The sequence below is a fragment of the Nocardia grenadensis NBRC 108939 genome (assembly GCF_001613445.1).
Lineage (GTDB): Bacteria > Actinomycetota > Actinomycetes > Mycobacteriales > Mycobacteriaceae > Nocardia > Nocardia grenadensis.
On record NZ_BDCJ01000021.1, the window covers coordinates 57,672 to 102,933 of the forward strand.

At 68.4% G+C, this 45,262-nt stretch carries 43 protein-coding genes (1 of these 43 running past the window's edge); 6 read left to right on the plus strand and 37 right to left on the minus strand.

The genetic code is table 11. The annotated features are described in order from the left end of the window. The 16 genes from NGR01S_RS22530 to yajC form a co-directional block, all read right to left on the minus strand. A protein-coding gene (locus tag NGR01S_RS22530; RefSeq protein WP_157107390.1) for a hypothetical protein crosses the window boundary here: on the minus strand, window positions 1-863 show its 5' portion. It extends 700 nt beyond the left edge of the window; only the first 863 of its 1,563 coding nucleotides appear in the window; it begins with the start codon at window positions 861-863; the stop codon falls past the left edge of the window. 5 nt (window positions 864-868) lie between these two features. Further along, on the minus strand, window positions 869-1,675 hold the full coding sequence (locus NGR01S_RS22535) for a DUF8175 domain-containg protein (protein ID WP_063040032.1): 807 nt from the start codon (window positions 1,673-1,675) through the stop codon (window positions 869-871). Next, entirely contained in the window at window positions 1,672-2,322 is a 651-nt protein-coding gene (locus NGR01S_RS22540) for a DUF8175 domain-containg protein (protein WP_245664718.1), read from the minus strand. Before NGR01S_RS22540 ends, NGR01S_RS22535 begins: the two co-directional genes overlap by 4 nt. A 31-nt stretch (window positions 2,323-2,353) precedes the next feature. Next, a complete protein-coding gene (locus tag NGR01S_RS22545) occupies window positions 2,354-2,623 on the minus strand; it encodes a hypothetical protein (RefSeq protein WP_030521531.1) in 270 nt (89 codons plus the stop codon). A 7-nt stretch (window positions 2,624-2,630) separates the two neighbouring features. Continuing rightward, entirely contained in the window at window positions 2,631-2,930 is a 300-nt protein-coding gene (locus NGR01S_RS22550; protein WP_030521532.1) for a hypothetical protein, read from the minus strand. A gap of 96 nt (window positions 2,931-3,026) precedes the next feature. Beyond that, complete coding sequence (locus tag NGR01S_RS31160) at window positions 3,027-3,692, minus strand: hypothetical protein (RefSeq protein WP_063040037.1); 666 nt, start codon at window positions 3,690-3,692, stop codon at window positions 3,027-3,029. A 61-nt stretch (window positions 3,693-3,753) separates the two neighbouring features. Then, entirely contained in the window at window positions 3,754-4,623 is an 870-nt protein-coding gene (locus NGR01S_RS22560) for a MinD/ParA family ATP-binding protein (protein ID WP_063040039.1), read from the minus strand. A 14-nt stretch (window positions 4,624-4,637) separates the two neighbouring features. Then, a complete protein-coding gene (locus tag NGR01S_RS22565) occupies window positions 4,638-5,567 on the minus strand; it encodes a DUF8176 domain-containing protein (protein ID WP_063040041.1) in 930 nt (309 codons plus the stop codon). A 57-nt stretch (window positions 5,568-5,624) separates the two neighbouring features. Then, entirely contained in the window at window positions 5,625-7,271 is a 1,647-nt protein-coding gene (locus tag NGR01S_RS22570) for a cutinase family protein (protein ID WP_063040043.1), read from the minus strand. Window positions 7,272-7,707: 436 nt separating this feature from the next. Then, complete coding sequence (locus NGR01S_RS22575) at window positions 7,708-10,104, minus strand: RelA/SpoT family protein (protein ID WP_063040049.1); 2,397 nt, start codon at window positions 10,102-10,104, stop codon at window positions 7,708-7,710. 176 nt (window positions 10,105-10,280) lie between these two features. Then, window positions 10,281-11,858: an ABC-F family ATP-binding cassette domain-containing protein gene (locus tag NGR01S_RS22580; RefSeq protein WP_063040051.1), complete on the minus strand. Its 1,578-nt coding sequence runs from the start codon at window positions 11,856-11,858 to the stop codon at window positions 10,281-10,283. Window positions 11,859-12,128: 270 nt separating this feature from the next. Further along, entirely contained in the window at window positions 12,129-12,635 is a 507-nt protein-coding gene (locus NGR01S_RS22585) for an adenine phosphoribosyltransferase (RefSeq protein WP_063040111.1), read from the minus strand. 96 nt (window positions 12,636-12,731) lie between these two features. Continuing rightward, entirely contained in the window at window positions 12,732-14,417 is a 1,686-nt protein-coding gene (locus tag NGR01S_RS22590; protein ID WP_063040052.1) for an ABC transporter substrate-binding protein, read from the minus strand. 18 nt (window positions 14,418-14,435) lie between these two features. After that, a complete protein-coding gene (secF, locus tag NGR01S_RS22595; protein ID WP_084481600.1) occupies window positions 14,436-15,644 on the minus strand; it encodes a protein translocase subunit SecF in 1,209 nt (402 codons plus the stop codon). Between the two features lie 2 nt (window positions 15,645-15,646). Continuing rightward, on the minus strand, window positions 15,647-17,491 hold the full coding sequence (gene secD / locus NGR01S_RS22600; protein WP_063040054.1) for a protein translocase subunit SecD: 1,845 nt from the start codon (window positions 17,489-17,491) through the stop codon (window positions 15,647-15,649). A gap of 105 nt (window positions 17,492-17,596) precedes the next feature. Next, window positions 17,597-17,971, minus strand: coding sequence for a preprotein translocase subunit YajC (yajC, locus tag NGR01S_RS22605; protein WP_063040056.1), 375 nt, complete (start codon window positions 17,969-17,971; stop codon window positions 17,597-17,599). Window positions 17,972-18,163: 192 nt separating this feature from the next. On the opposite strand from yajC, the gene NGR01S_RS22610 reads away from it, so the two are divergent. Continuing rightward, entirely contained in the window at window positions 18,164-18,409 is a 246-nt protein-coding gene (locus NGR01S_RS22610; protein WP_063040058.1) for a DivIVA domain-containing protein, read from the plus strand. Window positions 18,410-18,431: 22 nt separating this feature from the next. Here the strand turns inward: NGR01S_RS22610 and ruvB are convergent, their stop codons facing one another. From ruvB to NGR01S_RS22630, 4 genes are all read right to left on the minus strand, one after another. Beyond that, on the minus strand, window positions 18,432-19,520 hold the full coding sequence (gene ruvB / locus NGR01S_RS22615; protein ID WP_063040060.1) for a Holliday junction branch migration DNA helicase RuvB: 1,089 nt from the start codon (window positions 19,518-19,520) through the stop codon (window positions 18,432-18,434). Between the two features lie 6 nt (window positions 19,521-19,526). Then, the gene (gene ruvA / locus NGR01S_RS22620) at window positions 19,527-20,129 is read right to left on the minus strand and encodes a Holliday junction branch migration protein RuvA (protein WP_063040062.1); all 603 of its coding nucleotides are present in this window, start codon (window positions 20,127-20,129) and stop codon (window positions 19,527-19,529) included. Further along, the gene (gene ruvC / locus NGR01S_RS22625; protein WP_063040064.1) at window positions 20,126-20,695 is read right to left on the minus strand and encodes a crossover junction endodeoxyribonuclease RuvC; all 570 of its coding nucleotides are present in this window, start codon (window positions 20,693-20,695) and stop codon (window positions 20,126-20,128) included. Before ruvC ends, ruvA begins: the two co-directional genes overlap by 4 nt. 94 nt (window positions 20,696-20,789) lie before the next feature. Beyond that, window positions 20,790-21,314, minus strand: a complete 525-nt coding sequence (locus tag NGR01S_RS22630; RefSeq protein ID WP_063040066.1) for an O-acetyl-ADP-ribose deacetylase — start codon at window positions 21,312-21,314, stop codon at window positions 20,790-20,792. A 136-nt stretch (window positions 21,315-21,450) separates the two neighbouring features. Between NGR01S_RS22630 and NGR01S_RS22635 the strand changes: the two genes are divergently transcribed. Further along, a complete protein-coding gene (locus NGR01S_RS22635) occupies window positions 21,451-21,852 on the plus strand; it encodes a metalloregulator ArsR/SmtB family transcription factor (RefSeq protein ID WP_084481601.1) in 402 nt (133 codons plus the stop codon). Then, window positions 21,849-22,343, plus strand: a complete 495-nt coding sequence (locus NGR01S_RS22640) for an SRPBCC family protein (protein ID WP_063040068.1) — start codon at window positions 21,849-21,851, stop codon at window positions 22,341-22,343. Before NGR01S_RS22635 ends, NGR01S_RS22640 begins: the two co-directional genes overlap by 4 nt. Here the strand turns inward: NGR01S_RS22640 and NGR01S_RS22645 are convergent. From NGR01S_RS22645 to NGR01S_RS22655, 3 genes are all read right to left on the minus strand, one after another. After that, complete coding sequence (locus tag NGR01S_RS22645) at window positions 22,340-23,095, minus strand: YebC/PmpR family DNA-binding transcriptional regulator (protein WP_030521551.1); 756 nt, start codon at window positions 23,093-23,095, stop codon at window positions 22,340-22,342. The genes NGR01S_RS22640 and NGR01S_RS22645 overlap by 4 nt on opposite strands. A 12-nt stretch (window positions 23,096-23,107) precedes the next feature. Next, entirely contained in the window at window positions 23,108-23,770 is a 663-nt protein-coding gene (gene pdxT, locus NGR01S_RS22650) for a pyridoxal 5'-phosphate synthase glutaminase subunit PdxT (protein ID WP_063040115.1), read from the minus strand. A 96-nt stretch (window positions 23,771-23,866) separates the two neighbouring features. Next, window positions 23,867-24,685: an acyl-CoA thioesterase gene (locus NGR01S_RS22655; protein ID WP_063040070.1), complete on the minus strand. Its 819-nt coding sequence runs from the start codon at window positions 24,683-24,685 to the stop codon at window positions 23,867-23,869. Window positions 24,686-24,779: 94 nt separating this feature from the next. Here NGR01S_RS22655 and NGR01S_RS22660 point away from each other — a divergent pair, with 94 nt between their 5' ends. The 3 genes from NGR01S_RS22660 to NGR01S_RS22670 all read left to right on the plus strand — a co-directional run bounded on the left by NGR01S_RS22660 (window position 24,780) and on the right by NGR01S_RS22670 (window position 26,522). After that, on the plus strand, window positions 24,780-25,394 hold the full coding sequence (locus tag NGR01S_RS22660; protein ID WP_063040072.1) for a nucleoside/nucleotide kinase family protein: 615 nt from the start codon (window positions 24,780-24,782) through the stop codon (window positions 25,392-25,394). Between the two features lie 316 nt (window positions 25,395-25,710). Continuing rightward, window positions 25,711-26,175 (plus strand): prevent-host-death protein, encoded by a 465-nt coding sequence (locus tag NGR01S_RS22665; RefSeq protein WP_063040074.1) that lies wholly within the window; start codon window positions 25,711-25,713, stop codon window positions 26,173-26,175. Continuing rightward, window positions 26,172-26,522 (plus strand): hypothetical protein, encoded by a 351-nt coding sequence (locus NGR01S_RS22670; protein WP_063040076.1) that lies wholly within the window; start codon window positions 26,172-26,174, stop codon window positions 26,520-26,522. Before NGR01S_RS22665 ends, NGR01S_RS22670 begins: the two co-directional genes overlap by 4 nt. Before the next feature lie 312 nt (window positions 26,523-26,834). Here NGR01S_RS22670 and pdxS read toward each other — a convergent pair whose 3' ends face one another. From pdxS to NGR01S_RS22750, 14 genes are all read right to left on the minus strand, one after another. Continuing rightward, window positions 26,835-27,755 carry a pyridoxal 5'-phosphate synthase lyase subunit PdxS gene (gene pdxS / locus NGR01S_RS22675; RefSeq protein ID WP_083872722.1) on the minus strand — a complete coding sequence of 307 codons (921 nt, stop codon included), beginning with the start codon at window positions 27,753-27,755 and terminating at the stop codon, window positions 26,835-26,837. 381 nt (window positions 27,756-28,136) lie between these two features. Next, window positions 28,137-29,186 (minus strand): NUDIX domain-containing protein, encoded by a 1,050-nt coding sequence (locus NGR01S_RS22680; protein ID WP_063040119.1) that lies wholly within the window; start codon window positions 29,184-29,186, stop codon window positions 28,137-28,139. Beyond that, window positions 29,186-30,310: a glycosyltransferase family 4 protein gene (locus tag NGR01S_RS22685; protein WP_063040078.1), complete on the minus strand. Its 1,125-nt coding sequence runs from the start codon at window positions 30,308-30,310 to the stop codon at window positions 29,186-29,188. The genes NGR01S_RS22680 and NGR01S_RS22685 overlap by 1 nt, the downstream gene beginning before the upstream one ends. Continuing rightward, a complete protein-coding gene (locus tag NGR01S_RS22690) occupies window positions 30,307-31,278 on the minus strand; it encodes a phosphatidylinositol mannoside acyltransferase (RefSeq protein WP_063040080.1) in 972 nt (323 codons plus the stop codon). The genes NGR01S_RS22685 and NGR01S_RS22690 overlap by 4 nt, the downstream gene beginning before the upstream one ends. After that, window positions 31,275-31,940 (minus strand): phosphatidylinositol phosphate synthase, encoded by a 666-nt coding sequence (pgsA, locus tag NGR01S_RS22695; protein WP_063040082.1) that lies wholly within the window; start codon window positions 31,938-31,940, stop codon window positions 31,275-31,277. Before pgsA ends, NGR01S_RS22690 begins: the two co-directional genes overlap by 4 nt. A gap of 78 nt (window positions 31,941-32,018) precedes the next feature. Next, window positions 32,019-32,618, minus strand: a complete 600-nt coding sequence (locus NGR01S_RS22700) for an ATP adenylyltransferase (RefSeq protein ID WP_063040084.1) — start codon at window positions 32,616-32,618, stop codon at window positions 32,019-32,021. Window positions 32,619-32,654: 36 nt separating this feature from the next. Beyond that, complete coding sequence (gene thrS / locus NGR01S_RS22705) at window positions 32,655-34,727, minus strand: threonine--tRNA ligase (RefSeq protein ID WP_063040126.1); 2,073 nt, start codon at window positions 34,725-34,727, stop codon at window positions 32,655-32,657. A gap of 236 nt (window positions 34,728-34,963) precedes the next feature. After that, entirely contained in the window at window positions 34,964-35,617 is a 654-nt protein-coding gene (locus NGR01S_RS22710) for a (2Fe-2S)-binding protein (RefSeq protein WP_084481603.1), read from the minus strand. Then, window positions 35,614-36,096, minus strand: a complete 483-nt coding sequence (locus NGR01S_RS22715) for a TIGR02611 family protein (protein WP_084481604.1) — start codon at window positions 36,094-36,096, stop codon at window positions 35,614-35,616. Before NGR01S_RS22715 ends, NGR01S_RS22710 begins: the two co-directional genes overlap by 4 nt. A gap of 83 nt (window positions 36,097-36,179) precedes the next feature. Continuing rightward, window positions 36,180-38,489, minus strand: coding sequence for a SulP family inorganic anion transporter (locus NGR01S_RS22720; RefSeq protein ID WP_063040088.1), 2,310 nt, complete (start codon window positions 38,487-38,489; stop codon window positions 36,180-36,182). Between the two features lie 310 nt (window positions 38,490-38,799). Beyond that, window positions 38,800-41,103 (minus strand): SulP family inorganic anion transporter, encoded by a 2,304-nt coding sequence (locus tag NGR01S_RS22725; protein WP_063040090.1) that lies wholly within the window; start codon window positions 41,101-41,103, stop codon window positions 38,800-38,802. A 1,608-nt stretch (window positions 41,104-42,711) separates the two neighbouring features. Continuing rightward, a complete protein-coding gene (locus NGR01S_RS22740) occupies window positions 42,712-44,082 on the minus strand; it encodes an AMP-binding protein (RefSeq protein WP_063040096.1) in 1,371 nt (456 codons plus the stop codon). Continuing rightward, a complete protein-coding gene (locus NGR01S_RS22745) occupies window positions 44,075-44,677 on the minus strand; it encodes an energy-coupling factor transporter transmembrane component T family protein (protein WP_063040098.1) in 603 nt (200 codons plus the stop codon). Before NGR01S_RS22745 ends, NGR01S_RS22740 begins: the two co-directional genes overlap by 8 nt. Continuing rightward, a partial coding sequence (locus NGR01S_RS22750) for an energy-coupling factor ABC transporter ATP-binding protein (protein ID WP_063040100.1) occupies window positions 44,674-45,262 on the minus strand: 589 nt, incomplete at its 5' end. The genes NGR01S_RS22750 and NGR01S_RS22745, both read right to left, overlap by 4 nt.

The window sequence follows — 45,262 nt, forward strand, 5'->3', positions numbered from 1 at the left end:
GGCAGTACACCGGCCGCGATCACCAGCAGGCCCTGCCGGACGATGGCCAGCACGATCTGGGCCAGCGCCCCGAGCAGGCCGACGATCGCGATGATGAGCACCAGACCGGGTGAGAAGGCCTGCAACTTACTGGTTTTCACCATGAGCTCGGCCATGTTGCGGGCATTGCCGTCGGTGGAGTCCTGGATGATCCATTCGGCGAAACGGTCGGAGGCCACGGTGCCGGCCACGATCACCGCGCCCAGCATCCAGGAACTGAACACCACCCGGGTGAACATCCGGAACGATTCGGCCGCCTCCTGCATCGCGCCGCCGCGTCTGGCCTCGGCCAATCTGAGGCCCGTGATGATGATGGAGGCCATCAACAGCAGTATCTGTATCTGATACGTGTAGTCGTTGATCTTGGTGAACAGCGAACCGGAATCGCTGGCCACCTCGTTGGGCACCTTCATCCAGAAGGTCAACGCCAGGATGATGGCTTCGCCCAGACCGTTCATCAGCGAATCGACCACTTTGCCGAAGGTCGAATCCCACGCCTTGTCCTTGACCGCGGTGGCCGCTTCCCCGGGATGGGTGGCGGCATTACCCGCCTTGCAGACCGCCGAGGCGGCGTCGCCGAGCGAGATCCCGGGGATACCGAGCTCGTCCAGCGCATCGTGTATCTCGTTACAGGTCTCGTCGAACCCGTAGGACTGACCGTAGGCCACCACCGGCGTCGCCATCGACACGGTGAAGATCACCGCGAGGATCGTGACGAGCCGTCTGGCCAGCGATACCCGGTACGAGACCGCGGGAGTTCGCTCCCCGCACCCGGAAGGGCTCTCTTCGCGCACTACCTGAGCTTCCACATTTCGTCCCAACATCGGAATCACCATCGAGTCCACCCCTCGAGCGATTCGACATACTCGGTCTGTGTGTTCGGCGAGGTGGTCGGCTTCAGCCGCCAATCCCCCGCGTCCCACACCATGATCAGTCGCAACGTCACCCACACCGGCTTCGCGTCGAGCGCCGGAGCACGCAGCGCCAACCGCACGATCGCCATATCGTCCGCGTAGTCGTCGATCTTGAACGCGTCGGACGCGACGAGGTACCGGGTCACCGATTCGGGCTGCTGTTCGGGCAGCCGATCCGCTTCCAGGGCCTTGTCGTAGGCCGCGATCTGCTGCGCCGAAACCCGCACCTGCCGTACATAGAGATCGCGGTCCGCCGGCCGGGCGTTCAGCCGGTAGGTGATCTGGGCCGCGGCCAGCGCGGCGCCCTGCGGGGTGTGCGAGTACCCCACCGCCAGCCCGTCCTCGATCCGGTTCGGGCCGTCGGAACTCGAGAACGGCACCGACGCCCCGAACACCCGCTGCCAGCCGCGGGGGTCGGTGGTGCCCGCCGGCGCGGCGGTCAGCCAATCGGGGTCGGTCGGCTTGCGTTGCGGAGACGGGTTCTGCGGAAGAACCTGCCCCGCCGGGTTGTTGGGGATATCTATACGCCGGTTGAACACATCCACCTCCGGATCGGCGAATCCCTCGCCCACCGTGGCCGGGGGCGGCGGCGCCGAGACGGGTTCGTCGTCGCGGCCCGTCCACATGACGACGCCGACCACCACGATCAGCGCCAGTACCGCCGCGGAGGCGATGACTCCGAAGGAGACGCGGTCACGCTGATAGGTCTCCTTCCCGCTCACGACGGCGCCTCCACTTTCACTATGTCACTGGGTAATTCGGTCACAGGGTCGATCGGTCGCGTGGTCGAATCCGGGTCCGGCAGTCGTAACCTCCAATCCCGGGCGAACCACTCCACCGTCGTGTGGTTCACCGCTCTCGAACTGTCCGAGTACTCGCTGTACACATCCACCGCGGCGCGCTGGTCGCTGTACTCGGTGATCCGGTACCCCAGCAGCCGCGGCGCGTAGACCGGATCCGCAGGACCACTGATGGACAGCTGCACCCGGTTCACCGCCCATTCGTCCTTCGCCGGGCCCGGAACCACTTCCCGGGCAACAATATTCGACCATTGTCCGTCATCCGCTATCGCCAGGCGCACGGCGTGCACCATGGCGGAGATCCCGGCGCCGGTGGGAGAGTGCTCGAAACCTGTTGCGGCGCCGTTAGTTTGAGCCGTAGGACCCTGATCGCTATGCGGTAACGATACGCCCTGGAACGGCACCCAGCGCACATTCGTCGGGGGCGCCGACAGATCGGGCGGTGCCGCGGCGTCCCCGCCGCCACAGCCCGCGACGCCGGCCAGCAGCAGCGCGGACAGCATCTGGGCAGCCCTGAGGACATACGGCCGGCCGGACCGGCGCGCAGCCGGAATCACGGTCGATTTCATGCGCAGGTCGTTCTCCTCGCCTCGCCCCGGATCATCCGGGCAGGAACGCCAGGGCGATACCGGAGGCGCCGCTGGCCACGATCGCGCCGAGCAGGCTCATGAGCACCCCGTGCGAGGCGTCGTTCATCGCCAGATCGCCCTTGAACGTCAGCCACAGCTTTCCGGCCGAAACGATCATCCACGCCAGACAGCCCATGAGAACGAACCAGAGCAGCCAGTTCAGCAGCTGCATCAACGGTTCCAACACTTCGGCCGGCATCTGCTTGTACGCAAGAACACCGGCCGCCCCGACCAGATCCATTACAACCTCACGTTCCGATGACGGCGTTCATGATGGTGCCGGCACTGGTCGCGACCACGCCGCCGATCATCGCGCCGGCCACCATCTTCGGGGACTCCAGTCCACCGCCGGTCCATTTCTCCCACGCGAACTTGCCGCCCGCGTAGATGATGCCGCAGATCCCGGACAGCAGGACGAACCAGGTGAGGTACCGCACCAGCTGCAGGATCTTCTCCGACCCGGGCGGGGCCTCGGGCGTCGGATTGCCCACCTGGGCCACAACAACGGTGTCGTAGACCTGGTGAACGGCGAGAAGTACGGTGCTCATCGGGTGCCTTTCTCGATAGCTGAGGTGCAACATTCGGTCCGCGCGAGCGCGGGGAGCACGACACGGAATACGTGCTCGACGGCGGCGATCACGGCATCACTCCTCTACGAATCTCGATCGGCCCCGAGTGGGGGCGGCTTCCGATTCCTCCAGCGCGGCACGGGCGGCCGCGACGATTTCCGAACCGAGCTCCCTGATATCCAGGGGGACCTCGTCGAGTGGGTCGATCCGGCGGCGGCGCTGCGGCGCGGTCGCGACACCCGGCGTCCACACCGGTAATTTCTCCGGTTCGACCAGCGTCCACTCCTCGTACCAGGGCACCTGCCAGACCCGGCCGGCCAGTGAGGCGACCACATCGCGGTAGCGCCGGATCTCCGGCGCCATCCGGCCCGGCCGCGCCGCCACCGTGATGAGGCCGAGGACCTGGCTGGGCCCGGCGAATCCCGAATGGTGCTGGCGCAGCAGATCGTGCGCATGGGTCAGTCCGGCGATGGTCTCCCGCGCCACCAGCACCACGAACGGCGATTCCCGCTCGAAGACACCGGGCCAGCGCCGGCCCGAATCCGCGGCAGGGGCCAGCACATGGGCCAGCGAACTGGCGCCCGCGCCGCCGTGGACGCCCAGCAACCACACCAGCGGCGCACGGCCGGCGCCGGGAACAGGACGGTCCCAGACCGCGGCGCGGCGTGATTCCGGCGGCGGTACCACCCCGGCAGTGGTGTTACGTTCGGGTCGGCGAGGAAGATTCATAGCAACAGCCATGATGCCTCCCTCCGAGATGCGGCATATCCGCGGAGCCCGGAGCGCCGGTGCAGGGATCGCATCATGACGCCATCCCGGCGAGTAGTCGCTCGTAGGTCAGCCGCGTCTCGTCGGCGAGTGCGACGTGGCGCACCAGTTCACCGCGTGCCAGGTGCGGGTCGTAGGGCACCTCGACGATATCGCGGACCCAGCCGGCCAGATGCTCGCGCAAATGGTCGGCTACCCGCGAATCGGCGCCACTCTGTTGATGGGAGACCACGATGGTGGTGTCGCCGACAATTCCGCCGCCCATGGGTTCCGACGAGTCGCCGTATTCGTCGTCGAGCCATTCGAGGGTCACCCGCAGGCGGTTGGCCGCGTCGACCCGCGCCGGGATGGTCAGGACCAGCGCCACATCCGCGTCGTCGAGCAAGGGCCGCAGCTGCCGGCTGGCGATCGGGTTGCCGCCGTCGTAGACACCGATGTATCCGGCCTGGTCGACCGCCCGGGCCACGGTGAGATAGCTCGCGCGGCGGCGCAGCGGCGCGGCGTCCCGCCACAGCAGGCCGATACCGGAAGTGGCCCGGGACATACAGTCCTTCAACGGGGCCGGTTCGTCGTCGCCGCGGCCGTACAACCACTGTTGCATGCTGATCGGGTGCAGATGCTCGTCGGCGCCACGCAGGGCCAGATCACCCCCGGCCGGCGTAGCGTCCACCGCGACCGTGGCGGTGCCCGCGAGACCGAGTTCGCCCGCCAATCCGAGCGTGGTGGTCGTGGTGCCGGCGCCGCCGCAGCCGCCCACCACCAGGATCGGCCGGGGCTCGCCGGCCGCACGGGTCCGGGCGCCACCCGGCAACCGCACCACCCGCGCCTTCCGGTCCCCGTCCGGCCCGTCCGTCACCTCGGCATCCGGTGCGGTGTCGAGCCAGCGGCTCCAATCCTCTCCCATCGCAGCACTCTCCTCTATCCGGCCGAGATACCCGTGATGAGGGTGCGGCCGTCGATCACCGCGGTGGTGACCGTTTGCCTGCTGTAGGTAGCGGGCTCGCCACCGGGCCGGAACTCGGTGACCTCGACCGTGTACCGGCCATCGGCCACGGTCACGATGCGCACACAGTGCGTGGTGCCAGGGGCGACACTGTCGATACCGGCCTGGATCACCTCGGCGGAGGACACCGGCGCGGCGGGCGCGACCGCGGCACGCGCTTCGGCGCCGGAACGCTGTACGTAGTAGGCGTATTGGAAGCGCAGCACGGCCTCGGGCCCGGAATTCGTGCCGCCCGGTCCCGCACCACGTACCACCTGTGCGGTCTGTTCGGGCGCACACGCCGCCGCGCCGGAATCGGCGCCGGTGCTCCCGGCGGTGAAGCGCAGGCCCGCGCCCCCGTCGGGCGCGGCGCCGGGGCCGGCGGCACCGGGTGTGCCGGGTGCCAGCAGGTACAGCACCACGGCGGCGGCGATACCGAGCAGCACCACCGCGGCGAGGAGCACTCCGGCGGTCCGGCGCCGACGGGCGCCGGGCTCGGCCTCGATATCGCGGAGCCGGGCCGGGGTACGGCCGATACGGGCCGGTTCGGTGAGTTCCTCGTCGTCGGTCCAGGGAAACCGCACCAGGTCCGCTTCGCGGTCGTCGCCGGGCGCGTCCACCCAATCCGACCAGCCCCCGGTGAATTCGGTACGACGACCGGACAGTTCGGCGGGGGCCGGATCGGGCCGGGCGGTCGCACTACCGGCCTCGGCGATGTAGTCGGGGTACCTGGCGGGGCCGTCCTCGGCCCCCGGGACGGCCTCGCCGCCGGGCTCCGGCGCGTGCGGCGACGCATCCGTGTCGCGCGCCCCCTCCGGCTCCAGCGGACCGTACCATCGATCGAGCTTTTTGTAGGACTTCAACATTCCCCCATTCCCGTGGCGCCGGGCGCATGATCTGGCATCATCGATCCCTCTCGGCGATCAGTTCACGGAGAACGAGTCGGTTTCGGTTGTACGGGGTGTGGGAGTGGTGGTCACCGGACCCTCCGGGGCACCATTGTTCACTCCTGTCCCAAATGGGAATTGTCCCGTACCGGAGGGAGCGGGCGCAGGCGACGCGCCGGGATCGGAACCTGAGAATCCGTTCGGCGCGGGAACTCCACTGTCCGGCATGCTCGGGACCTGCGGAATCGCCTTTTCCGCGACGGGCTCGTGGCCGCTGCCGTGTATCGCGGCGAGATCCCGCGCGGCGGCGGCGAACCAGTCGGCGATGAAGCGGGTGGGTGCCTCACCGGTGGCCGAAATGGCCGCATTACCATAGGCCTGGTGCCGCTGGATGGTGTCCCAGTAGCGCACCCAGGTCGTGGTGTCGAGCAGGGCATGATTGTCGGTGATGTTGTCGACGACCGCGTCGAAAGCCTGACTCACCAACCGGATACCGGTGGTGGGCGGCACGAGCTGCGGTACCGCCCCCAGCAGTTTTACTCCCAGCATCATCAGCGCCGCCGGCGGATTCGCCAGGCCGGCAGTGGCCAGTTCGGCGATCGCCGTGGGGTTCAGCACCGTACGGACCACCGTGACCACTGCGTTCAGCCCGATCATGCCCACTTTCAGCAGGGCTCGCATGGCTCCCGGAATATCCAGCGGGGTCCGCGGATCGGCGGCATCGGCCAGCCGTTCGGAGATCGACTTCTTCGGCGAGATGTTCAGCGTCGCCAGCGAGGTGCCCTGGATATCCTCGTTGACCACCTTGGTGGCCGTTTTGATCGAGGTGAACGCCAGGGCCTGGGCGATGGAGGTGAGCGAGGCGATCGGGTCGCCACCGCTGAGCTTCATCTGCCCCACCACACCGGCCACGGCCTTCAGGATCGGTGCACCCTCGGGCGCATCGCAGGCGAGATCGCCCGCGGCACAGAAACTGGCCACGCGACCGGTGAGCGCACCGAAATTCTCCGCGGTGTCGCGGTCCGGGGCGATACCGCCGCCGGTGGCCGGCGTCTGGTTCAGTGCCGCGATATGCGCGATCTCGGCGCCCTCGGTACCGGGCGCGGGGTCCGGGTTGGCCTTACCCGGCGCACCGGGGAACAGCGGGGCTCCGGCGTTCCTGGTCGGATCACCGATCAAGGCGACGGCGGCGATCTTGTCGGCGGGCAGGCTGCCCTGCCCCTGGCCGATCTCTTGGGCGAACACCGAGGCCACGTGCGCGCCCTGCGAATATCCGACGATCGCGAAGCGGGTCTCGGGGCAGCGCTGCGCCACCGAGCTCGCCATACTGCGCAGCCGGATCAGGCCGCCCTTCACCGAATCCGAATACGGTGTGGCGCTTCCGCCGTCCACCCCGCCGAAGCTGGATTCGTAGGGCACGTAGGCACGCTCGACCAGCCCCTGATCGGGCGCTGCGGCCATGAGCGGCCGGAAGACGGTGGACAGCATGCCGGTATCGGTCGTGGGCGCGGCATCCGGCGAGGATTCACCGGTGCCCTGGATCCCCAACGCGTACAGTGCCGGACACGAGGTCACCGCGAGTTGGGTCGACGGGCCCGCCGGATTCGGCGGTTGAGCGTACGCGGGAGCGGCGAGTGTGCCCGCTGCCGCCGTCGCCACAGCGACGGTGAATGCGATCAGCATCCCCGAGAATCTTGTGCATCCAGCCATAGCGACCCGCAATCAGTCCTACCGCAGTTACCGAGCGCGACGAAACGCAGTAAACGGTAACAGATTCCGGCTATGACCGCTGAAGCGCCGAAGAGTTTACGCAACCCGCCAGCGCGACCCGTACGTGACGCGGCGCGCCGAAGCCCGAACGTTATATTCTTCCGGCGACCCCAGCGGGGCTGCCAAGACCCCGAAACACGGCCGCAGACACGCCTCTTCCGGCCGGAGCGAAGGGGAAAACCGCAGGAGACACCGGCGGTCACCCCGGACACACGGAACCACCGCCCGGCGCCCGCGCGTCGCCGGCCTCAGGGAAGACCGCGGCAGAGGCACAGGTGTACGAGTCCACGGCGCGGCGGGCGCGCGGGCACCCAGGGAGACCACGGCTACGACGAAGGCGCGGAAACGCTCAAGCGGCGGAGGTGACCCGGTACACGTCGTAGACACCCTCGACATTACGGACAACATTCAGCAAATGCCCGAGATGCTTCGGATCCCCCATCTCGAAGGTGAATTTGCTGATCGCCACCCGGTCGCCGTGGGTGGCCACCGACGCGGACAGGATATTGACCTTCTCGTCGGCGAGCACCTTGGTGACATCGGAGAGCAGCCGGGTGCGGTCCAGCGCCTCGATCTGGATGGCCACCAGGAATATCGAATGCGGCGACGGCGCCCATTCGACCTCGATGATGCGTTCGGACTGCCCCCGCAGCGAATCGGCGTTGGTGCAGTCGACCCGGTGCACACTCACCGACCCGCCGCGGGTCACGAAACCCATGATCTCGTCACCCGGTACGGGAGTGCAGCATTTGGCCAGCTTCGCGACGGTCCCCTCGGCGCCGGGGATCAGCACGCCGGCATCGCCGGTGAGCCGCTGCCGCGACGGTGTGGTGGACGGCGTGGAACGCTCGGCGAGTTCGTTCTCGACATCACCGATCCCGCCCAGCTGAGCCATCAGCCGCTGCACCACATGGTGCGCGGAGACCTGATGCTCGCCGACCGCGGTGTAGAGCGCGGAGATATCGCTGTAGTGCAGTTCGTGGGCGACGGCGGTCATGGCGTCGACGCTCATCAACCGCTGCAGCGGCAGTCCGACGCGACGGACCTCCTTGTTGATCTGCTCCTTACCGCTCTCCAGGGCCTCTTCGCGACGCTCCTTGGCGAACCACTGCCGGATCTTGGCCTTGGCACGCGGCGAGACGACGAAGGTCTGCCAGTCCCGGCTGGGCCCGGCATTGGGCGCCTTGGAGGTGAAGACCTCGACGACCTCGCCGTTCTCCAGCTGGCGTTCCAGTGCGACCAGCCGTCCGTTGACCCGGGCCCCGATGCACTTGTGCCCGACCTCGGTATGCACCGCGTAGGCGAAATCCACCGGAGTCGATTTCTGCGGCAGCGTGATCACATCACCCTTCGGGGTGAACACGAAGATCTCGGGCGCTTTGAGGTCGAACCGCAGCGATTCCAGGAACTCCGCCGGGTCGGCGGCCTCGCGCTGCCAGTCGAGCAGCTGCCGCATCCAGGCCATATCGTCGACCTCGGCGGCGTCCCCGGAATGGCGGCCCTTGGTCTCCTTGTAACGCCAGTGCGCGGCGATTCCGAACTCGGCGGTCCGGTGCATATCGTGGGTGCGGATCTGCACCTCGAGCGGCTTACCGTCCGGACCGACCACCGTCGTGTGCAGCGACTGATAGACGCCGTAGCGGGGCTGGGCGATGTAGTCCTTGAACCGCCCGGCCATCGGCTGCCACAGCGAATGCACCACGCCGACGGCGGCGTAGCAGTCGCGCACCTCGTCGCACAGGATCCGGATACCCACCAGGTCGTGGATATCGTCGAAATCCTTCCCCTTCACGATCATCTTCTGGTAGATCGACCAGTAGTGCTTGGGGCGGCCCTCGACGGTGGCAGGGATCCGGGACGCCGCGAGGGTATTGACGATCTCCGCGCGCACCTTCGCGAGATAGGTGTCACGTGACGGCGCCCGGTCGGCGACCAAGCGGACGATCTCGTCGTATTTCTTGGGATGCAGGATCGCGAACGCGAGATCCTCCAGTTCCCATTTGACGGTGGCCATACCCAGCCGGTGCGCCAGCGGCGCGATCACCTCGAGGGTTTCGCGTGCCTTCTTGGCCTGCTTCTCCGGGGGCAGGAACCGCATGGTCCGCATATTGTGCAACCGGTCGGCCACCTTGATCACCAGGACACGCGGGTCGCGCGCCATCGCGATGATCATCTTGCGGATGGTCTCGGCCTCCGCCGCGGCACCCAGGTTCACCTTGTCCAGCTTGGTGACCCCGTCTACGAGATGGGCCACCTCGGAGCCGAAATCCGCGGTCAGCTGTTCGAGTGAGTACCCGGTGTCCTCGACGGTGTCGTGCAGCAGCGCCGCGACCAGGGTGGTGGTGTCCATGCCCAGCTCGGCCAGGATGTTCGCGACCGCCAGAGGGTGGGTGATGTACGGGTCACCGGATTTGCGGAACTGGGTCGCGTGCCGCTCGTCGGCCACATCGAACGCCCGCTGCAATTGGGTGAGATTGGCCTTCGGGTACAATTCGCGGTGCACCGTGGCCAGCGGCTCGAGCACCGGTTTGACCGCCGGGATGCCGCGCTGACCGGTCATCCGCCGGGCCAGCCGGGCACGCACCCGGCGCGACGCCGAACTGGGGACCGCGCCGGAGGAGCGGGTACCGTCGGCGTCGGGCGCGGTCGTCGGGCGCGAACCGGCGGCAGGGGCAGGGGTGGCGGCACCATTCGACTGCGAACCGGACGCCTGCTCGACATTCGCCTCGCCCAGATTCTGAGTCATGCCACCACCTCTCCGTGCCGCGGCAGATCACCGCAACGTTCCAGACCACCAACCTTAACCCCCACAGCATCGTGGGAAACCCCCGCCGCAACACCATCGACATGGATCGATATCCCCAGCCACCCGGTAGAACGCCCGATCGCACCCCGACGTTCCCCCGGCGGCGCGGTCCGGGCTCATTCCACCAGACCGGCCGGGGTCAGTTCCAATTGCCGAGTGACCCCGATCTCGTCCAGGAACCGCTGATCATGACTCACCACGAGCAGCGCGCCCCGGTACGCGGCGAGCGCTTGGGTGAGATGGCCGAGACTCACCAGGTCGAGATTGTTGGTGGGTTCGTCCAGTATGAGTAGGCCGGGCGCGGGCTCGGCGAGCAGCAGGACGGCCAGCGCGGCCCGCAACCGCTCGCCACCGGACAGGGCGGCGGCGGGCACATCGGCGGCGGCACCACGGAACAGGAAGCGAGCGAGCCGGGCGCGGATCCGCTCCGGTGTGGCGTGCGGGGCGGCAGCCGCGACATTGTCGTAGACGGTCCGCTGCTCATCGAAGATATCGAGACGCTGCGGGAGCAGCCGCCAGGGCACCCGGGGCGGTTCCGCGGTGATCCGCCGCAGCAGCGTGGTCTTTCCCACGCCGTTGCGGCCGGTGATCGCCAGCCGCTCCGGCCCCCGTACCGCGAGGGAGACCACCGGCCCGTTGGCCAGTTCGACCCCGTCGAGGTCGAGGACCTCTTGCCCGGGATACAGGCGGGTACCGGCCAGATCGACGCGTATCTCACGATCGTCGCGCAGCATCTCCTCGGCCTTGTCCAGCCGTTCCTCGGCATCCTCCACCTTCTCCAGGTGGTTGCTGCGCAATTTGCCCGCCGCGACCTGCGCCTGCCTTTTGCGCTGGCCCATAATGATCTTCGGTTCGCGTTTGTTCTCGAACATCTTCTGTCCGTACCGCTGCCGCCGATCCAGTTTTATCCGGGCCTGCACCAGTTCCCGCGACTGCCTGCGCACATCGCTGCGGGCCTCCCGGATCGCCGCCCGCGCGCTCTGCTGTTCCTGTTCGACGGCGCGCTCGTAGTCGCTGTAGTTACCGCCGAACAACCGCAACGCGCCGCCGCGGAGTTCGGCGATGGTGTCCATCCGCTCCAGCAGGTCCCGGTCGTGGCTCACCACCACGATGGTCCCGGTGAACTGTGCGACGACCTCGTAGAGGCGGGCGCGGGCGGCCCGGTCGAGATTGTTGGTGGGTTCGTCGAGCAACAGCACATCGGGTTCGGTCAGCAGTTGCGCGCCGAGGCCGAGCAGTACGGTCTCGCCACCGGACAGTGTGGCCAGGCGGCGGTCCAGCTGCTGTACACCGTCGGCGAGGTAGCCGAGACCGAGCCGGCCGAGCATCGCCACCGCGCGTTCTTCGATATCCCACTGCGCCCCGACGACCTCGAAATCGGCCTCGGCGGCGATACCGGACTCGATGCGATGCAACGCTTCTCGGATCCCCGCGATACCGAGTACCGCGTCGACGCGCCGGCCGGCGGCGAGCCCGAGATCCTGGCGTAGATAGCCCAGCTCCCCGGTTACGGTGATCGACCCGCGAGCGGGCAGCAGATCGCGCGCCACCAGCCGCAGCAGAGTGGATTTCCCGGCGCCGTTGGCTCCCACGAGCCCGATATGGCCCGCGGCGAGCACCGCGTCGAGCCCCTCGAACACCGGAATCCCGTCCGGCCAGGTGAAGGAGAGATCGGAGAGAGAAATATCGGCCATGGCTGCCCCTGGAGGTATCGATACGGAAGCGACGCGCAGAATGCGGGCCGCACGAGCGACTACCTCATGAGAGCAACGGCAGCTCCGATCATCGGGGACAGGACTCGGGCGAGAGTACGCACCGGCCTCCACGAACGCCAGCACATTATGCGCCGAGTCACCTACCGGCCAGGCGGCCAGGCGGCCCGGCGCCGGCGCGCGCGGGCGACACCGCCGGGATACAGGGGCGAACCGCCCGATCCCGGAGCAACAGCGGACCGGCCGGGGCGGCTATACGGTGACGATCGATGTAACCGGGTACTCGCCCTGCCGGTCCCGGCCGCCCAGCGCCTCGATTTCCAGCACGACCGCGGCAGCCACCACCTCGGCCCCGGCATCGGCGAACAGATCGGCGGCCGCGGCCAGCGTGCCACCGGTCGCCAGAACATCGTCGAGCAGCAGCACGCGACGACCCTCCAGCGCAACGCCGGTGGCCGGAATCTCCAGCGCCGCCGTACCGTATTCGAGTTCGTACTCCCGCGTGATCACCGGCGGTGGGAGTTTGCCGCGCTTACGGACGGCGAGCACACCGGTTCCCAGCGTGGTGGCGACTCCGGCGCCGAGCAGGAAGCCCCGGGCATCGACCCCGGCCACCAGGTCCGCATCGGGCACCAGCGCGGCCAGACAGTCGACCACCGTGCGGAAACCCTCGGGATCGGCGAACACCGGTGTCAGATCGGCGAATCGGACCCCCGGCTCCGGGAAGTCGTGGGCCCAGCGGGTGTATCTGCGCACCATCGCGGCGGCCTGACCGGATCGTTCGGCCACCGCGTCCGCGGGTTCGACCGCCGCATGCTTGCTCACTGACACCTCCACCATCGGCTACCGCGCAGCTCAGCGCTGCAGGACCCACTGGTCCATATTCCAGCCGGATCCGGCCCGGGTGGGCCCCGCGACGGCATTCTGTAGGCCACCGCCGAAGGCGATGGTGCGCGGGGTCGCGAACAACGGAACGCTCGGCAGCTGTGCCCACAGCAGGTTCTCCGCCTCGGTGAGCAGATTCAGCTGATCTGTCGAGTTGTCGTCGGCCGCAAGCTGATCCGTGATCGCATCGTAGCGTCCGCTGCGGAACTGACCCGCATTGAGTCCGCTGCCGCTGCGCAGACCGCTCACCGCGGCGATACCATCGAGCGAACCGGCCGGACCCGGCAGCCCGCCGGGGCCGCCGAGAATCGCGTCCACCGCACCGCCGGCCAGCTGCGCGGTGCCGAAGTCCGGGGTGCCGGCGTCCTCCACGGTGATCCCGGCCGCCCGGCAGGAGTCGGCGATCATCGATACGGTGCGCGCGCGGCGGGCATCCGGGGCCAGATAGCCGACGCGGACGGTGAGCTGCTTCTTCCCGGACTCGGCGAGCGCCGACTCGGCCCCGGCCACATCACCACCGGCGAACGGATCGGCGGCACCGGTCACCGCGGGGTAGAACGGCGAATCCGGCTGTACCGTCCGCGAATCCGCGAGACCCGAGCCCAGCCCGGTCTCCGGCGCCTCCGCCACCCGGCCGAGCTGGTCGAACAGCGCCTGGCGGGGCACGCACAGCGCGAACGCGCGCCGGGCGGCATCGGATTCGAAAACCCCGCCGGTGCCGAGCACCAACTGCTCGACCCCGCGGCTGGGCTGCTGTTCGACGGCGAACGCGTCCAGGTTCAGGTCCGGCAGCGAACCCGTGCCGATATCGACCACCGAAACCGAACCGTCCTCGATATGGGCGGCGAGATCGGCCGGTTTCGGGTACACCACGATCCGGCCGGTAGCGGGCGCGTCGCCCCACCAGCGTTCGTTGGCCACCAGGACCAGCCCGTCGTCGAGATCGAACGATTCGATCCGGTACGGCCCGGAGGACGGGAACGCGGTGATATCCAGATCACCGGGCGCCATATTCCACCCGGTGTTCCAGAACTGGGCCAGCCGGTCCAGTGCGGGCCGGTCATCGTTCTGGACGGCGGCGACGATATCGGGCACATTCGCCGCCTGGGTCGCCACATGCGCGGGCATCAGTTCACCGGCACCGAACAGGGTGCGCCAGGGCGAGTAGCGACGGCCCGGCCGGAACACGACGGTCCCGTCCTTGGACCCGGGCTGGCATTCCACCCGCTCGATATCCGCGTAGCCGGCCGTGCTCGCCGAATCGAACCCGGGGAACCGGCCGCTGCGCGCGGCCCAGGTGAACACCAGGTCGTCGCATGAGGTGGGGACCCCGTCGGAGTAGACTCCCGCCGGGTTCAGCCGGTACTGGATGGTCTGCGCCTCCCCCGGCACCTCCTTGGCCGTCCCCGTATCGGTGTCGGCGATCGGCTGCCCGTCGGGACCGGTGTAGAAGAAGCCGGTGAGCACCCGGCCGAACACCGCCTGGGCCGCGGCCGCACCGGTTGCCGTCCCGCCGTTGTAGCTGGTGACGGTGGTGTCGACGGCGTAGCCGATCGACGGCACCTTGTCCTTGCCGGAACATCCGGCCGCCAGTCCGGCCGCCGCGGCCGTGGCCGCGAGCAGCGCGATCGTCCGGCGCAGAGATGAGTGTCGCATCGAACTACTCCTCGTCTGTCAGTGCCGCCTCTGTCGTTTTCCGGTGGGGCGGGCGCCGGGCGGAGGCCCGCCGGGCCCGGTCCTGCGTGGGTTGCGCTGATCCGGGTCGTCGGGTGCGCCCACGGGGCGCCGGCCCGGCGCCGCCAGGGGCCGGTCGGCACCGGGGATGGGCCGGCCGCTCGCCTGCGCGGCACGGCGCGCGTGCACCTTCTTCGTATGCGCTGCCACCGGGCCCCAGCGTTCCTTGATGGATACCAGCAGCGGAGTCGCGAAGAAGATGGACGAGTAGGCGCCGACCACGGTGCCGACGAGCTGCACCAGTGCCAGGTCCTGCAGTGTGCCGACCCCCAGCATCCACACTGCGATCACCATCAGCCCGATAATGGGCAGCGCGCCGATGAGCGTGGTGTTGATAGAGCGCATCAGGGTCTGGTTGACGGCCAGATTCGCCTGCTCCCCGTAGGTACGCCGGCTCGTGTGCAGCACCCCGCGGGTGTTCTCCTCGACCTTGTCGAACACGACGACCGAGTCGTAGAGCGAGAAACCGAGGATGGTGAGCATGCCGATCACCATCGCGGGGGTGACCTCGAAGCCGACCAGTGAATACACCCCGGCCGTGACCAGGAGGTCGAAGACCAGGGCGGCCAGCGCCGCCAGGGCCATATCGCGTTCGTAGCGGATAGCGATGTAGACGCTGACCAGTACCAGGAACACCACCAACGCGATCAGTGCCTGCCTGGTGATCTGACCGCCCCAGGTCTCGCTCACATCGGAGGCGCTGATGGCGTTACGGCTCGGGTTGCCGGTGTCGTCGCGTGGCTGGAACTGGTCGAACAGTGCGGTCTGCAGGGCGCCGAGCTGCTGGGCGTCCAGCGTCTCCGAACGGATCAGGATGGTCTTGCCGTCGCCGGTGCCGACGGTCTGCACCGATTCGGGCGCCGAACCGATGGTGTCGCTGTAGACCGTCTCCACCTGCTCGGTGGTCACCTCACCGGCCGGCAACTGGATACGGGAGCCACCGACGAAGTCGATACCGAAGGTGAAACCGCGTACCGCCATGCTGAGCAGGCAGACCAGCACGATTCCGGCGGTGATCAGGTACCAGCGGCGGCGGTTGCCGACCACGTCGAGTACACCTGTGCCGGTGTAGAGGCGGTTCAACCAGCTGTGCCGGGCGCCGGAGGGGCGCGGCGCGGCGGGTTTGTCCATCGTCACGGGGCTGTTCATCGTCACGCCTTCCCGACCGCGGCCTCGGCCGCCTTGCGTTCCCGGGCGAGCTCTTGCATCGCGCCGAGGCCGTTCACCGACGGTTTGGCCCAGTAGCTCGACCGGGACGCCAGGTGGACGAGCGGGGCCGTGACCAGGACCACGACCACCACATCGAGGATGGTGGTCAAACCGAGCGTGAACGCGAAGCCGCGCACCTGGCCGACCGCGAGGACGTACAGCACGGCGGCGGCGATGAAGCTGACGGCGTTACCGGACAGAATCGTCTTGCGGGCGCGCTGCCAGCCACGCGGTACCGCCGATCGGAAACTTCGTCCCTCGCGCATTTCGTCCTTGATCCGCTCGAAGAACACGACGAACGAGTCGGCGGTCATACCGATACCGATGATCAGACCGGCGATACCGGCCAAGTCGAGGGTGAACCCGATCCAGCGGCCGAGCAGGACCATGATGCCGTACACCGCGAAACCGGATCCGACCAGCGACAACGCGGTGAGGAACCCGAGCATGCGGTAATAGACCAGACAGTAGACGAGTACCGCGATCAGACCGACCGCCCCGGCGATCAGGCCCGCTTTCAGCGAGGACAGCCCGAGGGTCGCCGAGACCGTCTCGGCCTCGGAAGTCTGGAATGACAGCGGCAGCGAACCGTACTTGAGCGTATTCGCCAGTTCCTTGGCGCTGGCGGCGTTGAAGTCACCGGAGATCGAGGTGCGCCCGCCCAGCTGGGGGCCCTGCTGAACCACCGGTGCGCTGACCACCTCCGAATCGAGGACGAAGGCGACCCGCTGCTGCACGTACTCACCGGTGAGCGAGGCCCAGGCATCGCTTCCGCTGCCCTTGAACTCCAGGTTGACCTCATGCCGCGCCTGCTCGGTGTTCAGACCCGAGGTCGCGTTGGCGATCTCCTGTCCGTCGATCCGGCTCTTGTCGAGCAGGAACACCTCTTTACCGTCGGTGGAGCAGGTGACCAGCGGCAGGTTCGGATCATCGTTACCCGCGAGCGGATCGGAGGCGGTGCAGTCCATCGACGCCATGGCGAGCTGCTGGGTGGTGGGATCGGTGCTCTGCCGGATGGCCTTGGCCATCTCGATCTCCCGCTGCGCCTGCTCCTGTGGGGTCAGCGTCCCTTCGGCGGGCGTGGCCGGCGGGGCATTCGGATCCTGTGGAGCGGGGGCCGGGCCGGTTTCGGTGGGCGCCGGGGATTCGCCGGGCGCCTGGGCCGGATGGACGGCGGTCTCGCTTTCCGGCAGGGGCGCGGCGGCGGGCGTCTCCTCGACCGGTGCGCCCGCGCCGGTATCGGGGGTCGCGCCGTCCTGGGCGCCGGCATCGGGCGCGGTGCCCGCATCGGGGGTCGTGCCCTCGGTACCGCTCCCGGGTGCCGTGCCCGGCTCACCGGCCGGGGCGGGAGCCGCGGGCTCCGGAGCCGGGGTGGTGCCGCCCGGGGCGGGCTGCTGAGCGGTCGGCGCCGGGTTGTATTTCAGGACCGGCCGGATGTACAGCTTGGCGGTGCTGGCCAGGGTGCGGGCCTGCTGGCTGTCCTCTCCCGGGACGGTGATCACCAGGTTGTCCCCGTCGATCACGACCTCGGAACCGGAGACGCCGAGACCGTTGACCCGGTTCTCGATGATCTCCTGTGCCTTGGCGAGACTGTCCTTGCTGGGCCGGTTCCCGTCGGGCGTTCGCGCGGTCAGGGTGACCCGGGTACCACCCTGTAGGTCGATGCCGAGTTTGGGTGTCGGTGATTTGTCACCGGTGAAGAACACCAGCGCGTAGATCGCGGCCACCAGCACGCCGAACAAGGCGAGCCAGCGGAATTGGTGCGCCGATCCCTGGGACGGTGGCACAGGTCGTCATCTCCTAGGCGGAAGTTCTGGGTGGAACGGCCACGGCACATGCCTATACCACCGGTTGCCCGGAATATCCGGTTCCGGTGGCCGGGCCGTGGTGTGTCAGTCCTTGGTCAGCCGGGTTTCGGTCTGCGCCGGGGTCTCCTCGGCGGCGGCGGGGGCGTCGGCGGAGTCGGTTGACTCGGCGCCCTCAGCGCTGTCACCAGCGGTTTCGTCGTCGGTATCGTCGACGCGCACGTCGCGGATGGCCGCACGTAGCCAGGTGGTCACGACATCCTCGGCGATCTCGAGATCGACACTGGTGTCGTCGGCCTCGACCACGGTGCCGTACAGGCCCGAGGTGGTGGTGACCCGGTCACCGACCTTCAGGCTGTCCTGCATCTGGGCGACTTTGTCGGCCTCTTTCTTCTGGCGGCGCATGCCTAGGAACATCGGCACCAGCAGCGCGACCAGTATGAGCGGAAACAGCAGATCCATGGTCGAAGTCAGTTCCTGATCTGGGTGGGGAGGGGGACAGGTACGCACACAGTCTGCCAGTTCTTCGGATCCGCGCCACACCCGCACGCCCCAACACGCGGTACCGGGGCGGAGCCGGGTGTGGCCCGGTGGCACATCTCACCCTCCGGCGAACACCCGGCGGGCAATGGCCGGCCCCGCGATAATCGGCGGATGACTCCCGAGGAAGTCCACGAGATCACTTTCGCGCGAGCGCCGTTCGGCCGCCGGGGCTACCGGGAACAGGATGTCGACGAACTGCTGGACCTCGTCGCCGCCGCGCTGCAGCGCCGCGTCACATTGACCCGCGAGATCCTGAACCGCGGGTTCCGGGCGCCGGCGGGATTGTTCGGGCGCGGCTACCACCCCGAGCAGGTGGACGCCTTCGTCGAGCGGGTGCGGCGCGAGTTCGGCTTCTGACCGGACGGCGGACCGCCGCCGTTCACTCGAACAGGTCGAGCGTCGGGTGGGGTTCCCGGCTCCGCACCTCCAGCCCTCCGAAGGCCAGGTCAGGGGGCGGTGTGAGACCCAGATGGGTCCAGGCGGCCGCGGTCGCCACCCGGCCGCGCGGGGTACGCGCGACCATCCCGGCCCGCACCAGGAACGGTTCGCACACCTCCTCGACCGTGGCGGGTTCCTCGCCGACCGCCACGGCCAGGGTCGATACGCCCACCGGCCCTCCACCGAAACCCCGGACCAGGGCACCCAGCACCGCGCGGTCGAGCCGGTCCAGGCCCATCGGGTCGACGTCGTAGACCTCGAGCGCCGCCCGGGCGACCGCCAGGGTGATCATGCCGTCGGCCCGGACCTCGGCGTAGTCGCGCACCCGGCGCAAGAGCCGGTTGGCGATCCGGGGTGTCCCCCGGGAGCGGCCCGCGACCTCGGTGGCGGCATCGGTATCGATGCCCACACCGAGGATCTGCGCGGAGCGCTGCAGGATGAGCAGCAGTTCGTCGGGTTCGTAGAAGTCCATATGGCCGGTGAAACCGAACCGGTCGCGCAGCGGGCCGGTGAGCGCACCCGCGCGGGTGGTGGCCCCCACCAGGGTGAACGGCGCGATATCGAGCGGAATCGACGTCGCGCCCGGCCCCTTGCCGACCACCACATCGACCCGGAAATCCTCCATCGCCAGATAGAGCATCTCCTCGGCGGGCCGGGCCATGCGGTGGATCTCGTCGATGAACAGCACGTCTCCGGCGACCAGGTTGCTGAGCATGGCGGCCAGATCGCCCGCGCGTTCCAGGGCCGGTCCGGAGGTGATGCGCAACGCGGTCCCGAGTTCGGTGGCGATGATCATCGCCAGGCTCGTCTTACCCAGGCCCGGCGGACCCGACAGCAGGATGTGATCGGGGGTACCGCCACGCGCCCGGGCGCCGCGCAGCACCAGGGCGAGCTGTTCACGTACCCGCGGCTGACCGATGAAGCCGTCGAGCGAGGTGGGGCGTAATCCGGAGTCGGTATCCCCGTCGGAGGCCAGGTAGCCGGCGCTGACCGGCGATTCCGGGGTGTCTTGGTCGTCGTCGTATTCCATTGCTGCCTAGCGGTTCCGGCCCAACATCCCGAGCGCGGCGCGCAGCGCGGCCGAATTACCCGCGGCGGGGTTCTCGGCCAGCACCGCGTCCACGGCCGGTTCGGCCTGTTTGAGCGGGAACCCGAGACCGGCGAGGGCTTCCACGACCTGATCGCGGACGGGAGTGTGCACCGGTGCGGCAGTGGCCGCACCGCCGGCGGGTACCGGCACCAGGTTCACCTTGTCCCGCAGTTCCACGACCATCCGCTCGGCGCCGCGTTTACCGATCCCGGGCACCCGGGTGAGGGCCGCGATATCGCCCGCGGCCAGTGCCTTGCGCAGCGCCTCGGGTTCCAGTACCGCCAGCACCGCCATGGCCAGCCGCGGGCCCACCCCGGACACGGTCTGCAACAGACCGAACAGATCACGCGACTCGGTGTCGGCGAATCCGTACAGGGTCATCGAATCCTCGCGCACGATCAATGCGGTGAACAGCGTGGCCTCGGCACCACGGGTGAGACCGGCCAAGGTCGCGGGGGTGGCGTTGAGCTGATATCCGACTCCCGAGGCCTCCAGGACGACATGATCGAGGGCGAGTTCCAGGACTTCGCCGCGTAGAGACGCGATCACCCGCGTACCGCCTTCCGCTGCTGTTCGAGTCGTTGTGTGTACTGCTTCCGGGCCCGTTCGGCCAGGGCTTCGGCCCGTGCGATCCGCTCCAGCAGCGGCGCCCGCCAGCAGTGGCAGATGGCGAGTGCCAGCGCGTCGGCGGCATCGGCCGGTTTGGGCGGGGCCGCGAGCCCGAGGATCCGGGTGACCATGGCCGTCACCTGTTTCTTGTCCGCACCGCCGTTACCGGTGACGGCCGCCTTCACCTCACTGGGAGTATGGAACATGACCGGGATATCGCGGCGCGCGGCCGCCAGTGCGATGACCCCGCCCGCCTGTGCGGTGCCCATGGCGGTGCGCACATTGTGCTGCGCGAACACCCGCTCGATCGCCACCACTTCGGGTCGGTGGGTTTCCATCCACTCCTCGGCGGCATCGGATATCCGCAGCAGTCGCCGGGCCAGGTCCATCTCGGCCGGTGTGCGGACCACATCCACCGCGATCGCCCGCACGGTGCGCCCCGCGCCCCCTTCGACCATGCTCACCCCACACCGGGTGAGCCCGGGGTCGACGCCCATCACCCGCACCGACGAATCCCTTCCCAGAACGAACAGTTGTTCGAAGTCTAGTGCAGGACCGGGTATCTCGGTGCCAGGGACACGGGCCGGGGTCGACGGGGGCTCAGCGGCCCAGCTGCGCTGCGAAGATGTCGTACGCGGCGGCGTCGTAGAGCACGAACCGCACTTCCTCGACCCGGGTCGAGGTGGCCCGGACGGCGTCGATCGCGATCCGAGCCCCGTCGTCCATCGGCCAGCGGTACCCACCGGTGGAGATCGCCGGGAACGCGACCGTCCGCGCGCCCAGTTCGTCCGCCACCCGCAGCGATTCGCGATAGCAGGAAGCCAGCAGCGGGGCGAGCTGTGCCGCGCGGTCGCCGCGGGCCGACCACACCGGGCCGACCGCATGAACGACCCATCGGGCCGGCAGATCGCCGGCCGTGGTCGCCACTGCCTGCCCGGTGGGCAGTCCGCGGGGGTAGTCGGTCTCCCGTAGCCGCCGGCATTCGGCCAGGATCGCGGGCCCTCCGCGCCGGTGTATCGCGCCGTCCACACCCCCGCCGCCGAGCAGTTCCGAGTTGGCGGCATTGACCACCGCGTCGACCTGCTGCTCGGTGATATCCCCGTGCACGAGAGTCACAGCGACCATGCCGCCATTGTGCCGCCGCCCGCCACCCCCGATCCGGTGGCACGCCCGTGGTCCCTCGATCCTGCGTGCCCGGCGCGCATGACCCGCCCCGCAGCGCCCCTGGACAAACGCGTAACCAACTGGTTACTCTTTGCTCGTGGACGAGGTAGCCGCGGCAATCGCCGACCCGGTACGGCGGGAGATCCTCGAGATGCTGCGCGGCACCCGCCGCACCGCGGGCGCGATCGCCGACCGGTTCCCGATCAGCCGGCCCGCGATCAGCCGGCATCTCCGGGTACTACGCGACAGCGGCCTGGTCCGCGACGAACTGGTGGGACGGCAGCGCTACTACACCCTGGACACCGCACCGCTACGCGAAATACGCACCTGGCTCGCCGCCCTGGACGAACCGGCGGCGTGGGAACACCGGCTGGACGCACTGGCCACCGAGGTCCACCGGACCCGCCGTGAGCGCAGATCGACCGCCGAGCAATCCCCTATCGGGCCACAACGCCGGGATCCCCTGAAAATTTCCGACCACGAGGAGAACTCGGCATGACCATCCACCCCACCGGACGCCTGGAGAACACACCGGCCGGCCACGATCTGGTCCTCACGCGGACCTATCGCGCACCCATCACGGACGTCTGGGCCAGTATCACCGAATCCGAGCGCACCGCCCGCTGGTTCGGGCCGTGGCAGGGCGAGCCCGGACCGGGCCGGACGATACGGGTGCGGTTGTCCTACGAAGAGGGGCAGCCCTGGAGCGAGTACACGGTCGACGCGTGCGACCCGCCACGTCATCTCGCCCTGCGCACCGTCGACGAGCACGGCAGCTGGCAGCTCGAGGTCACCCTCACCGAACACGAGGGGCTGACCGAGCTCGTGTTCGTCCATCATCTGATCTCGACCGAACAGCTACCCGAGATCGGGCCGGGCTGGGACTACTACCTGGATGCGCTCGGTGCGTCGCGCACGGATGCGCGACGCCCCGACTTCGACGACTACTACCCCGCCCTGCGAGATCACTACGCCGGGCTGGCCGGCTAGTCGGCGTCCAGTTCGGCCAGTACCTCGTCGGAGATATCGACATTGGTGTACACGTTCTGGACGTCGTCGCTGTCCTCCAGCGCGTCGACCAGTTTGAACACCTTGCGGGCACCGTCCGCGTCGACCGCGACACTCACCGACGGCTGGAACCCGGATTCGGCGGAGTCGTAGTCGATATCGGACGACTGCAGCGCCTTGCGGACCTCGATCAGATCGCCGGGCTCGCTGATGATCTCGAAGGATTCACCGAGGTCGTTGACCTCCTCGGCGCCGGCATCCAGCACCGCCATCAGCACATCGTCCTCGGACAGACCGTTCTTCTCCAGAGTGACGATGCCCTTGCGGTGGAACAGGTAGGACACCGATCCCGGATCGGCCATGTTCCCGCCGTTGCGGGTCATGGCGACGCGCACCTCGCCGGCGGCCCGGTTGCGGTTGTCGGTGAGGCATTCGATCAGGACGGCGACACCGTTGGGGCCGTAGCCCTCGTACATGATGGTCTGCCAGTCGGCGCCGCCGGCTTCCTCGCCACCGCCGCGCTTACGTGCCCGCTCGATATTGTCGTTGGGAACCGACGATTTCTTGGCCTTCTGGATGGCGTCGAACAGCGTCGGGTTGCCTTCCGGATCGCCACCGCCGGTCCGGGCCGCCACCTCGATGTTCTTGATCAGCTTGGCGAAGAGCTTGCCACGCTTAGCATCGATCGCCGCCTTCTTGTGCTTGGTGGTGGCCCATTTGGAGTGGCCGCTCATTCCCTACTTCCTTCAGGTCGATGGCACGGTATCGCTGGACAACGCTACGCCACGGACCAGATCGACGAACATTCGGTGCACACGGTGATCACCGGTGACTTCCGGGTGGAAGGCCGTGGCCACGACCCGCCCCTGCCGGACGGCGACGATTCGGTCGGCGGCCGGACCGCTCGGCACCCGGGCCAGCACCTCTACGGCCGCACCTGCCCGTTCGACCCACGGCGCGCGGATGAACACCGCCCGGACCGGGCCGCCGGGCAGCCCGGCGAATTCGACATCGGTTTCGAACGAGTCGACCTGTCGCCCGAAGGCGTTGCGCCGCACCGTCATATCGATTCCGTCGAGATGTTTCGCGTCGGCACGGGTATCGAGCACCTCGCTCGCCAGCAGGATCATCCCGGCGCAGGACCCGAACGCCGGCATCCCGGCGCGCAGCCGGGCACGCAACGGTTCGAGCAGTTCGAAGATCTCGAGCAGTTTGCTGATCGCCGTGGACTCCCCGCCGGGCAGGACCAGCGCGTCGACGGCGGCCAACTCGTCCGGGCGGCGGACCAGGACCGGACGGGCACCGCATGCGGCGAGCACCGCGATATGTTCCCGGATATCGCCCTGCAGGGCCAGCACGCCGATAGTGGGCTGGTCGGGCGCGGCACCGGCTTCCGGTGCGGCTGCCACTTCCGGGGACACCGCAGACTCGTTCACGTGTGCGAGCTTACGAGCCGGACCGGTGTGCGCGGGGTCACGCCGGCGCCGGACCGACGAACCGTCCGCTCAGGAACGCAGCGTCCGGGTCAGACCCTCCTGCACCACCGCGGCCACCAGTCGGCCGTCGCGATCGAAGATCTTCCCGCCGGTCAGGGCGCGGCCGAAACCGGCCGATGGCGACGACTGGTCGTAGAGCAGCCAGTCGTCGGTACGGAACGGGCGCAGGAACCACATCGCGTGATCGAGCGAGGCGTTCTGGGTGGGTTCGTCGGGATGGGTGACTTTGGAGGAGCCGAGCAGCGTCATATCGCTCATATAGGCGAGCGTGCACACATGGAACAGCGGATCGTCGGGCAGCGGATGCCGGTAGCGGAACCACACCTGCTGCGGGGAGACCACCCCGGGCCGCTGGGTCACCTGGTCCTGCGGCACCGGGCGGATATCCCAGTGCTCCCATTCCCGCATGGCCCACAGCCGCTCCGGATCCATGCTGGTCGCGGCGTCGGGAAGATCGTTCGGCGGCGCCACATCGGCCATCTCGTCCTGATGCGACGGCCCCTCGTCACCGATGTGGAAGGACGCCGACATGGTGAATATGGCGTCACCGTCCTGCACCCCGGTGACGCGGCGGGTGCAGAAGGAGCGACCGTCCCGGACCCGGTCCACCAGGTAGACGGTGGGCGCGCCGGGATTACCAGGGCGCAGGAAGTAGCCGTGCAGCGAATGGACCTGGAACCGCGGCTCCACCGTGCGCACCGCCGACACCAGCGCCTGGCCCGCCACCTGGCCGCCGAACGTACGCGGCAGCTGGGTTTTGGTGGACGCGCCGCGGAAAATATCCCGCTCGAGGCGTTCGATCTCCAGTGCCTCTTCGATAGTCGCCATCCGCTGACATTATCCCGAGCCCCTGATTTCCCACGATCCGGTCGCGGGTAATCCCCGTCACCGACCGCCCGGCCGGACCTGCTGTGATGGTCCGGTGCCGCGTTTCACACCGACGACCCCCGACGCCCTCGCCGAACTACTGACCCGGGACCTGCGGACGCTGGAGGGGTACCGGGTGGTCGGCGTCGACGGCGCCGACGCGGCCCGCCCGCTCGGGTTCGCGGACCGCGCCGCCGAGCGGGTACGGGCCGACGGTCGGCCCGCCGAAACGGTGTCGCTGCACGATTACGTCCGGCCTGCCTCGCTGCGAATGGAGTTCGGCCGCGACGAGACGTCGTATCGCACGAGTTGGTTCGACTATCCGGCGCTGCGGCGCGAAGTAATCGATGCGGTGCACCGAACCGGTACCTGGCTGCCCGCACTGTGGGACGAGGCCGCCGACCGCTCCGCACGGGCCTGCCGGCGCACCGCGCTGCCCGGAACGGTCCTGTTCGTGGCGGGCCCCATGCTGCTGGGTCGCGACCTGCCCTTCGACCGCGCCGTCCACCTCGACCTCAGCGCGGGCGCGCTCACCCGCAGCACCCCGGACGAAGATTTCTGGACCGTACCGGCCCTGCTCGCCCATGACCGCGAAAACAGCGAGGCAGCAGAATATTTCGTGCGCTGGGACCATCCCGACCGGCCGGCTCTGCGGACTGGCACCAGCTGACCGCACGACAGCCGGCTCATCTGCCGCTACATGCCGGGTGCCGGCAGGAGCCGAGCCGTCTCGACATCCCTGCGGAATACACGCGGCGCACACGACCTCCTGCCCGGCGGGGGTCTCGCTGCGGCGGACCACAGCTGCGCGCCACTCGCGCCGGGCCCGGATCGAGGCTCCTCGCCGCCGCAGGTGCCGATACCTCGGACCAGACCGCAGCCGCCGTCCGCGTGCAGAACGTACCGGTGTTCCGAAGGTTCGAACAGTGACGTGGCGACCGACATACGCCCGAGACTTCCGAACACGTTCCGAATACCATGGGTTCGTGAGCATCGCAGCAGACCGGCCCGTGGCAACCCGGCGTTCCTCGGACCTGAGCAAGCACTCCGCCGAAGTCTTCGCCGAGGCCGAGGATCACCCCGTGACGGTGACTCGGCGCGACGGCGAAGCGCTGGTACTGATGTCGCAGCGCGAGGCCGAGGGCCGCGCCCGCCTGCTGAACTTCGCCGCGCAGCTCATCACGGTCACGCTCGATGACCGCGGTTCGCTCGCCGAGCGCATGTCCAAGGCATTTCCCTGGATGCTCGCCCTGTCGCCGGCGGACCGGGATTCCTGCGCCCAGGCTCTCGTCGACGCCGCACGCGCGTCGTTCTCCACCGACCAGCCACATCTGGCGATCGCCGAGCTGACCTCCTGGAAGGAGACAGCCACGGCTATCGCGGCCGGGCTCGGTAGCGCCGACCTCGAGTGGCTCGACGAGGACGCGCCCGTGGAGCGTCCTCGATCGTGACGGCAGCCAAGAAGGGGGAGCCGGTCCCCCGTCCCCCGAAGAAGACCGAGTACGAGATTCGCTTCGCTACCACCGATACCCCCAAGGGATGGAGGGACCTCGTCGCGACGATCCGCAACCCCTTGACGGATACCTGGGACTTCCGCACGAGGACTCCGCTGGCCACGACATCGACGAACTACCGGCTGAAGGGCGAGCTCGGCGTCATCGAGCGTGGCGGCGCAACCCACGAACGCTGGCAGCACAAGCCGACTGTGAAGGGCACTGCGCGCATCTGGTACTACGTCGACGACCGAACGGTGTTCCTGGAGCAGGTGCACACGAGCCATCCAAACCAGACAAAGTGACGAAGTGATGCCGATCGTCATCCACCGGGGCGAACGCGATGACTCTCGTGGGCGTGGCGCTCCCTGGCAAACGAACCATCGAGTTCACCGCGTGGGTGCCCAGACGCTACTGCCCCCGCCAGCCGACCCCGACTTGCCGATTCCCTCGACGAGTGAAGTAGTAAATGGTAGAACCACTTGCCTTCGGCCTCTTGTGCTTCCTTCGCGAGCCGACACATCGGGCTTCAGGCGAACCACGGCGCCCCCAATAGTGGGACCGCCGACCAGGGGGTCACGCCCCCAGACGGGGCGGCGTAACCCTAATCGCCTTGTTCACCAACCGCGTTCGGCCAGCCGGTGCGGCTGCGGGATCTCGTCGACATTGATCCCGACCATCGCCTCACCCAGTCCGCGCGACACCTTGGCGAGCACATCGGGGTCGTCGTAGAACGTGGTCGCTTTGACGATCGCGCTCGCGCGCTGCGCCGGGTTGCCGGACTTGAAGATGCCCGAACCGACGAAAACGCCCTCGGCGCCGAGCTGCATCATCATGGCCGCGTCGGCCGGGGTGGCGATACCGCCGGCGGTGAACAGCACGACGGGCAGTTTCCCGGTTTCGGCGATCTCCTTCACGAGTTCGTAGGGCGCCTGGAGTTCCTTGGCGGCGACGAACAGCTCATCGGTGGGGAGGGAGGTCAGCCGGGTGATCTCCTGCCGGATCTTGCGCATATGCGTGGTGGCGTTGGAGACATCACCGGTGCCTGCCTCGCCCTTGGAGCGAATCATGGCCGCACCCTCGGTGATCCGGCGCAACGCCTCACCGAGATTGGTGGCGCCGCAGACGAACGGCACCGTGAAATTCCACTTGTCGATGTGGTTGGCGTAGTCGGCGGGGGTGAGGACCTCGGATTCGTCGATGTAGTCGACACCGAGGCTCTGCAGTACCTGCGCCTCCACGAAATGCCCGATCCGGGCCTTGGCCATCACCGGGATGGAGACCGCTTCGATGATCCCGTCGATCATGTCCGGATCGCTCATCCGGGACACTCCGCCCTGGGCGCGGATATCGGCCGGCACCCGTTCGAGCGCCATCACCGCGACCGCACCGGCATCCTCGGCGATCTTGGCCTGCTCCGGGGTGACGACGTCCATGATCACCCCGCCCTTGAGCATCTCGGCCATACCGCGCTTCACGCGGGCGGTACCGGCCTCGCGGGTCGCGTCGGGGGTCTGGGTGGTCTCGGGCGTGGTCACGGTAGCTCCTGTGTCTGTTGCCAGGTGGGGATCGTCGATGAACACCACGATTCTAGGTGGGGCGACGAAACGGCTTCATAGCCAGTTGGCGCAGACTGGACTGGCAACCACCTGCGATTCATCACCGACCCCCGGCTACTGGACCGGAAAATGGCCCCGCCGGACCGGTGTGACACCGGCCCGGCGGGGCACTGGGAACGAACTCAGATCGGATCGACCACCAGCAGCTTCGCCCAGTACTCGGCGGCGCCGGGACCCAGAATCGGCAACAGGTAATCGAACAGGATGTAGGACACGTCTTCACCTCCACACACCGAATCGACATATCCTCGGCGTGTCAAACCGTCTGCGACCCTATCACGACAGTGAGCCCGGTCATATTCACCGGATGGAACGGACCTCCGGATCGCCCGCGGCGTCGGCCGCGGCCGCGGCTTCCGCGAGCAACTCGTCCAACTGGTACGGATACACCATCTCACCTGCGGCGACCTGCTCCCGGATTTCGTCCGGGCCGCACCACCGGTTACCGGTGATGGAGCGTTGCTCGATAGAGGTGAGCTCCGCCGCGTCGGGTTCGAAGCGCGGCACCCGCAGTGCGAAGAACAGCTCCTCGGACCGGATCAGCTCGCCGTTGAACGGGAAAACCGCCACCCGCCGCCAGATCGGGCCGCGCAGGGCGGCCGGATCGGCGGTGAGCCCGGTCTCCTCGTACACTTCGCGCACCGCGGCTTCGCGCAGGCTCTCCCCCGGTTCCACGCCACCGCCGACGGTGAACCAGAACGACACCTCCGGGGCCAGTGGATCGTGCCCGCGCATGAGCAGGATCCGGTCCTGTTCGTCGAGCAGGGCCACCCGCGCCGAAACCCGCGTGGTGTCGACCTCGAGTCCGGTGGCGGCCGCGAGAGTGGCCCGTTCGGCGATCTCGAAGTAGGTCGGCGTAGGGGCGGTACCGCCGAGGTGCAGCCAGCGCACCGGGCGGCGGGTTCGCAGCGCCAGGGTGTCGCGTACGGCATCGTTGTGGAAGCGGCGGGCGATGAGCACCCGGGCCTCGGCATCGGCCAGTTCGGCGACCTGCTGGGTCGGCAGCCGGGCGATATCGACGGCCGACAGTGCGGCCGCCAGCTGGTTCTCCACGGTCTCCCGGTCGTCACGGCCGGTGCGTTCGGCGCGATCGGCCAGTGCGGTGAGCCGCCGGGCGAACTCGGCCGTATCGGGCTCCGGGCCCGCGTGTGATCCGGCCAGCGAAATCGCCACCGCCCGGGCCACCACGGCCCGGCGGGCCAGCGCCGCCTCCAGCGCGTGCCAGGCCAGATCGGTGCGCACATGCAGGCGGTCGAGCCGATTGGCGGTGGAATAGGCCCACACCCCGAGTGCGACCACGAGGGCGGCGACGAGCGCGAGAACGAGAACCGTGGTCGCGGAGAAAGTGATCACCCGGCCACCCGCACCCGCAGATCGCCGACCACCACGGTTTCGTAGACCCGCAGGATCTGTTCGGCCACCACCGGCCAGTCGTAGGTGCCGACCACCTGTGTCGCGGTGCGCACCAGATCACCGCGCCGGGCCTCGTCGGTGAGCACCGTGTCCAGGGCGTCGGCCAGGGCCGCCGCATCACCGATCGGCACCAGCAGCCCGGCGGCGCCGTCGCGTAGTACCCGGCGGAAGGCATCCAGTTCGCTGGCCACCACGGCGGTTCCGGCGGCCATGGCCTCGATGAGGATGATCCCGAAACTCTCCCCGCCCAGATTCGGTGCCACGTAGACGTCGGCGCTGCGCATGGCCGAGGCCTTCTCCGCATCCGAGACCTGGCCCAGGAAGCGCAGGTGCCGGGCGAGCGGACCGGCCTCCCGGCGCAGCCGGTCCTCGTCGCCGCGACCGACGACCAGGACCTCCACCTCGGGATGACGTGCTACGAGGGCCGGTAGCGCCCCCAGTAGGATCTGCATCCCCTTACGCGGCTCGTCGTAGCGGCCGAGGAACAGGACGGTGCCGCCCCGCCGCGGATAGCCGGGCAGCCGCGGGGCACGGGCGAACGCCTGCACATCGACTCCGTTCGGGATCTCCACCGCGTCGGAACCGAGTGCCTCCACCTGCCAGCGGCGGGCCAGTTCCGAAACCGCGATCCGGCCGCTGATCTTCTCGTGATAAGGCCGCAGCACACCCTGGAATGTCGCCAGCACCAGGGATTTCGTCGTAGAGGTGTGGAAGGTGGCCACGATCGGCCCCTCGGCGATCTTCAGGGCCAGCATGGACAGACTGGGCGCATTGGGTTCGTGGATGTGCAATACATCGAACTCGTTGCTCTCGATCCACCGGCGGATCCGGGTGTAGGCGGTCGGCCCGAAGGAGAGCCTCGCCACCGAGCCGTTGTAGGGGATCGCCACCGCGCGTCCGGCCGACACGACGAAATCGGGGAGCTCGGTCGTCTCCGCGGCGGGTGCCAGCACACTCACTTTGTGCCCGCGTTCCCGGAACACCTGCGCGAGCTCCACCACATGCGCCTGCACGCCGCCCGGTACGTCGAACGAATAGGGACAGACCATGCCGATTCTCATGGGGCGCGGTCTCCACCGGCGTCGATCGAATACGTCTCGCGCCGCGCCTGTTCGGCGTGGATACGGTCCAGCCGGGCCTCGGACAGATCCGTTTCCCACAGCGGCTGCAACATATGCCAGTCGGCCGGATGCTCGGCGATACCGGCGGCGAAACAATCCGCCAGCGCCTGCGTCGCGGCCGCGACACCGTCCGTGACGTCCAGCGGTTCCCGGGTGCGGACGATCCAGCTCTCGCGGCCGCGGTCGTCCGCGGTGAAAGAGACGTGTACCGGCATGAGCGCGGCACCGGTTTCCACGGCGAGCGCGGCTGCCCCGGCCGGCATCCAGGTCCGTTCACCGAAGAAGGTGACCGGGACACCGCGACCGGTGAGGTCGCGCTCCCCCAACAGGCAGACGATCTTGTTGTCGCGCAACCGCTGCGCCAGCGCCGTGAACGGCGGCTGCTCGCCGCCGGTCAGCGGGAAGACCTCGAAGCCCAGACTCTCCCGGTAAGCGACGAACCGTTCGAACAGCGATTCCGGTTTCAGCCGTTCCATGACGGTGGTGAACGTGCCGTAGTTCTGCACCAGCCAGGTACCGGCCATATCCCAGTTGCCCGAATGCGGCAGCACGAACACCACCCCGCGACCGCGGGCCAGCGCGGCGTCCAGGTGCTCCCGGCCGATCACCGAGATCCGGCCCGATGCCACCAGTTCGGCGTGATCCATCGTCGGTAGCCGGAACGCCTCCCGCCAGTAGCGGGCGTAGGAACGCATACTCGCCCGCACGAGTTCGTCGGATACGGCTTCCGCGGGCGCCCCGACCACCCGGGCCAGGTTGCGGCGCAACTGGACCGGTCCGCCCTTGCGGGCCACGAAATCCGCGCCCCGGTCGAACACGGTGCGCGCCGCCCGATCCGGGAGGGCGCGCACCAGCCGCCAGCCCGCGGCGTATCCGCGATCGCTCGCGCTCGCCCGCCACCCGCTCACGACTGCTCCGTTCCCTTGTTCGCGCTACCCAGGATCTCGCGGGCGCCGGGCGAGTTGCGGACCGCCAGCACCCGCTGGCCCACCGTCACGATGCTGAGGACGGCCAGGATCCACATCGCCACATGCACGGCCCAGGTGAGCCATCCGATACCCCAGTACCCGCCGATACCGGTGAGCCCGGCCCCCACCAGCACGATCACCAGCCGGTCCGGGCGTTCGATCAGGCCGCCGTCGGCGGACAGCCCACTGGCCTCGGCCCGGGCCTTGGCATAGGAGATGACCTGCGAGGTCACCAGCACCACCAGTGTGGCCACGAACAGCGGTCTGCTCTGTTCCTGGTAGACCGCCCACCAGGCCAGCGAACCGAAGATGGCGCCGTCGGCGACACGGTCGCAGGTCGCGTCGAGCACCGCCCCGTAGCGGGTCCCGCCGCCCCGGGCCCGGGCCATCGCACCGTCGAGCATGTCGAACATGACGAACAGCCAGATGAGTACGGTTCCCCAGAACAGATGCCCGGTGGGGTACAGCGTGACCGCGGCGGCGATCGAGGCGGCGGTACCGATAAGAGTGACCGCGTCCGGGGTGAGGCCGGTGCCGACCAGTGCCCTGCCCAACGGCGCGGTGGCCTTGGCGAAGGTCGCCCGGCCGAAGATGCTCAGCACCTACCCCTCCTGCTCTGCCCGGTGGTTCACCCGCACCCGTCCGGCTCCGGCACGCGCACGTAGCGCGGCGTCGCTCATCTACGCCTCCTCCCAGGCCGATGCGAGCAGCGCCCGGGTCTCGCGCAGCAGCTGCGGCATCACCTTCGCACCCCCGATCACGGTGATGAAGTTCGCGTCACCGCCCCAGCGCGGAACGATGTGCTGGTGCAGATGGTCGGCGAGCGAACCACCCGCGACACCGCCCAGGTTGAGACCCACATTGAACCCGTGCGGCCGGGACACCTTCTTCATCGTCCGGATGGCCCGCTGCGTGAACTCCATCAGTTCGGTGGATTCGGCGGCGGTGAGATCCTCCAGGTTCGCGACCCGGCGATAAGGCACCACCATCATGTGCCCCGGGTTGTAGGGGTACAGGTTCAGCACCGCGTACACCTGCTCGCCGCGGGCGACGACCAGCCCGTCCTCGTCGGACATGGTGGGTATATCGGTGAACGGATGCCCGGTCGCGCCCTTGGGGGCCGTGGTGGCGGCCTCCGCGATATAGGACATGCGGTACGGCGTCCACAGCCGCTGCAACCGGTCCGGTTCGCCCGCACCGCGATCCACGATCTCGTCGGACTGCTCCCGGTCCGCGCCGGGCTCCTCGGTCAGCTCGTCCGGCACCGTGCGCTCACTCATGCTCCATACCCTTTCCCCGCCCGGACGGACCCGGTGTCACGCGGGTGCACCGCCTTCGCTGTACACCAGGGCGCGAACCGTGTCCGCGGTGGGCGAGGAATTGTCGCGGCGGCGGATCCACTCCGCGACCACTCGCACCGCATCGTCCACCGGTACTCCGTTGACCTGGGTGCCGTCCCGGAACCGGAAGCTCACCGCGTCGGCCTCCACATCCCGCGCGCCGGCCAGCAGCATGAACGGCACCTTCTGCGCGGTGTGGTTGAAGATCTTCTTCTGCATCCGGTCGTCACCGCGATCGACCTCGGCCCGGACCCCGGCCGCGCGCAGCCGCGCCACCACCGCGTCCAGGTGCGGGATGAAGGTGTCGGCGACCGGGATACCGACGACCTGCACCGGCGCCAGCCAGGCCGGGAAGGCACCCGCGTAGTGCTCGGTGAGGACGCCGAAGAAGCGTTCGATCGAGCCGAACAGGGCCCGGTGGATCATTACCGGGCGCTTCTTGGTGCCGTCGGAGGCGGTGTACTCGAGCTCGAACAGGTCCGGTTCGAAGAAATCCAGCTGGATGGTCGACATCTGCCAGTTGCGGCCGAGCGCGTCGCGGGTCTGCACCGAGATCTTCGGACCGTAGAAGGCGGCGCCGCCCGGATCGGGCACCAATTCCAGGCCGGACGCCTCCCCCACCTGGCGCAGGGTCTCGGTGGCCTCGTCCCACAGTTCGTCGGCGCCGACGTATTTGTCCGGGTCCTTGGTGGACAGCTCCAGGTAGAAATCGTCGAGACCGTAGGCCTTCAGTAGATCGAGCACAAACCGCAGGGTGCCGGTCAGTTCCTCGACCACCTGTTCCTGGGTGCAGTAGAGATGCGCGTCGTCCTGGGTGAAACCGCGAGCCCGGGTCAGGCCGTGCACGACCCCGGACTTCTCGTACCGGTACACCGAACCAAATTCGAACAGCCGCAGTGGCAGTTCCCGGTAGGACCGGCCCCGGGACCGGTAGATCAGGTTGTGCATCGGGCAGTTCATCGGCTTGAGGTAGTAGTCCTGCCCCGGTTTGCGCACCGTGCCGTCATCGTTGAGTTCGGCATCGAGATGCATGGGCGGGTACATACCGTCGGCGTACCACTCCAGGTGCTTGGAGGTCTCGAACAGATGCGCCTTGGTGATGTGCGGGGTGTTGACGAACTCGTAGCCCGCCGCCACATGCTGCGCGCGCGAGTAGTCCTCCATCTCCTTGCGGATGATGCCGCCCTTGGGATGGAACACCGGCAAACCCGAACCCAGTTCGTCCGGGAAGGAGAACAGGTCGAGTTCCAGGCCCAGTTTGCGGTGGTCGCGCTTCTCGGCCTCGGCGAGCATGTGCAGGTACTCGTCCTGCGCCTCGGCCGACTCCCAGGCGGTGCCGTAGATGCGCTGCAGGCCTTCCCGGTTCTGGTCCCCGCGCCAGTACGCGGCCGAACTGCGGGTCAGTTTGAAGGCCGGGATGAACTTGGTGGTGGGGATGTGCGGACCGCGGCACAGATCACCCCACACCCGCTCACCGGTCCGCGGATCGAGATTGTCGTAGATGGTCAGCTCGTTACCGCCGACCTCCATGATCTCCGGATCGTCGATCCCCGATTTGTCGCCGATCAGTTCGAGTTTGAACGGTTCGGACGCCAGTTCGATCCGCGCCTGATCCACCTCGACCACGCGGCGGGAGAACCGCTGCGCGCCCTTGACGATCTTCTTCATCCGGGACTCCAGCTTGGCCAGATCCTCGGGGGTGAACGGACGCTCGACCCGGAAGTCGTAGTAGAAGCCGTCCTTGATCGGCGGACCGATGCCCAGCACGGCCTCGGGGAACTCCTGCTGCACCGCCTGGGCCAGCACATGGGCGGCCGAGTGGCGGATCACGCTGCGGCCGTCCTCGGTGTTCGCGGCGACCGCGGTGACTTCGGTATCGAGTTCCGGAACCCAGGAGAGGTCGCGCAGCTGTCCCGCGGCGTCGCGGACGACGACCACGGTATCGGGGCCCTTGGCCGGCAGGCCCGCCTCACGCACCGCGGCACCCGCCGTCGTCCCGGCAGGCACCCGGACGAGGGTGGCTGGGCTGCGGGGGGCTGTGGTGGTCACGGTGGCGCTCTCCTCGGGTATCTGTGGCCGGTTACGGTTCGGCTCGTTCGGGCAACGGATCGCCCGCATCACTCCGGCTCGTTCCGGTTCGATGACGACTCGATCCGTCTGTCGGTGACCGGGCACAGCCCGGCCGCGACCATGCTATCGGCACAGCCGGGAACGCGTGTCGATGGACCGGGCGAGGTCGCTCGCCGTGCCCGCGCGTATGCCCGGCCGGTAACGGAACCGACGCCTCACCCTCGCCGCGCGTAATCCGCGAGGAGCGCTTCGCGTTCATGGGGGCGGCGCTTGGGGCAGCTCACACATTTCTCGCAACCCGGCGCCTCGTACACCAGGCAGCAGGAGGCACGGCGGACGAAGGTGTGCCCGGCGACCTCGACGAAGCGGGGTTCGGGCAGTGCCGTGCCGATCGCCTCGGCCAGCCGCCGACCGATCGGTGGCTGCCCGGCGTCGACGGCCCGGCCCGCCACCACATCGGTGACCACCGCCCACAGCGCCGGTTCCCGGACACCCGATACCGCGGTGAGGCGGCCGATCACCGTGGTGAGGGTCTCCCGCAGGGCCACCGCGATATCGGCCTCGGTGGCCTCGGCCCCGGGGCCGGCGCCATCCGGTACCGCGGTCCATCCGGCCTCGTCGATCCGGACCCTTTCGACCGTCCCGTCGGCGCGCAGAGTCAGCGCGAGCCGGTCCAGTGTGGGTGGCGGAAGCGGACGTCCCTGTGCCAGTGCCCGGACCACCTGTTCGACGAGCGCCGAGGCCGTCATACACCACCACAGCGTCGCGCTCACCCGCATCGAGTCGGTGCGCCAGGACGCGCCGAGATCCGCTATTCGAGCCGCCAGCCACGATTCGTCGGTGAGTATCCGGCCGCTCACCGGCGTCACGACATCAGCGGACTGCGCAACCACTGCCAATCGACTCCGATCCAGTCACCGACCAATCCGAACGTCCCCAGTACCCACAGGGTGGCCACGACCAGCGCACATGTCGCCAGGAAGGCGATCACCTGCATGATCGGCCCGCGCGAGATGTACCAGGCCATCCCGCGCCGGTACTTGTCCCGCAACCACACCAGCGCCCGCCGCGCCACCGCGAACTCGGTGGCCAGGATGCCGATGCCGGCGAACACCAGTGCCCACCCCGGACCGGGGAACGGAATGGTGATCACCCCGACGACGAACACCGCGGTGCCGACGACCGCCACCCCGACCCGGTAGACGAGCTCGAGCGTAGGGCGCCGCGCGATCCGGTCCCGGTAGGCGCGCCAGAACGCGGGACCGGACCGGTGACCGGCCGCCTGCTCGCCGGGCGCACCGGCCTCGGCCGCGGGTCGATCCGTGACGGAATCGGGACGACTTTCCACGGGTACCAGCCTACGAGGCGCCGGCGGACCGGAACGCGAACGTGACCCGCCCGGAGCACCCGGACGGGTCACGTTCCGGCGTGTCACCGGACGGACTGCGCCGGTTCCCGCTGTAACTGCGCCAATAACTCGTCGTTGTCCTCGATGGGAGCGATGCCGTCCGGGCGGACTTCGATGACCCGGGCGCTGGCGATATCGAAGAACAGACCGGAAACGGTGAGCCCACGGTCGTCGACGGCGCGGCAGACCGACGGATGCCGCCGCAGGTTCTCCAGCTGCACCGCGATATTGACCATGCTCAACTGCTCCACCGGACCGAAACCGGCGGCCTCGGCAGCGCGGCCGACCGGATGCCCGGCCCGGTACCGCGCCAGGCTCGGCTGCCCGTATTCGAGCCAGCGGTCGATCCCCGGACCCGCGGATTCGCCGGAGTGCAGCGCGCCCATGGCCCCGCAGGAGGAGTGACCGCAGACCACCACGGACCGGACGTTCAGCTTCTCCAGCGCGAAGACCAGCGCCGCCTCCACCGACGCGTCACCGTGCTCGGGCACCAGATTGCCCACATTGCGCACGGTGAACAGGTCTCCCGGCCCGCTGTTGGTGATCACATTCGGCACGATTCGCGAATCCGAGCAGGTCAGGAAGAAGGAATCCGGGTCCTGCCCGTCCCGCAGCTCGTCCAGATGCGGCCGCACCAGATGCGCGTGGCTGCGGTGGTAGGCGGCGATACCGCTCACCAGCGGGTCACCACCGTCACCCGAACCACTGGACGAACCGTTACGTTCCGCCTGCCAGGGCCCCAGGACGCCGTCGAGAGCGACCCGGCTCATACTGCGCGAAGGCGGTGCCGCCTCCACGTTCGCCATCCGCGCGGCCCCGATTTCCACGAAATCGACGGTGCCACCGTTGCTCTCGTGCTGTCGCGCCCAATCGGTGATGGCTTCGTATGCGGCGTGATCGAGGAAGTCGACCGTCATCTCCACCGTCACCGGGATACCCTGCGGGACCTTGGCGAAGGTGGACGACAGTTTCGGCAGCGACAGGAAGGTGCACGATCCGTCGACCTGGATCAGCCAGCGGTCGGTACCGCCGAGCGGTTCGGCGGTGATCGTGACGCGGACGACCCGCCAGAGCAGGAGCGCGAAGGCCAGCGCCAAGCCGATGAGCACACCTTCCAGCAGGTTCAGGAAGACGACGGCGGCCAGGGTCACCGCGTAGACGAGCAGATCGCCGGTGCGGTGGGCGAGCCGGATATGCGCCAGTTTGACCAGCTGTACGCCGATGACGATGAGCAGGCCGGCCAGGGCGGCCAGCGGGATCTGCTCCACCAGCGAAGCCAGGGCCACAGAGAAGATCAGGAGCCAGACGCCGTGCAGTACGGCCGAAGCCCGGCTGCGCGCACCTGCCGCGACATTGGTGGAGCTGCGCACGATGACGCCGGTGACGGGGAGGCCGCCGAGCAGGCCGGACAGTACGTTCGCCGAGCCCTGACCGAGCATTTCGCGGTCGAAGTCGGCCCGCGGCCCGGTGTGCATCTTGTCGATCGCGACGGCCGACAGCAGGCTCTCCACGCTGGCGATGAGCGCGAAGGTCAGGATCATCAGCGCGACCCCGGCCCAGTCGCTGCGGGGTAGTTCGGGCAGCCCGATCGCATCGAACAGCGAGCCGTCGATGGCGACCCGCTTGACGTCGAGCGAGAGCACCAGCGACAGCACGGTGGCCACCACGATCGCGGCCAGGGCGCCGGGGACCACCCGGATCCGCTCGGGGAGGTACTTCCAGCCGAGCATGATGGCGATGACGACCACACCGAGAAGGACGGCCGGTCCGTGCAGCGCGACCAGCTGGGCGGGCAGGTCGGCGATGTTGGTCCACGCGGTGCTGTTGGATTCACCGCCGAGCAGGACGTGCAATTGCTGCAGTGCGATGGTGATACCGATTCCGGCCAGCATGGCGTGCACCACCACCGGCGCCACCGCCAGTGCCGCCCGGGCGATCCGGCTCAATCCGAACAGGATCTGCAGGACCCCGGCCGCGGCGACGATGAAACAGGTGACACGCCAGCCGAATTGGTTTATCGATTCGGCGACGATCACGGTGAGCCCCGCGGCCGGGCCGCTCACCTGGAGGACGGAGCCGCCGAGCGCGCCGGCGACCACACCACCGATCACCGCGGCGATGAGACCGGCGGCAACCGGGGCGCCGGAGGCGATCGCGATACCGATGGACAGCGGTAGCGCGACAAGGAAGACCACGATCGACGCCGGGACATCGTGGCGCAGGATCGAGGTCAGCCAGGTCTGGGTGGATTTGCGCCGGGACCCGGCGGGCTCACGCCCGTCCGGGCCCGGACCAGTAACTGACTCCGGGGAATTCGTGCTCTGGGTGCCCATCGTTCTCCTTCGCCGACTCGGCACGGGCCAGGTCGGTTGACGATCATCGTGTCCGCTCGGACACAGACCGCGAACCGGCAACTCGCGGTGAAGTGGGGACTCGGCACACCTACGGGCCGAGTTGTAAACCGTTGCCATGGTATGGGTAATGACTTATCAAAGCCTGAGAAGGCACCCCCCACTCCTGGCGATAACGCGCACGACCCTCGCGGTCCGATCCCGCTATGACCGACATCACTGCCGAAACAGATTGTTCCGCAAGCGATCGTGTCTCGACCGGTAGTACCGGAACGGAGGCCGGCAACCATGCTCACACCGTCCCCATCGACGCCGGTTCGCGCTGCAATTGCGCCAATAACTCGTCGTTGTCCTCGAGGGAAGCGATCCCGTCCGCACCCACCTCGATCAGCCGGGCGCTGGCGATATCGAAGAACAGACCGGCTACGGTGAGCCCCCGTTCCTCGATCGCCCGGCGCACCGACGGATGCCGCCGCAGGTTCTCCAGCTGCACCGCGATATTGACCATGCTCAACTGCTCCACCGGACCGAAACCGGCGGCCTCGGCAGCGCGGCCGACCGGATGCCCGGCCCGGTACCGCGCCAGGCTCGGCTGCCCGTATTCGAGCCAGCGGTCGATCCCCGGACCGGCCGACTCACCGCAGTACAGGGCGCCCATGGCCCCGCAGCACGAATGGCCGCAGACCACCACGGTGCGAACACTGAGTTTCTCGAGCGCGAAGACCAGCGCCGCTTCCACCGAGGCGTCGTGTTCGGGCACCAGATTGCCCACATTGCGCACGGTGAACAGATCACCCGGTCCGCTGTGGGTGATCACATTCGGCACGATGCGCGAATCCGAGCAGGTCAGGAAGAAGGAATCCGGGTCCTGCCCGTCCCGCAGCTCGTCCAGATGCGACCGCACCAGATCCGCACGGCTGCGATGGTAGGCGGCGATACCGCTGGCCAGCGGATCGCCGTCGGCCGATCCGTGGGACGAACCGTTGCGATGCAACCGCCACGGCCCGAGGACATCGGCGAGCGCGACCCGGCCCATCCCCCGCGACGGCGGGGCATCCTGTACGTTGGCCATCCGCGACGTACCGATCTCCACAAAATCGACTGCGCCTCCGTTGCTCTCGTGCTGACGCGCCCAATCGGTGATCGCGTCGTAGGCGGCGTGATCGAGGAAATCCACGGTGAGTTCCACCGTCACCGCCACTCCCGGTGGCACCGCGCCGAAAGTGGTGGACAGTTTCGGCAGCGAAAGGAAGGTACAGGAACCGTCGATCCGCACGAGCCAGCGCTCGGTTCCGCCGATGCGTTCCGCGGTCACGGCGACCCGCACGACCCGCCAGACCAGCAGCGCGAAGGCCAGCGCCAAACCGATCAGAACCCCTTCGAGCAGGTTCAGGAAAACCACCGTCACCAGGGTGGCCACGTAGACGAGGAGATCGCCGGTCCGGTGCGCGAGCCGGATATGCGCCAGTTTGACCAGCTGCATACCGATGACGATCAACAGGCCGGCCAGCGCGGCGAGCGGGATCTGCTCCACCAGCGACACCAGGGCCACCGAGAACACCAGCACCCAGACACCGTGCAGGATCGCCGACGCCCGGCTCCGGGCGCCCGCGGCCACATTGGTGGAACTGCGCACGATGACACCCGCGACGGGCAGACCACCGAGCAACCCGGTCAGGACGTTCGCCGACCCCAGGCCGATCATCTCGCGATCCAGGTCCGTCCGCGGCCCGGTGTGCATCTTGTCGATCGCGACGGCCGACAGCAGGCTCTGCACACTGGTGATCAGCGCCACGGTGAAGATCATCATGACCACGGCGGCCCAATCACCGTGTGGCAGTTCGGGCAACCCGATCGCATCGAACAGCGAGCCGTCCAGTGCGACCCGCTTCACCTCCAGTGACAACACCCCGGAAAGCCCCGTCGCCACCACGATGGCCACCAGCGCCCCGGGTACCACCTTGACGCGTTCGGGCAGGCGATTCCAGCCCAGCATGATGACGATGACGAGCACCCCGAGCAGCGCCGCGGGACCATCGGCGGCGGTGAGCCGGCTCGCCAGCTCGGTGATGTTATCCCATGCGGCGCTGCCGGATTCGCCGCCGAGCAGTACATGAACCTGCTGGAGCGCGATGGTGATTCCGATCCCCGCGAGCATGGCGTGGACCACCACCGGGGCCACCGCGAGCGCGGCACGGGCGACCCGGCTCAAACCGAACAGGATCTGCAGTACACCGGCGGCGGCGACGATGAAACACGTTACTCGCCAGCCGAATTGATGGATGGATTCGGCAACGACCACGGTGAGGCCGGCCGCGGGGCCGCTCACCTGTAGCGCGGAGCCGCCGAGTGCACCGCCGACGATGCCACCGATGACGGCGGCGATGAGCCCGGCGGCCACCGGGGCGCCGGAGGCGATCGCGATACCGATGGACAAGGGCAGCGCGACCAGGAAGACCACGATCGAGGCCGGGACGTCATGGCGCAGGATCGAGGCCGGGTCCAGGGAGGGTAGGCGGAATCCGGGCACGGCCGTGGATACGGACGAGCCCGGTCCAGGCGGTGACGCATGGGCATTCGGGATCTTGGTTGCCATTGGTCTCCTTCGCCGACTCGGCACAGGCCGAGGTCGGTTGACGATCAACATGTCCAGTCGGGCACAGACCGCGAACCGGCATCTCGCGGTGAAGCAGGTCCTCGGCACGCAACGAGCCGAGTTTCAAAGCATCGTCATGGTATTGGTAAAGGCTTAGCAAAGCTTAAGAAATGAACCGCGCCACCGGCGACACCGCCACCACGAAGATCGAACCGCAGCGATGCCACCATCGAAACCACATCCAACGAGCAGACTCGACTTCCAGAATACTGTTGAAAACCCATGCAGGACAGCTGATCGAAGCTCGGTGCACAGCGATCGGACGAACCCTTCCGATGCATCGTCACCACCATGTCTGTGGCGTCGCATCGAGGTGAGATGCCACAGTCCGGCTCCACATATAGTAAAGAACTACCCAAACTCGGCAATAGAGGTAGCGGGACGAAAATGACAATCGCTACCCAACCGATACGTGTCATTGAGATGCGGTGACGTGCGGTACCCCGGAAGCACAATCGGGTGACCGAACCGGTGACGCGCCCCTCGCATCAATGAATCGACATGACTCTATCGAAAAGCTCCAAGCCCTGAACAGCGGAAACACAATATTTACCGATACCCGGCCGCCAGGACCGCGCGACCACGATGGTGCGGCCAGAACACCCACCGCCGTCTCGGCACCGGCCGGGGCGACCGCCGGACCACCGCCGCCCGAGCCGTCCCGGCGGTATTCTCGTCGGCGTGTCGGGCCGCGATATCGAGTACGAACCGGATACAGACGATCCCAGACGTGCCTCGCCGACTTCCGTTCTTTCGGAATGGTTTTCGCGTGCGGAGCTCTCCTACCGCGTGGCGGGCGGCCGCCGCGGCACCCGGGAGGTCCGCCGCTCGGCCGCCGAGTTCGCCCACCTACGCACCGCCGCCCGGCAGCGGCTACGACGGTGACCGGAGCGACCCCGAGCAACTGATACTCGGCCGCGCGGAGCGATACGCCGACGTGGCAAGGCGCCGGATTCGGCAGCAGGCCAACACGATCCACAGCATTCGCGGATCGATCGACCTCACCTGCCCCTGGTGCGCGCGGCAACGGACCCATCCCGGTGCGCTCGACTTCGTCACCGGAGTCGCCGGGGACCTGACGACCGCCCGGTCGGACGGGGCCAGGAGCTCGTCCATCAGCATGCCTGCCGCTGTGACCGGTGCGGTTCGATGCAGTACTTCGCCGACGGTTTCCTGGCCCTCCCCTCCTCCGCCGGGCCGCCGGCGACCCGCCCGGGCCTGAGCCCGAGCCGGGCGCGATCACTACTTCGCCAGACTGTCCAGCGACTCCAGATCCACGACCGCCTGCAGAATCCGCTCGAAGTTCGCGAGGCTGATATCGCGGGGCTGCATATCGCGCAGTAGTATCCCGCGATCCGCGTGGTGAGCCCTGCCGCCCTGCCCTTTTCCAGAACCGACACCTCGATCACCCGAACCCTTCACAACATTCGAAACTCTGCGCCCTGCAACATAGCGGTATTCGCGGCGGTGCTCTTCCTACCGTGGCGACGGCCACCGGATCGGCCGCACCCATTGCGCACGAGTCGCTGTCGCGCTCCCGGCGCGGTGTCAGCCGAACAGGGCGGTCACCGCTTCGCGATCCACTTTGCCCCGCGACGTCCGCGGCAACCGGTCCACCACCCGCACCCGATCCGGCATGCTCGGTGCCGGCAGCACCGCCCGCAGCCGCCGCCGGATCTCCTCGGGGCCGGGCGCGTCGCCGGTGACCACGACGGCGGCCACCGGCACCTGACCCCAGCGCGCGTCGGCGAGTCCGACGCAGGCGGCCTCGGTGACTCCGGGGATGGCGGACAACGCGGCCTCGACCGCCGCCGGCTCCACGTTCAGGCCACCCCGGATGAGCATTTCTCCGTCGCGACCGAACAACCGTAACCTGTTGCCCGCCAACGCTCCTCGATCGCCGACCGAGAACCACCCGTCGACCGGTCCGTCCACCACACCGTCCTCGGTCAGGTATCCGGTGAAGACCATATCGCTGCGCACGTGGACCAGACCGTCACGGATCCCCACCTCGACCCCGTCGAACAGTTCCCCCGCAGTGCTGTCGTCGGCAGCGCCGAGACCGCGGTCGAACGAGACGAAACTCAGTTCCGAGGCCCCGTAGAAATGGGTGAGCGCGGCATTCGGCAGTACCTCCCGCAAGGCCACACGCCCCGGCCGCGGCCAGCGCGCCGCCGAGGAGAGCACCTCACGCACGCTGCCGACCGGCCCCGGGCTCGAACGCACCACGTCCCAGGCGATGGCGGGGACAGAGTACAGGTGAGTGGGGCCGTCGGCCAACGCCACGGTGACCGGGCGCAGATCGACCGTCGCGCCCCGGGTCAGCGCGTGCAGCGCGCCGTAGAGGAAGTGCGTGTGATCGAGTACGCCCGGCGTCGAGACCCGGTCTCCCGCATCGATATCGAAGGTCGCGTCGGAGCGCTCCAAGGTCGCCGCCCACGATCGCTGATCCCGCACGAACAATTTGGGTTCACCGGTGGTGCCCGAGGTGATCCCCACCAGTAGTTCGCTTCTGGGATCCGCGTGCCCGCACGGCCCGTCCGATTCCAGCTCCACCGCGGTGCGGATCGCGCCCGTCCAGCCCAACCGGCGCAGTAGCCGATGATGACCGGGCGCGGCGCACACCTGCGCGGGCCTGGACAGCGTCAGGACGCGTTCCAGCTGCCGCGGCAACAGATGACGGTGCAGCAGCACCACACCCACCCCGGCGTACATCGCCGCCGCCACGGTGACCAGTGAGCCGATATCGGAGGTGGGCAGTACCGCCACCCGGCGCGCGCCGGCCAGCCCCGCGGCGGTACGGGTGACCCGCTCCAGGAATTCGCCGTAGGTGGCCTGTTCGCGCGCGGCGACGGCGGCGATCGCCGCCGGGCGCCGGGCCGCCTGCCGCGCGATCCGCTCGGCGAGCAGTTCAGTCATCGTCGACTCCGCGGGCGGCCAGTGCGTCGCCCATCGCGTCGGCGGTGCGCAGCGCCCGGACCAGGACGGGAGTGGCGAGGGCGGTCACCGACCACTGCAGTCCCCGCGCGCGCCGGGCGTCGGCCACCTCCCGGACGATCCCGGCCAGCAGCGGCACACAGCGGATCGCCAGCGCCAGCAGCAGGCCGATACGTTCGGGGTCGACGCCGAGACGCCGCAGCGGTCCGAGCCCGCGGGTGACGGCGTCCAACATATCGGTGACCCGGGTCGTCAAGGTGACCAGGGCGGCCAGCGCCACCGAGATCAGCAGCAGCCCGCACACCACCGTGGCGCGCGCGGGCGAGGTCGTCACGACCTGGACCGCCGCGATGAACGCCAGCATCCACAGCACCGGCCGTAACTGGGCCAGCGCCACCCGCCACGGGATCCGGGCGAGCGCGAACACCGCGGCGACACCGAGCGCGAGGACACCGACCTGCGCGGGTGTCCGCACGAATACGGTCGCGGCCACGATGATCACGACGAGCGACAGCAGTTTCGCACCGGCCGGCATCCGGTGCAGGAGCGAGTGACCGGGAAGGTATAGCCCGATCACTCGATCAGCTCCCGGTAGGCGGGGACAGCCGCGGCGGGGGCGCCGTCGAAGACGACCGCGCCCTCGTCGACGACGATCACCCGTTCGAAACTGTCCAGCAGCCCGAGCTGATGAGTTACGACGATGACCTGCTGATCCACCGAATCGAGCGCCGCCGCGACGGCGCGGGCATTGCGCAGGTCCAGCAGAGTGGTCGGCTCGTCGGCCACGATCACTTCCGGGCGCCGGATGAGGACGGCACCCAGCGCCAGCAACTGTTTCTGCCCGCCGGAGAGCAGATGGGACGGATGGTCGGCGTGGGCGGCGAGACCGAAGCGATCCAGTATCTCGGCCACCCGCCCGGCGATCTCCGATTTGCTCAGACCCGTACGCCGTAGCGAGAACGCCAGATCCTCGGCGACCGTCGGCATGACGATCTGCGAGTCGGGATCGGTGAACACGAACCCCACCTTGCGGCGTACCCGGGCGCCCTTCTTCGAGGCGTCGATACCGTCCACGGTGACGGTGCCCGAGGTCGGGGCCAGCAGACCGTTGATCATCCGGGCCAGGGTCGATTTCCCGGATCCGTTGGCGCCGATGATCCCC

What these genes read in the sequence shown, in the direction of transcription:
- NGR01S_RS22540 (WP_245664718.1), bottom strand. Translation starts at nt 2,322, where the DNA reads ATGAAATCGACCGTGATTCCGGCTGCGCGCCGGTCCGGCCGGCCGTAT.
- NGR01S_RS22545 (WP_030521531.1), bottom strand. Translation starts at nt 2,623, where the DNA reads ATGGATCTGGTCGGGGCGGCCGGTGTTCTTGCGTACAAGCAGATGCCG.
- NGR01S_RS22550 (WP_030521532.1), bottom strand. Translation starts at nt 2,930, where the DNA reads ATGAGCACCGTACTTCTCGCCGTTCACCAGGTCTACGACACCGTTGTT.
- NGR01S_RS31160 (WP_063040037.1), bottom strand. Translation starts at nt 3,692, where the DNA reads ATGGCTGTTGCTATGAATCTTCCTCGCCGACCCGAACGTAACACCACT.
- NGR01S_RS22560 (WP_063040039.1), bottom strand. Translation starts at nt 4,623, where the DNA reads ATGGGAGAGGATTGGAGCCGCTGGCTCGACACCGCACCGGATGCCGAG.
- NGR01S_RS22565 (WP_063040041.1), bottom strand. Translation starts at nt 5,567, where the DNA reads ATGTTGAAGTCCTACAAAAAGCTCGATCGATGGTACGGTCCGCTGGAG.
- NGR01S_RS22570 (WP_063040043.1), bottom strand. Translation starts at nt 7,271, where the DNA reads ATGCTGATCGCATTCACCGTCGCTGTGGCGACGGCGGCAGCGGGCACA.
- NGR01S_RS22575 (WP_063040049.1), bottom strand. Translation starts at nt 10,104, where the DNA reads ATGACTCAGAATCTGGGCGAGGCGAATGTCGAGCAGGCGTCCGGTTCG.
- NGR01S_RS22580 (WP_063040051.1), bottom strand. Translation starts at nt 11,858, where the DNA reads ATGGCCGATATTTCTCTCTCCGATCTCTCCTTCACCTGGCCGGACGGG.
- NGR01S_RS22585 (WP_063040111.1), bottom strand. Translation starts at nt 12,635, where the DNA reads ATGGTGCGCAGATACACCCGCTGGGCCCACGACTTCCCGGAGCCGGGG.
- NGR01S_RS22590 (WP_063040052.1), bottom strand. Translation starts at nt 14,417, where the DNA reads ATGCGACACTCATCTCTGCGCCGGACGATCGCGCTGCTCGCGGCCACG.
- secF (WP_084481600.1), bottom strand. Translation starts at nt 15,644, where the DNA reads ATGAACAGCCCCGTGACGATGGACAAACCCGCCGCGCCGCGCCCCTCC.
- yajC (WP_063040056.1), bottom strand. Translation starts at nt 17,971, where the DNA reads ATGGATCTGCTGTTTCCGCTCATACTGGTCGCGCTGCTGGTGCCGATG.
- NGR01S_RS22610 (WP_063040058.1), top strand. Translation starts at nt 18,164, where the DNA reads ATGACTCCCGAGGAAGTCCACGAGATCACTTTCGCGCGAGCGCCGTTC.
- ruvB (WP_063040060.1), bottom strand. Translation starts at nt 19,520, where the DNA reads ATGGAATACGACGACGACCAAGACACCCCGGAATCGCCGGTCAGCGCC.
- NGR01S_RS22630 (WP_063040066.1), bottom strand. Translation starts at nt 21,314, where the DNA reads ATGGTCGCTGTGACTCTCGTGCACGGGGATATCACCGAGCAGCAGGTC.
- NGR01S_RS22640 (WP_063040068.1), top strand. Translation starts at nt 21,849, where the DNA reads ATGACCATCCACCCCACCGGACGCCTGGAGAACACACCGGCCGGCCAC.
- NGR01S_RS22645 (WP_030521551.1), bottom strand. Translation starts at nt 23,095, where the DNA reads ATGAGCGGCCACTCCAAATGGGCCACCACCAAGCACAAGAAGGCGGCG.
- NGR01S_RS22655 (WP_063040070.1), bottom strand. Translation starts at nt 24,685, where the DNA reads ATGGCGACTATCGAAGAGGCACTGGAGATCGAACGCCTCGAGCGGGAT.
- NGR01S_RS22685 (WP_063040078.1), bottom strand. Translation starts at nt 30,310, where the DNA reads ATGAGAATCGGCATGGTCTGTCCCTATTCGTTCGACGTACCGGGCGGC.
- NGR01S_RS22700 (WP_063040084.1), bottom strand. Translation starts at nt 32,618, where the DNA reads ATGAGTGAGCGCACGGTGCCGGACGAGCTGACCGAGGAGCCCGGCGCG.
- NGR01S_RS22720 (WP_063040088.1), bottom strand. Translation starts at nt 38,489, where the DNA reads ATGGGCACCCAGAGCACGAATTCCCCGGAGTCAGTTACTGGTCCGGGC.
- NGR01S_RS22725 (WP_063040090.1), bottom strand. Translation starts at nt 41,103, where the DNA reads ATGGCAACCAAGATCCCGAATGCCCATGCGTCACCGCCTGGACCGGGC.
- NGR01S_RS22740 (WP_063040096.1), bottom strand. Translation starts at nt 44,082, where the DNA reads ATGACTGAACTGCTCGCCGAGCGGATCGCGCGGCAGGCGGCCCGGCGC.